This is a genomic window from Citrobacter sp. CK195, from assembly GCF_030333365.1.
Classification (GTDB): domain Bacteria; phylum Pseudomonadota; class Gammaproteobacteria; order Enterobacterales; family Enterobacteriaceae; genus Citrobacter_B; species Citrobacter_B koseri.
Genome location: NZ_JAOWGB010000023.1, coordinates 131,295 through 183,627, shown reverse-complemented (window position 1 = coordinate 183,627; position 52,333 = coordinate 131,295). Strand labels below are relative to the sequence as shown.

Here is a 52,333-nt window from a genome sequence, read left to right as displayed (position 1 = left end):
GTTCGGTGGTTGGGTAGCGATGGTTATCGAGCTTATACATATCCAGCGAGCCTTCCAGGGCGACAATATCGCTGGTCGCTTTTTGCGCATCCGCTTTCTCTTTATTCCCCATCAGATTCGGCACCACCATGCTGGCCAGAACGCCAAGAATAACGATGACCACCATTAATTCGAGCAAAGTAAACCCGGCCTGACCTTTCAGGCTATTTTTTTTCACAGACATAATTAACCCACCATATTATTGAGCTGAAGAAGCGGTTGTAATATTGACAGTACGATAAATAAAACCACCGTCGCCATCGTCACCACCAGCGCCGGTTCAAATACCGACAGCGTTAATGTAATGCGATGTTGTAATGCCGACTCCTGGTTTTCGGCGGCGCGATCCATTAATGAACCGAGTTCGCCACTCTCTTCGCCAGAAGCAATCATATAAAGCATGGTTGGCGGAAATAATCTGGCCTGCTCCAGTGCGTTATATAATGACGCGCCCTGACGCACGGTATCCGCCGCCTGTTCCAGCACCTGACGCGCATACAGATTCTCAATACCGTCCATCGCGATATACATACCTTCCAGCAACGGCACGCTACTGGCCTGTAAAATGCTCAGGGTGCGGATGTAACGGGCGCTGTTTATTGCACAGACCAGTTTTTTCAGCGGCGAACGGTTCACCAGCCAGCGGTGATATGCAAAACGATGACGCTCTTTTTTAAGCCAGGCGTTAAAAGCGATAAACGATCCGACAAGGCCGCCGCCGATAACCATTCCGTAAGCCTGCAAAAAATCGCTGACCGCAATCAGGGTACGGGTGGTGACGGGCAACTGCTGCTTCATATGCACAAACTGTTCGATGACCTGCGGCACCACCGCCACCAGCAGAATGGAGATAACCGCAATCGCCACCACCGTCAGGGTGATGGGATAGACCATCGCCTGCGACAGCTTGCTTTTCATTTTCTGTCGCTGTTCGTTGTATTCAGCCAGCTTTTCCAGCACGCCGCCGAGATGCCCGGTCTTTTCCCCTGCCATCACCAGCGTGCAATAGAGCTTGTCGAAAGTACGCGGAAACTGGCTGAAAGCGTCGAAAAGCGTGTGCCCTTCCACCACTTTATCGCGGATCTCACCGACCATCACCGCCAGCTTTTTGTCTTCCGTCTGCTTAGAAATCGCCTTCAGCGCACTCTCCAGCGGCAGTGCGGCATTAACCAACGTCGACAGCTGGCGGGTAAACATTGAGAGCACCGGTGTCGAAAGTTTTGCGCCTTTCTGAGCCCCCTTTCCGGCGGCGCGCTCGCGGGTGAGCGTAATGCTGATCGGTATCAGCTTCTGTTCGCGCAGCGTCTGGCGCACCTGCTTTGGGCCTTCAGCCTGCAAGGCGCCGCGCCGGGTTTTCCCGGCGGCATCCGTAGCCGTCCATGCGAACCAGGCCATTATTCGTCACCTCCGCGCTCGGCGGTAACACGCATCACTTCCTCCAGCGAGGTGACGCCGGAGATCACCTTCAATAAACCATTTTCCCGCAGGCTGTATGCCTGCTTAAACAGCTGAGTTTCAATCGACATTTCGTCTTTATCTTCATGAATAGCGCGGCGCATCGCGCTGTCCACCAGCAGAAACTCATGAATACCGGCGCGTCCCTGGTAACCGCTCTGGCGGCACTGTTCACACCCCACGGCGCGATAAATCACATCGGGGGGGCTCTCCATAAAGCTGAACAGCGGTTTTTCATTATCATCCAGCGGACTGACGGCACGGCAGTGAGGGCACAGCCGACGAACCAGACGCTGGGCAATGACGCCAAGCAGCGATGAACCAATTAAAAACGACTCCAGCCCCATATCGCGCAACCGGGTAATCGCTCCCGCCGCGCTGTTGGTATGCAGCGTAGACATGACCAGATGGCCGGTAAGCGACGCCTGAACCGCAATCTGCGCGGTTTCGCCGTCACGAATTTCACCGATCATCACCACATCCGGGTCCTGACGGAGGATCGCGCGCAGGCCTCGGGCAAACGTCATATCCACTCGCGGGTTAACCTGCGTCTGCCCCACGCCTTCCAGTTCATATTCGATCGGATCTTCAACGGTAAGAATATTGCGTTCATGGCCGTTTAGCGCCGAGAGGATGGCGTAAAGCGTCGTGCTCTTACCGGACCCGGTCGGCCCGGTCACCAGGATAATCCCGTGCGGGCGACCAATCAGTCCTTTGAGCTGTTCCAGTTCTTCGTCGATCAGCCCCAGTTTATTGATATCCGGCTTCAGGTTGCTTTTATCCAGCAGACGCATGACCACCCGCTCGCCATACTGCGACGGGATGGTTGAGACACGCACATCCACCGCTTTACGCCCAATGCGCAGGGAGATGCGACCGTCCTGTGGCAGGCGTTTTTCGGCGATATCCAGTTTAGACATCACCTTAATCCTCGATACCAGCAGCGGCGCCAGCTTACGCGCGGGCTGCAATACAGGACGCAGCACGCCGTCAACGCGAAAACGGATACTCAGCGTGCGCTCAAAGGTTTCGATATGGATATCCGACGCGCCATCCTTCACCGCCTCGCCAAGAATGGCGTTAATCAGACGGATAACCGGCGAGTTTTCATCGTTATCCAGCAAATCCTCGTTATCGGGGATCTCCTCGGTTAACGCCATCAGATCGATATTGGCATCCATATCATCAACCAGCTGCTGCGAAACACCGCTATTCTGCTGCCAGATTTTAGCCAGCATCTCTTCAAACGCTTCTGGCGTTAATGTTACCGGCGTAAAGGCACGCCCCAGCACGCGACGCATCTCCAGCAGGGCAAACGCGGGCGCATCCTCACGGATATATACGTCGTTGTGATAAAGCAGCACACCGTTGTCTTTTGCGAAGCTGCTGCTGCACAAATTTTTGCTTAATTCATCCACGCGACACTCCCGGCTTACTCTTTAAACGGATTGCGCGACGCCGTGGCTGGCGCAGCAGTGCTGGTTTTTACGGGCGACGGGAACGCGGGCAGAATGGCGTTATCGCCCGGCTCCAGGATGCCCATTTTTTTCTCCTCCATACGCTGCTGCTGGCGCGCGCGCACCTGGTCGTATTTCTCTTTCGACGCGGCGCTGTAGTTATCGTCATCGCGCAGAACGGTGGTATGGATAAAGACCATCAGGTTTCGCTTGGTGGTATCCTGCGAGGTGTAGCGGAACAGTTGCCCCACCAGAGGAATATCGCCAAGCAGCGGCACTTTCGACACATTCTGTTTGGTGACATTTTCGATAAGCCCTCCCAGCACTACCGTCTGCCCGCTGTGAACCATCACTTCGTTATTGATCGTGCGGGTGTTAAAGGTGGGGCCTAAAGACGAATCCTCCGTCGAACTGGCGTCCACGCTGGAAACTTCCTGCTCGATCTTCATGTGGATCATGTCGCCATCATTAATCTGCGGCAGGATCTTCAACTTCGTCCCCACCGTCTTACGCTCAACGGTGTTAAAGACGTTGTCGCCCGTCGTCGTCTGCGAACCAGAAAGCACCGGCACATCCTGACCAACGTTAAACGATGCTTCTTTGTTATCCAGCGTCACCACGCTCGGCGTGGAGAGAATGTCGTTTTTGCCGTTGGTCGACAGCGCCGTCATCAGCGCGCCGAAATCGCCGTTAAAGAAACCTGTCGCCATACCGGTAAAATTCACGCCTTTTATCGTCCCGTTCTTAACCTGGCCGATCGGCAGACCGGTTGCGCCAAACTGTACGCCGCCGTGTTTACTCGTCCACTGCACGCCGAGATCGGTTCCGGCGCCATCCTGCACTTCAGCGATAATGGCTTCCACCAGTACCTGGGGACGGCGAATGTCCAGCTTGTCGATCACCTTCTCAAGCGAGTTCATCACGTTCGGCTGCGCAGTGATCACCAGTGAGTTTGTCGACTCGTCGGCAGTAATATTCAGATCGGTCGCGGCAACCGGCGATTTACTTTTCGCTGCGCCCGGCTTGTCCTTCATCTGCTCTCCAATGCCCGTTAACACCGGCACCACTTTGGCGGCATTGGCATATTTCAGGTAGAAGACGCGGGTATTCCCCTCGTTATTCTGCTCGCGATCAAGCTGCGCTATCAGCGTGCGGGTACGCGCCCGCGCTTCTTCGCTGCCGCTAATGACCAGGCTATTCGTCTCCTCATCCGCCACCACTTTGGTCGCCAGTTGCGGTGCGTTCTGCCCTTTTTGTTCTTCGTTGTTGAGGTTATTCAACATATCCGAGAGTTCTTTCGCAGAGGCGTAATGCAGCGGAACGATTTCGCGCCGCTGTACGCCGGAACGATCGACGCGCTGAACCAGATCGACCAGGCGGTTCACCACCGAGGCTTTACCGGTGAGCAGCAGGACGTTCGACGGCTCAAAATGCACCACGTTGCCGATACCGGTCGCATCGTTCAGCTGGCGCAACAGCGGCGCCAGTTCGCGTACCGGTACATTTTCCATCCGCACGACGCGGGTAATAATTTCATCCCCTTTACCGGGATTTTTGCTGTCGGCAATCGGCGTTCCCGCGGTTCTCGCAACGGATGAACGAACCACTTTCACCATGCCGTTATCCATCGGAATCACGGAAAGTCCGTACAAATCCAGCACGCTGAGGAAAAACTGATAGTATTCATCTTCGGTCAAAACGTTATACGTCCGAACCGATACGGTTCCCTGTACCGACGGATCGACCAGAATCGTTTTATTGAGATTACGGCCAACCGTATCAATAAATTCACGAATATCAGTATTTTTAAAACTGGCGCTAAAATTCGCCGCAAAGAGCGAACTGGAATATAACGCCAGAGTTGTCAGCGCCACGCACGCCCACGGAAATTTCTTCATGGCAATTCACTTGTTAGTTGTTTAAAACATTGACCTGAATATTTTCCAGGTGAGCGTGACGTCTTACGACTACCGCCGCTTCTTTCATTTTTGACCAGCCAGCAATGATGCTTTTCGCCTGTTCTTCTTTCGTCATATCGGTACTGTTCACCTTCACAACCACATCCCCCTTCTCCAGCCCACTGTTCTGAAAGAAAGACGAAGCATTGCGCGGGTTGATTTCGTACCCTTCCAGACGACCTTTTTCAATAAACGGTTTTAGCACCAGGACATCATTAAGATGCAGGCTCTCTGCACCGGCATCGTTTGTCGGTTTTTGTAGCGGGCCGCTTTCAACACCGCCTCTGAAATAATCAGGTTTCTTTAATGCCAGTACCTGCGTAGTACCTTCGTAATTAACCACCACATTGTCGTTATTGATCTCCTCAATACAGGCGTTACTCACTCCCACGAGGCTTTCGCCTTCGCGATAACTTTGCTGTCCCGCAGGCGTTTTAATAACGGCAAACGATAGCCATTTTTCATCGCTGCTGACGATGCCTTCAATCTCGGCAGAGAGCGGCGATTTAACCGCTGCTGGCGTATTTCGCTGCCAGACGGCAGGCTGAAAAAGCGCAAATGACTTTTCTTTTTCGTCATTTTTACGCACGTTAATTTTTCTGTTATTTAACTTGTTTGTAACCTTATTATAGTTTTTAAAAACGACATACCCTTGATGTCCGCTGAATATCAGTAAAACAAACATCACGCAGGGTGCAATCAATCGGGAGAAAAGCTGCATCCTCATTATTTAAATGCCTTTAATAAAGCTAAATTTCGCAGCACCGGCTGCGCCAATCGGTGCGGCAAATAGTAATGAGCGGCAAGAAAGTCGACCACTCGCTTTCCCGGCAACTTTATTGCAAAAAAACATTGACGATTTCACTTACTGGTGTTAGCGAAAATAATCAGAGTAATTTTCTCCTGTCCGGTATTTGCCCGAATAAACCCGCTCAATTATTTTTAGCGCAACGTTTCCAGAAGCCAGAAAGTACAGCGAGACACCATGTATCAGCATCATTTTAAATTTTCCGCTCAGCCGTTTGGCAAACTCACCCGGCGAACGGGAGAGTTTTTCGTTCATTATCATCAGGACATCTTTTCCCTGTTGCAGGAAAAAACCAACGTGCCCGGCATCATCGGTCTGTTTTCTGACGAACCTGAATTAGACAATGCCTTTGTGGAAAAACTGCGTAACGGCGGCACACCTGCGCTGGCCATTAACGCCTTCCCCAAACTGAGCGCCAGTACGCTGCTCTATAAACTGAACCCTGCCGTTAAAGAGGGTAAAAACAAAATTTATGCCATTGATGCCATTTTGCGCCAATGGCATGAGGAAACGCCTTCGCGTAATAAAAAAGGCAAACTGCTGATCCTCTCCACGGCACAAGCCATGAAAGATAATTGTTGGGATATTCTGGGTATGTTGCTGACGCGGGCGCAAGAGCTGAACTTCCCGCTCACGATTCTTCTGACCGGCTCTCCCGATCAGAAATCCCGTCTTCTGGATCATTCTGGTTTACAGCCCCGCGTTCATACCTGCCTTGCGCTACGTTCGCTGACCTGCCGTGAATATCTCGACTACGTCGGGGCACAGATGGACGAACAAAACGTCGATACCTCGCCACTGACGCCCGCGCGGGTGCGCAGAATGCATGCGCTGACCAAAGGCCGCGTGACCGGACTCAATAAACTGGCGCATCTGGCGCTGCTTGCCGCATGGACCGAGCGGGCGATACAGGTTTCCCCACGCCATTTACGTCTGGCTGCCGGTGAACTCCTGCCGCCCACGCCGCGCGGTAAACGCCTGGCAACCGCAGGGCTGTTTGCCTCCGTCCTGTTCGCCTGCTGCGGCTGGTACTTTTCCGGCGCGATCGCGTCTCGCCTGCCGCAACAAGTGCCGGTTCCGGCCAGCTGGAAAAAGACGCTGCCTGAGGCGACTGCGCCTGTTATGCCCACCATTGAAAATGAGGTGGTGAATCAGTCGGACGTCATGCATCAGCTCTATCTTATGTGGGGTTATGATGCTTCCGCGAACGATGCGCTATGCCAGAACGCAGCGCGAGTGAACCTGATGTGTCGTCAGGGGAATACGTCTTTACAGGCGCTGGAACAGGAAGGTTATCCGTGGGCAGGAGAGATCAAAACGGGTAATCACCTGAATTACGCCGTCGTGGCCCACGTTGATAAACAGTCGCTCGATCTTCTGATCAATAACCGAACCTGGCAGGTAAGCAGACACTGGTTTAATCAACACGCCACCGGAAATTACACGCTTTTGCATCGTTTAACGCCGCAAGGGAAAGATGAGATTAGCGCGACCAGCGGCGATAAAGACCTGGCATGGCTGGATCAAACGCTAAGCCAGACGTTGAATGAACCGCTGACCCACTCGCGAAGCTGGACGGCTGAACTGGCAAAACGCACCCGTGAATTTCAGGATAAGGCAGGACTGCATGTCGACGGCATCGCCGGCGAAGAGACGCTGATGCAGTTAATGCGCGCAACCAACAGCGTTCCGGGCGTACTGGCGCAAACACTAAGCCAGAAGCAGGAACATAAAACGCAAGGGAACACGAAATAATGTCCACCATTTGCCTTGCTGCACAGCGCAGTTTCACGACGGGAGAAGCGGTCTATTTTGCCTGGCGCCTTCCGGCGCCCCAAAAAGTGCTGTTCCGCGCCATGATGTGGCTGCTGACCCTCTGCACGTTTATTATTGCCGGACTGTATGCCCATATTTACTGGAACTGTCAGCATCCGACGCCTGAGCCGAAACCGACAAAAGTGGAAAACCCGGATACCCGGCTTTCTGAGATGCACTATGTTTATATTTCGAAGCCATTCCCGCAGCCAGCCCCCAAACCGGCCCCTGCTCCCCAGGCGTTACCCCCATTGCAGGATGAAGCGCCGGTAAGTCAAGACAACGACTGGCGGCAAGCGCCGGAAGGCGATCTCTCGGATCGGGCATTACCCGGCGCGGAAGAACAGACGCCATCGTTGAAAGCGCGTTTCCTGCAAGCGTTACAGGAGCAAAAAGAGGACTATCAGCAGGGAAAGATACCGGAACCGCCCGATGATTGATGACGCAAGAAAACATCATTACGCCTTAATGCGCCCCCCAACGGCCTCCGCTTCATTAGCTGAAGAGGAGACAATGGGAAATGTGATTAATATTTTTCTGGCAAGGTCGTCATCGACATTAATCGGCTTTTCTCAATGACGATATAGTTTCCTTTTTTAAGGTCAGAGAGAATTTTGATGATCGTACTGCGGGCAAAATTCGTATACTCCTGAATATAGTCGTATACATTGATGTCACGGTTATGGTGAATAATCAGCTCATTAATTTCGATTAAAAATTCACGAATAACAGAGTAAGCGCTACGGGCAACCAAAACATCATCACGTTTGCTAAGCAGACAAATATACCATGACAGCACCCTGGTGAGATCTGGCCATAAACTGTGTTCAGTCAACAGGCGCATAAACTCATCTTTTTTGATTGAGCGCACGACGGTATTGGTACGAGCAAGCCCATACATATGCAGAGAACCATAAAAGATGGCAGACAGCCCAAAGATACACTGCCCTTGCAGGGTAAACATACATAACTCATCGGAGGTACGGCGAAATTCAACGTCACCACTCACGATAATATGAATATATTCCGAGTCACTGGTGGTGATTTTCTGCCATTTTTTTAAGGTTTTTTCTTTATAACCTGACGTTAAAGAAATAATACGTTCCATTTCATGATGCGGACGAATTTTCTTACCGTAAATGCTTAACATATTATGCCTTTCGAAGAATATTGATTTAAATTTAATGACAAGCGACGAGTGATAACCTCAGCTTAATGTCACTCACTGATTCAACCTGGTTAAAAATAAAATTAAGCAAAAAAAAGATTGTGCGCGCTAAGTTTCACGACTTTTAGCGTATAAGAAATATCTTCCTGATAAAATCAATCATAGATGAGGGGAATTTAAAGTCAATTAACCATAGATTAATTTGATTTTTATCCAAAATGAATCTCGATGAAAATAAACAAGTTAACTGACTTTTATCACGACGCCAGCGCCATTAATTCTGGCCATATTTTTCCAGTAACGCATTAGCAATCGCTTGCGTTTGCGCATCCGCCTCTCCGTTCCATAACGCCGGGCGGAAATGCATCTGGAACGCCATGATCACCCGCTGCTGTTCACGCGCGGTCATCTCCGGTTTGACCTCGTAACCATAACGCGAAAGCAAGTTGAGCAATGATGCGGGATCGACTGGCGTATTGGGCGCGCGTCCCGCCAGATAAAACGCCACGCGCTGTTCATCAGGCCAGGCGCCAATGCCCTGCGCCGCCAGATCGCGCCAGGGGAACAGAGGGCCGGGATCGTCTTTACGCTGCGGGGCAATATCCGCATGCGCCACCACGTTTTGCGGCTTAATGTCGTAGCGGGCAATGATCTCTTTCGCCAGTGGGATCAGGGCCTGAATTTGCGCAGGTTCAAACGGGGCGAAGTATTTCATTCCCGCCGACTTTTGCCAGCCGCGATTTTCCAGTTCGATACCAACAGACGTGTCGTTGATGCGCGTTGCGCCGCGCCAGAAGCTGATGCCCGCGTGCCACGCCAGATCGTGCTCTGGCACCAGTTGCCAGATACGCGGCTTGCCACGGTGAAGCGGCGGTACAGCAGGAATTAAATAGTGCGAGCTGACGTTTTTATCCGTTAACGTCGCCAGAGAGGTATCAAAGTCATCCGCCGTGTAGTGGATGACCAGGATTTTGATGCGCGGGTACGCCGCCTGTGCCTGATGACGGGTATCCAGCTGATACCCGTCTTTATCAATAATCCCTTTCTCGCCCGCGCACCCGGTTAACAGAAGCGCGAACGCGACCAGCCAGAGCAGGCGTCTCATCGGCGCGTTTTTACCGCCGTCCCGCTGACGCTCACCATCAGCATACTGCTGTCTTTGCCTACGGTCTCATAGTCAATGTCGATGCCCACAACCGCATCCGCACCCAGCGCTTTCGCCTGTTCGCCCAGTTCCTGAAAAGCGATTTCACGCGCTTTACGCAACTCTTTTTCATAGGAACCCGAACGTCCGCCGACGATATCGCGAATACCCGCGAAGAAGTCACGGAAAATATTGGCGCCCAAAATGGCTTCACCCGTTACCACACCGCAATATTCCACGATGTTCTGCCCTTCCAGCGTCGGGGTTGTCGAAAACTGCATAGCCGATCTCCTTGTTTACCTAAGCACTCGATCTCAAACGCATTATCAGACCGATACGCTATCATTGAAAAGATGTGATTGTATATTTTTTAAAATCACTAAAGATCGTCCAAGAGCATATGATTTTTCAGTGACTTACAAAAATTTCATTTCGGTACTATATGAACTTTACCGAATTTTATACGTTCTTTTCTGCCCCAAAACTGCCCCAAACGTACCATTTTTGCCCCAAAGGTGCCCCAAAAATTGCTTTCCTAAGCATTGACACTGTTTATTTATACAGTTTAAATTTAACTGTATATCAAACCAGTAAAAGGAGAATTTTATGTTTGTGGAACTCGTTTACGACAAACGCAATGTAGAGGGGTTACCGGGTGCAAGAAACATCATTCTTAACGAGCTGACAAAGCGCGTACACCGGATCTTTCCAGATGCCGAAGTGAGGGTTAAGCCGATGCAAGCTAACGCATTAAACAGTGACTGCACAAAGACTGAAAAAGAACGACTTAATCGTATGCTGGAAGAGATGTTCGAGGAGTCTGATATGTGGCTTGTGAATGGAGAAGGTTTTCGCTGATGATTTCAGAGATGATCACTACGCCTATCAATGTGTGCTGGTGAGTCAACAACCCCAAGCAGGTGGGAAAATACCTGCACTAAAGCACGGTTAATGGTAATATTTTTCATAACTATTATTTGATGGCAATGAAGAGGCTGACCTTGATACCAAAAAAGATTCACTATATTTGGGTAGGTAATAAACCTAAACCCCCATTTGTTTTAGAGTGCATCGCTACATGGAAAAAATTCCTCCCAGATTATGAAATTATAGAATGGGGAAATGAATGTCTGGACTCCATTAATAATACTTACGCGATTGAAGCGTATAAAAATGAAAAATGGGCTTTTGTGTCCGACTATATAAGACTCTACGCCTTATACCATCACGGTGGTATCTATCTGGATACAGATGTCGAGGTAACAAAAGAATTTGATAACCTGCTATCACTCGATTTTTTTAGTTGCCATGAAGTGTTTAATGGCAAAACTCTCCCTATTACATCAGCAGTAATGGGGGCTTCTAAGGGAAATGGTATTATAAAAGATTTACTGGATACATATAAAAATAAAAAATTCATAATTAAAAACACATTTGACCTAACACCAAACACACTGCTAATCACTGAGTTCCTTGTCAAGGAATTCAATATATCTCAACCTTTTTTATCTGACAACACAATTCACCTAAGAGAAAAGGAAATAATTTTCCCATCAAATTATTTTTGCGAGAGAGTTGATAATAAAACAAATTATTCCATACATCACTTCTCCGGCTCCTGGTTACTATCTCATACCAGAAAAGATAAATTAAAAATTTTCAACAGACTGATCGTTAGTCGATTAAAGAAAAAATCAGATAAAGGAGAACTCCCTATTCTATCTAATGAAAAACCACTTTTTTCAGTTAAGCTAACGAAAAAAATCTCATATTTACTCTTACTTAGAACCCCATGATCGCTCTACTCGACCTGATGCTGTTTACAATTACAGTGATATTCCGGAGTCATTGAACGGGTTTACAATAAACGAAATGTCGGTAGGCTGGCGAGAGCCAGAGAATTTATTCTGGTTGGAATGACAAAGCGCGTACAATCCGCAGTTGCGTCGTCTGCAAGAGTGCAACTGCGGCAATTCGCTATTCTTCGCCCTTTTTCTGTCCGCATAACCCGCAAAAAATAACCCTTATAACCCCAAAAGGTATTGACACCAGATTAGCCAAGGGTTACTATAACCCCATCAAGACAACACAGAGAGCCGGAGGATGGATAGCAGGAATGCAATAGCAATGATAGAAGCCGATGGGTGGTATCTGGTGAGAGTAAAAGGCAGTCATCACCAGTTCAAACACCCAACGAAGAAAGGGCTGGTAACGGTGAAACATCCACAAAAGGACATACCGCTACCAACTCTGAAAAGCATCAAAAAACAGGCGGGGCTTTAGGCCCCCCTACTGGAGGTTTTAATGTTATACCCCGTTGCTATTGATAAAGGCGATTCATCCTTCGGCGTTCGCGTACCTGATATTCCTGGCTGTTTTTCTGGCGGCGATAACTATCAGGATGCAATCGAGAGCGTACGTGAAGCAATCGACGCACATATAGAATTACTGGTGGAAGATGGTGAAGCTGTACCGGAAGCTACCAGTGTGGAAAACTGGCTGGACGATCCTGATTACGCAGATGTAGTATGGGCGCTGGTGGATGTTGATGTTACACGATTGATGGGGAAAGCGGAAAAAATCAATGTCACCCTTCCCTCTTTGTTGATTCGACGTATCGACCAGTTTGTCGCCGCACACCCTGAGTACGGTAGCCGTTCTGGCTTCCTGTCCCGCGTAGCTGCTGATAAAGTGATAGGACGAGAAAAACGATAAGCCTCGCAAGAGGCTTTATTTACAATAAATTTCAGTAAAATAAGGACATATTCAATGAGCGCCCCTTTCTTGTTAAGCGTCATAATTCCTTGCTACAACTGCCAGGATTATATTTATGAATGCTTGCAATCTGTATGCAGCCAGGTTGATGATAGTGTCGAAATCATTGTAATTAATGATGGTTCAACAGATAACTCGCTTAAAGAAATAGAATCTTTTATCAAAAAAGCGACTCAAACTGTCAGAGTGATATCTCAAAAAAATCAGGGGATATCCATCGCAAGAAATAATGGAATAGAGGCATCATCTGGAAAATACATAGCGCTACTGGATGGAGATGACCTTTGGACGCCGTCCTTCTGGGAGAAAATCCGCCCAGTGATAGAGAATGGCGAAACTGATCTAATCGAGTTTAATATAAAAGTGCTTTATGAATATAATAACAAAATGAAAGTCCCATTAATAACGTCATCTGATGGACACTTTAAAATAAACTCAATAAGTGATTTACGTGAAACTTTTCTAAGAAGTCAATGGTATGCCTGGGCCAGAGTTTACAAAAAGGATTTATTTAATGAATTTAAATTTCCTGCTGGAAGGCGCTACGAAGATGTTGCGCTATTACCAAAAATATACCTTTCAGCAAAAGAAATCCACCGCATAACTGATGAACTGGTGCTCTATCGCATCAGGCAGGGAAGCATAACCACCTCCACGGCAAGTATGGATGTAGATGATATAATATATGCTTTGAGCGTTTTCAAAGAGTTAGCTAATGGTAAAACTAAAGATGAGATTGAAATCATATCGCCATCTGTATACACTACATACAATTTTGCAAGAAAAATCAGCAAAAGAATTTATGGCTATTGTTTTTTTAACAATACGCAAATTCATGATATAAAGAAAGCACTCAAGCCATATTTCAGAACACAAAAAACAAGCCGTCGTATTAGATTGTTTTTTATCCGTGAATTTTGCCTTGTAAATAAATTCAAATACAAGTTAAGGCTACTCGCTGGCACTAAATAGTATAGAAGGTGGCGACCTGTGTTTGTCCGTTCCTTTCTAATGGGCTTAGAGATACCTAAGCCCAAATCACTTTGTTAGGCTGGTTGTTCCGGCCAGTTAATGTCCGGCGCATCTTCCGGTTTTACCCGACTAAGTAGCACACGGTATTTTTTCCAGGCGGTCAGCAACTTCACATCGTCATCGGTCGCCATATCGAGATCGACAGCATCCTGAAGCATAGCAATTGTGTTATTTGCCTCCTGCATCAGGCTGGCTTTAGTGTTTTGAGCGTCGGTGATGTTGGCGGCTTTTTCCGCTTCTTCATCCTTCACCCATTTTTTGCCATCCCATTTTTCATATGAGCCATCCGGTGCAACTGAAACTACGTTATCAGGCAATGATCCCAGTGATTCGATAGAAATAGCCTGTCCAGTCTGGATGTCATAGACAGTTTTACCACGATGATCTTCAACCACAGACCATTTCTGATCGTTATTATTAAAAACAGCAACATGACCAGCAGGAGTATCGGGAGGGGCAATATCTGTGCTCCATGCGGGTAAACCTGTATGCGCAGGAATAAAACCATCACCTTTCCCGATAAATTCACCACTGTCAGCGGAAAGATTATAAATCGTAATAATTCGGTCTGAGTCTGTCATTTCAAAAGTCATTATAAAACTCCATCGCAGGATGAGTGAACAACATGCTGCCTTCCTAGAGCATACTGCCAGTTAATGCTGGAGGGCGGAGTTACAATACTGCGCCACGCCAGTTTCATTTGTGCTGCTACGCTGCCAGCTGATACTTGCCCGCATCCCGCCCCCATAGCAGGGAACACAACGCGCCGAATTTTACTGTGTTCAGGATGTGTCTTGTTGTGGTGATATACAGCAAGCAGTGCTGCCCGCGTAGCAAGGTAAACAGCGTCAGTGCCACTGATAATCAAAGGAACACGCATCGTCGGAGCATGTACCAGCCAAGGGTGTTTAGAATCTCCGCTCTCAATGACAAAAGCCGAGCCAACAGGCTGCTCTCCCAAATATTCATTAACGATGCGCTGCTGAACTCTGGTCATCAGTTGCGTGCCAAAAAACGCGGTAATGGCGGCATCGACACCACCATCCATCAAGCCAAAAGAGTTAGCCGCGCTGACCATGCAATCAAAATCTGGAATTGTTTCAAACGGCTTACTGATAATTTCTACATTTTCATCATCAGAAAAAAGACGCTCAAATGCCTCCGCGATTTCAGGAACAGGGGCAGAAAGAATTAATTTAATCATGCAAGTCTCACGATATAGTTAAGCGCAATGTTTTTTACGGTGTTTTCTACATTACCTGCCGCAGCAACAGTAATAGTGTGATTATGAGCCCCCAACACCATATTATGCGTATGTGCCCCTAAAACCACATTATGGGCATGAGCACCAATGCCAACGTTATGGGCATGGGCTCCTATACCGACGGTATGAGCATGCGCACCATTTGAGGATGTGTTCATACCTTGTGAGTTGTAGTTCCAATGATCGCCCGCCATTTGAACATTACCGGGCGTTGCCCCTGTTCCCCATGTATTCCCGCTCGGTGGCGCTGAAATAGTGGTATGGCTATGCGCTCCAGTGTTATTGGTCGTTTTAGTACCGTGATCGAATGATACTGTCGATTTAGTACCATAATCGAATGATACTGTTTGTTTTGTACCGTAATCGAATGATGTTGTCGCCTTTGTCCCAAGGTCAGTGTTTGCTGCGGAAGCTGAGTGGTTGTGCGACTTAATGCCGTCCTGCTCGAAGGACAACACGGCACGACCGCTGGCAGGTTTACCCTTGATGGTTTGCCCACGCATATCAGGAATTATCCCCGAGGGATAGGCAAGCGCTAATTTGGGATACTTCGTTTTATCAAACGTCTGCCCCTGCATAAGAGCATATAATCCAGATGGATTTGAATCAGACGGCCACGGAATTGGCGCGCCAACGGGGTAAACATCATTTAACCCAAGCGTCGCCAGTTCCCCTAATGCCAGATTACTTCTTGCCTTTGCTTTATCCTGGAGATCTGCAAGGTTTTGCGCTTTTAACAAGGCATTACCCACACCACTCCCTACCAGCAACTGTATCGCCTCAAATAACTGGGTATGTTTCCCTTTTTCAAGGGTCTCACCAGCACCTTCCACGACACTGCAAATCTCTTCCTGTACGGCATCCCACATGTCACTGTTAAGATCCGTCGCGCGGCGGCCGGTTGCCGGGTCTCCGTTCGTAAAACCATTTTTCCCCGGCCCAAATTTATCAACCTGAGCCGTGGCTGTATCAATTCGATGCATCTTCTGTTCCTTCCGGATAGGCAAAAACAACAACGGTGTGCGACGGAGCAAGTTTGTCGATCACACATTCCGCAACGGTATCGCCCCATGTCCTGATCGCTGAATCACAGGTACTGCTGCATGTCTGCCAGTTAACATTCGCGTCAGCCGGAATATTCACGCGCCAGTAGTAACGCCAGAACTCGCCCCATTCAGGATCAGGCGTGCTGTCGAGGTTCTGAAACTGTTCAATGGTGGCTGTGGTATAACCGAGAGCATTAAGCTGGTTACGGTAAAACTGTTCGTTAATCCCCCCAGCGACGTTTGCTTTAGCATCCAGACGCTGCTGGCGCTGGCGTAACGTCTGCACGCCATCGGGGGCGCAGGAGTCCGGCAGCCCGTACAGCCCCTCATAGCGATCAATCAGTTCAGTCGTCTTTGCCGGGTCAATTTCATTCATCAGTGCGCCTGCGCGCTGGTGTACGCGGGCCAGTGACGGGGCCAGACCTTCAATCAACGGGTTCTTTCCTTCCCATGCGGGGCCGGGAGGGAGCAGGTGATAAAGAAGCTGTGTGTATTCATCATTCAGCGCCATGGCTATTCAGTCGCCTCCGTGTAGGTCTCCCAGGTGATATCCCCGAGTACCGGCAGCTCAGTCTGCCCCAGCACAACATCGACCGTCGGCGCGCGCAGCTGGTGGGCCACTTCGTCAGTCGCAAGGCTGATGGCTTCGCTGATGCGCGATACGTAAACCTTCCCGGATGGCTGGCCGTCGCGCAGCATCAGAGAATTAAGCTCTGCGGTAACGGCAGTACGAATCTCCGGGGTGTCTTTCGCCAGCGCAATGGTCACCGGAATAACTTTTTCTGCGGCCGCGAAAACAAACAGGCCACTGCCCGCCACCGGCGCCCGTGGCAGAATATGTTCTCGCACGGCCTGAACAATATCGTCACCAGGAGCCGGGTTTGCCGGGTCACTGGTCGCCACCATCACGCCGACCGTCCCGATCCCCTGGTAATGGCGGAACGTCCACGCACGGGTAATGACCGCAATCTCTTTGGCCCAGATGACGTAATCAGGATCCGCACCGCCCTGGGGTGTCCAGTAGTAGCGTTCCATCACTCGTGCCCGCCACGTCTCCAGCTCCTCCACATCATCACCGCCGTTCAGCGTATCTGCATACCCGGTTGATGGAATACCGCTAACCGGCGTCCCCAGGCGTAACGCGGTGCCATCATCGGTATTACCGGCAGAACCGGCAACGTCGGCAACAACCGGCACACGTAACAGCCCATCAGAAGCCGTAACGGTCTGCGTGGTGGTGAACGTCACCTGGTCATCGCGCTGGATCTGTGTACCCGCAGGCAGCGTCGGTGTACCGCCAAGACCATCCCAGCGAGCAAAACCGCTTGCAGCCACCGCGTCTTTTCTCGGGCATCGCTTAATCCTCGCATGCCGGTATAGCCAGTCCTCATCGCATAAATCCGGCAGCATGTTCCGGGCCAGATAATCAAGGTAGCCATAAAGCGTATGAACGGCGGCCGCCTGTACCCTGGCGTAAACCTCAGCATCCATACGCCGCAAAACAACATCCTGCTGAAAGCGCGTCAGTAAATCGCTGCGAATGGTGGCGATCAACTGCGGAAGTTCGGGTCGTGCAAATTGACTGTCAGCCATTCAGTTCGCTCCATATATCGTCAAAGGTAATGTTGTGAATTGCCCCGTCACGCTGATAAACCGTCACACCAGCAGCCAGGGTATCTATCCCTGTACGCTCTGAGATCACATCAATGCGCGCTGCCACGCCGTCTTCAGTCATCCACGCCAGCGCCTGCTGCATATATTCGCGGGCATCCTGCGGGGTTTTGTTGGTGAGTTTCCGTCGCTTCAGCAGATACAGACGGGAGCCGATACGGTCATTCTGGACAGTGGGCCAGGTGTCTCCCCACCAGCCGTATGGCTGCGGGGTTTTATCGTCCCGCTCAGCGCGGCGCCAGGAGAAGAGAGAAATCACCACGGCGCGCGTCAAAAGGTCGAGCGGATCCGTGGCATCCTTCCGGATTCCATTAACATAGAGGATCATGGTGTCAGCTCATGGGTTGGTCTGGCTTGTCGGTCGTTCCACCACCGTCGCCATTTTCTTTATGGGTGTGACCGTTATACGTTACGCGCATCTGCGCCATGGTTTTTCCGCTGCCGTCGCAGTTATCTTTGATGTCGTCGGTGGATTCGATCGGCATTTCAAAGCGGGCTTTGGGGGCGTTTGTGAACACAATCGGCTTACCGCCACCATCCACAACAATCCCGTTACGGGTCAGGGTGACCGACTGGTTCAGATCGTCATAAATAGCGACTTCTCCGCGTTTCAGCCCCTTCAGCCGATAACGTCTGTCGGCAACAATAACAGCAACGCCGTGGGAACGGTCACCGCCGGGAAACAGCACCACCGCTTCCGCGCCGTCCTGCGCAGCAGAGGTAAAACCGTAAGGCTCCAGATGCTCAACGCCCTCCTTGGGTTCGCCTGCAATGAGTTTCAGCCCGGCCGCCTGGCATTTTTTCGCCGTATCGAGCGCGGTAATAACAGCGCGCGCTACGATATTCCGAAGGGAATTGCTCATCAGAAATCGATCCCCCCGCTCGTTTTTTTAGCCGCTTTTGGTCTGGCGGGTTCCGGCAGATAAGCATCAGCAGGACCCACCCTGATTTCAGTGACGGTGCCGTTATTGTCCTGGCTGTACGTCACCTCGGCAATCACCAGCGTTTCATTATCAAAACCGTTCAGCGGGTCATACACCACCACGGACTGGTTAGGCTTCCATAATTCCCCGTTTCCCTGCCGCCAGCCCTGTACGGTGTAGGTGGTTTCCTTCGTTTTGGCTGCCCGCTGCCGCGCTTCAAATTCACAGCGTGATTTGCAACTGTCAGTAGTGGCCGTACCGGACTGCTGGAGCGTGCGGGGGCGATAGCGGGTCACACCTGCATCGGTGGTACTCTGCCGGATAGCCGCTATGGTCGCTTCGCCAAAATCATCATCGGTGCCCGGACGTTGCCCGGTGACAAGATAGTCTGAAAATCGGTCTCGCACGCTGCACTCAGTGTCGCATGACAGAATATTCTCCCCCAGCACCAGTGCGGTAACGGCTTTCGCGCTCCCCGGTTTGCCCAGCACCAGCCGCCCCTGCTCATCGTCATACGCCAGCGCCTGAACCTGCCCCAGCAGGCGGTTAAGGCAATCCACCACCGTTTCGCCATGCTCAGGCTGCGCATCAATGACGGCCACCGTAGGCGCACCGGTATCAACAACCTCCACGCCAAACGGCCGGGCCAGTGCGCTGGCGATACGGAACAGATTTTTCCCGCTCTGCTGCGCGGGCGCCGCAGTGCAGTCGATGAGATCTGCGGTTTTACTTCTGCCAACAATGCCACGGGTAATACTGCCGGCATCGTAACGCAGCGGCAGCGCTTCAACCCAGCCGGTGATCACCTTGTCATCGCCAATCAGCACTTCCACTTTATCCCCGTTTTTTATCCGGGGTGCGCCATCCTCACTGCCGGGCCACTGGCTGGTAATCGCCACGTTAAAATCCCGGGCGATACGGTCAATCCCGGCGCTAATCCTGACCGACGTCCAGCCGCCCCATTCGCGCCCGTTGACGCGCAAGAAAACCGTATTGTTCATCGTACTGGTACCCTCAGCGGTTCAACCGGGACAAAGCCAGGATGGCGGACAGGATTGCGTGTCAGAATATCGGACTCCCGCCCGGCGTCGTCATACCACGCAGCAGCCAGCACCAGCGCAGGCAAAACATCATCAGGCGTTCGCTGCGCGGTGCGCTCAACCTGCGCCAGCCGCGCAGAAATGTCGCGGTTCAGGTCAGTTCGCATCACGGAAATTTGCTGGAAAAGCACATCATCAATGATGCGCAACTGCTCCTGATCAATCGCGGTATTAAGCGCTGTCCGGATATCTTTCAGATCCTCATAGTTCGGTGGAGGACTGTCGTTGCTGACGGTCTGAGCGCCATCCAGCGCCGGGTGTGTGATATTGATAATGTCAGAGTCACGGCCGGTCCCTGCTGGTTGATTTGTCCCCCGCAGACCGGACACATCACGCGGCTGTGCCAGCGCCGTCACCGTACTGGCAGCCGTACTGATGGCCGTTGTCCGGATAGCCGAGGCGATCAAATTGCTCTGTGTCTTTTGGGTGATAACTGAACCAGAATCAGTGACCCAGGTTCCCCTGGGAGAAAGACCAGGATCCAGCGTAATGCCGGACAGGGTTTTTATCATCGTGACCAGATCAGAGGTATCGCCACTCAGACGGTCACCGGCGCGCCAGGCTTTCTGTAACGCACGAACAAAATCATTTGCAGCGCTGGGCGGCATCAGTATGACGGATAAATCCCCTTGCAGCAGACGCATGGCCGCAGAGACGCCGGAATCCACCATGTTGAATGCATCAGCGACGGTATTGATCATCGCCGTTGCATCAGCAATAACGTCATTCTGAATGAAATCCGCAATGCCTGAGAGGCCGAACGCAGAAAACATACTGTCAATGGCATCATCAAACAGCCCGCAGGACTCATCCAGACGCTGCGCCGTCGCCATACCTGCAACAGGAAAGGTAAGTTCACCACTCTCCACAAATTCGAAGGTTATTCGCGACATGCGCCCTTCCTGGCTGCTGTGCGATACCTTTACGGTTCCGTTAATACTGCCCTGCATCTCACCGTACTGCGGATGGACCAGCGTTCCCGGCCCTGCCGTTTCAACGGCAGCAATGAGACGATCCCGTTTATCGGCGTAGTCATCCCCGATAACGTAAGCGTTGACAGTTAACCGGCGCGCGGCCCGTCCCAAATCTTCCGTAAAGGGTTTGTCCCTGTTCGGGTATTCATGGGTCTGGACGCGCCGCCCGAAAGAGGCATCATCATCCTCAACGGAGAATGGCACCCCACGGAATGACGCATCGCGCAGGCGGTCGCGCCAGTCCGGCGAAGAAAAAAACGCCATGTTCTCACCTTATGAAAAATTGCCGGAGCAGGTTAACGAGGGGTTTTAAAGGGCGAATAGCCCACATCGTGGGAAATACCCATCAGCGGATTACCGGAGGCCGGAATATCAGTCACGCGCATCCCCTGAGGGGCATTTTCAAAGGTCACTTTGAGTTCACTGCGCTGCGTTGTTGATGAAACAGCACGATCCAGAACGCCCGGCGTCCTGTTTAGTGGAACAGAAGGTTGATAACGCCCTTCCGGGATCGGAGCGTCCATACCCAGGATTTCTTTAAGTCTGGGAATAAAACCGTTGTATCCCCGCTCCCGTTCTTTCGTCTGCATCTTCTGGACAACAAAAGAGCCAGCGTCCATCCCTGCATCACCGGCTGCTTTTCCCATATCCTGAAGTTCTTTAAAGAGTGATACCGCAACGCCGATTGTCAGCGTCATGGCTCCCATTCTGCCTATTTTACCCAGCAGTCCGGATAACTGGCCTGCCAGCAACACTGACTGCTGCAAAGCACCAATTGTTTTAACCGTAAAGGATCCGGCCATAACCAGACCAACACCCTTTATCACGTTTTCCCAGCCTCCCATCGCCTGTGCAACGTTATCCACTTCTTTCCATACGGCTTTAATTACAGGGCCAACTTCATCCCAGTTCTCAATGATCAGCATGGCGCCAGCGACAAGTGCAGCAATCGCTATTTTTGCCGGAGAGAGATTAATGACACTGTTCAGGATTTTAATGGCGCGGGACAGCGTACCAATCGACACACCGACAGCCAGCAGTGCGGCGCCGAATTTCGCGGCAGACTGCACCAGTTCAGGGTTTGCCCGGACAAACGTTCTGACCTGTTCCAGATAAGGCTTGACCTCTTCCGCAGCCTCATTAATCGCAGGTAAAAACGTGTCGCCAAGCGTGACAGAAATCGCATTGATACTGTTTTTCAGCAGGATCAGCTGGTTTTCCGTCGTGGCCGCGCGCGATGCGTATTCCTTCTGCATCGAGCCACCGTACTCCTGCGCATCCGCAACACGGTTAAAATTGGTGCGCAGCAGGTCAAGGTTTGTCAGCAATGGCGCAATCGCCCCTAACGATTCCTTGCCGAACAGGGCATTCATAACGGATGCCTGTTTTGCTTTCGGCACCTTCGCCAGCGAGTCCAGCACTTTCAGCATCGCCGCGCGTGAATCTTTCTGCATATCGGCGGCCAGTTGCGCCGGATTCAGCTTCAGAAAAGCCATCGCCCGCTTCTGCGACTTCGTCGCGGAGTTTCCGGCGGTAAGCGACAGCATAAAGTTTTTGATGCCGGTTGACGCAATCTCAGACTCTACGCCCATCCCGGCAATGGTGGCTCCCATCGCCGCAATTTCACCGGAGGCCACCCCGGCAACACTGCCTAATGGCCCGATCCGCGTCACGATATCAGAAATCTTTTTCGCATTCGCCGGACCGGTATTCCCCAGATAGTTAATTTTATCGGCGAGGACAACCACATCATCCTGCGTCAGTTTGAACGCCGTCCGCCACTGCGCCATCATCTGGCCTGACTCTTCAGCAGTAGTGTCAAACGCCACGCCCATCTTCACCGCATCGTTTGCGAACTGCATCAGATCACTGCGGGCAATACCGGACTGCCCCCCGGCAGCAACGATTTCGGCGATACCTTCCGCCGCCATTGGCAACCGGGTTGACAGGGTCAGAATATCGTCGCTCATCTGTGCAAAGGCTTTTTTATCGTCCAGCCCGTCAACCACCTTACGGATGTCGGCCATTTTCGATTCGAAGCCAATAGCAGAATTCACCGGCATTGCCAGCGAAGCAAGAATTGCCGTTCCGGCAGCGGCAGCCCCCAACGCCAGCCCTGCCATTTCCTTCTGAAACCCCTTCAGTTCCCGCTGCATCCCTTTCAGCGGGCCGGATAACTGGTCAACGGCGGTGATGATGGCTTTTAACTGGAAACTGTCAGCCATGCTTTATTTCCTCATTGATGCGGACGGCCTCCGATTCCAGATCCAGAAAATCGGATATAGCCGCCCGCCGGAGTTCAAGGGGGTTTATTCGCCAGTAGTGTGCTGTGTTGTAGAGCCGGCTTCTGAGGTTTCCTCCGTCTCCGATTGGGTAAAAAAATTGAGGATCAGCATGCAGCCTTTGAAAATATCCAGTTTTGTCAGCTGCGCTGCCGAAGAACGGGGGATCCCGGCAAGTAGCGGGAGATATTTCAGCGCGACGAAACTGTCCAGTTTTACCGCCCCTTCAGCGGAAACAGTAAACGGAAACCCCGTCGCCTCAATTTCATCATAGGACGGCTCACGCAGCTCCAGCACATGAAGCTTTTCGTTGTGCGCCATAATCGGCTTTTTAAGCACCAGTTCTTTTGTCATTGGTAAAATCCTTCCTCACCGTGGAACTCCAGATCCACCGTGCCCTCTTCGGGGTTATGGTTGGCCTCGCCGTGCAGCCAGGCGTTTGAGAGAACGTACACCTGACCATTTGCCAGCTCTGATGTGATGGTCATGGCATCAGACGATGTGATTTTGCTGACAGGGAAGTTCTTCGGCACTTTGGCCGTGACCTTCGTATACGCAGCCCGGCTTGTCTCCTTGTAGTCAACAGAACCGTCCAGGCCGATCACGTCATCACGGACTTTTGTGTTCATGGGGACTTCAATACCCCCGGTGATCGACAGCTGCTGGCCGTCAATTTTGAAATACGTCGTTCCAGCAATCTTTGCCATTATGCGGCCTCCTCGTTGTATTGCAGGCGGAACTGGTTAAGCACAGCAAACACGCGCAGCTGGTTGACATAATCCGGCGGGAACAGCACATCCAGACGGTTCGGATCGTTCGCGTTACGCTCAACAATCAGGTATTGCTGGAACAGGTCAAAGTTTTCCACAATGCCCTCACGTTCCAGTTGTCGGTACGTTGAACCCAGCTCACCACGGATAACGGCTGGCGTGACAATCGCCTGGCCGGGACCGAAGCGGGTACCGTCGTTCGCCAGTTTATGGCGGCCATATTTGCTGGTGATCACCGATTTCAGGCGGCGCAGCACATAAGCGCTGGTATGCAGCGTCTCGCTGTCGAGATAGCTGTTATCCGCCACACCGTAGGCATTGGTTTTGTAAGTGGTGATGTCACGCTGGATGCGCAGCACGCCAGCTTCCGTGTACGCGGTCGCAATCCCATGCATCAGCAGGGACTGCTGCTCGGTGATGGTAAAGCGCTTGCCGGTTGGTGCAGGTAGCGCACCGGTGAGTTCTCCGGTCTGCGTAGGACGTGCCGGATCGATACGCAGGAAAACAGCTGCCCGCGCCAGACGATAGCCCACCAGCTCATCAACACACGTCTGTACCTCTTTCTCATAACCGGCAATGGTGATGTGCTGATAGTTGAACGTATCACCATAGGTCACCAGCTCAGACAGCGTTCCGGTCCTGGCCGTGTAGACATGACCATAAAGCTGGCGAATGTAGCTCCAGCGTCCGGAGCTGTCGTTCATTTCAACAGACATCGCCTGAAGGGAGTTCGCATCACTGAACGGCAGGCCGATATAGTCAAAAGGCTCGTCCCCCATCGCGGCAATCGACTCAGACAGGTCAGGATCGCCTGCACCACCGCTCATTTTGCCGATCTGGATACTCAGCCCGGCGGGAGTTTCTTCACCGCTGGCGGTACCGTAGTAGTTCAGGGTTAACGGGATGCTGTTGCCCACCGTCCCGCTGTTCACCGCAGAAAGATTAACGGTACCCTGAGCGTCTCCGCCGGATGTACCCTGGTATTCAGCACTCACAGGCAAATCAGGATAGTTGTTGATAACACTCACCAGCGCCTGTGCTACCTGATCGCCAGTGTCCCCCGTCGCCACCGTCACCTGCACCTTACGGGTACCGACATAAAGATTCACGGAACCAGCATCTGTCACGGTGCCGGTAACCGTCACTGTACCGGTTGCCACCTCGCCATTATCAGGTACGGCAATCACCCAGAGTTCTCCGAACGGATCAACCTGGCGATATGCTTCAACCATACGCGCCAGCTGGCTGCCACGGCCTGCCATTTTTTTTGCCAGGTCCTTCGATGGCATGATCACCAGCTGATTCAGCGGCATATCTGATTCCGGTAATGCCATCCCGATAAGGAGGGAGGGAGCACCACCCTGGGCGGTATTCGCCGCGCTGTTATCCATTTCGGCATAAAACAGCGGCACCCGGTTATCCGCCGGTATAGTGTTAAAGCTTACGGTCATTTTTTATCCCCTTTACGTGAGATTTTCTCGATGTCACCGGCGGCTTCCCGGCGGTACCACCAGGCGCTTTCCTCAACATTTCGCCCGGCAGCAGGCAAAAGGTCGCCTCGGGCGGGATCCGGAACGGACCGCCCCTCTTTGGGTTTCACAAACATTATTTTTTCCAGTCAGGTGTGGGGTGATTACGGGAATGAGATTTCAGCGCGGTGTTCAATATTACCGTCCGGCCCGTCGCCGGGATCGATGTAGTCCACATCGATGCTAATCAGTTTCAGATCATCCAGCGCGTCAAGATCGTCCTGCTGGCGTGTGTCTGCCTCGTCGATCTCATACTTCACCGTGAAGTCGAACTGGTAATAAAGTTCATAGCGGTTCAGCTCCAGCAGCATGCCGCCAGCGTACTGAATTTCATGGGCGTTCGGATCCGGACACCAGCCCAGCAGGGCTTTCCAGAGTTCATGACGAACATCATGCACCGCATCATAAGATGCCCACTGGCCTTTTTCGTCGCGCTCATTACTGAGGACGACAATAACGGAAAAGCCCTCCGTCAAATCCTGCCAGTAGTCTGTCTGGGAACGTTGTTCCCCTGTCACATCCTCTGACGGTACGACATAGGCGGCGGGCAGTTTCAGCTTTCCGGACTCCGGGATCGCTTTAAACTGCGCGGCACCACCCACACGATTTTCAAAACGCGGGCAGCGGCCACGCAGCGCGGCCACAATGGGTGTCAGTTTCATTTCTTTTTCCTTCTCTGGGGACGCAGGGACCTGCGCAACTCACGCGACAGCACATAGCGGGTCCAGCTGCGGCGCCGCTCCAGCACCTCCGCCATATAGTTATTGCGTGGGGCGATTCTCCAGCCACTGCCACCGGACGCACCGCGATGATGGCCTTTTTTACGTTTCGCGCCACGGCGCACGCCGTAGAACAGAAACGCCGGATAAAAGGCACCGGAAATATGGCGATTCCCCTCACCGTTCTTCTGGTTGGGAGCAATCTTCACCATCAAACCTGGGCGTCGTCTGGATGCGCGAGGAACGTAATAACCTATTGAGCGGGCCAGTTTCCCTGTACGGTATGCCGGGTTTTCGCCAGGTGCAGAGCGTCCCCGACGCATGACCAGACGGCGGGCATCCCGCATATGTACCTGACCAATGGTGACAAACGCCCGTCGCATGCGGGCGCGATTGAAAACCAGCTCTTTCGGCTGTTCAAAATCAACGTGTAAAAATGCTTTGTTCTGCATAGCCAGCTCCCCGATCCGTGCCGAGTTCCTCGCATTCAAGCAGCAAAAAGCGGCGCTTACTGTTCAGGTCACGCACACGTCGGATGCGGTAACTCTGACCGTCACAGACCACCTCATGATCGGCGGTAATATTCCGGCGCCGGCGGATCGTGAAATAGTGCGTTACGGTGTTCTCTGTCTGCACGGAACCCTGGTAAGCAGCAGCACCGGGTTGCGCCATCTTTGCCCAGGTACGGATTTCATCCGGATACGTGGGGGACACGCCAAAATCATCATCCGGCTCATCCACCCGCAGGCGAATGGTAACGCGCTTATCCAGTTCGCCCGGGTCCGGCAAAATGTAGGTCGCGCTGGTCTGCGCCTGTCTGAGTTTCATAGCGGGATATACCTGTAAGGCCCGACCAGCCATTTGAAGCTCATCGGTAACTCAAGTTTTTCAACCTCAGTGACCGCCGAGCGGTTCTCGTAGAAGTGGGTGACAAGCATCAGTAAGGCCAGCTTCACGTCATCCGACATCACCAGCCCGTCGGGATCGTCAGTTGGTTCAGTTGCATACAGCTTACGGTTGAGAAAATTCTCAGTCCGGCTCTGTACCGCGTTTCCCAGCAACTCCAGCAGGCTGTCCTCGTCGGTAAAATCCTCGTCCAGCCGGAGCTGGAGTTTGATTTCTTCCATCTTCAGCAGCATAAAGCCTCCTGTGCCCGCCAGATTGCGGGCACAAAAAAACCGCATTACGCGGCGGACTGTTGTTCCGTGATAAAGGTTATCAGCTGCTGGCGCTGCCTTTGCCCACCAGCGCTTTAATGGCGGAGGTGTCTTCCAGGATGCAGTCGAAGCGATGGAACGCCAGGAAGCCGGTCTGATCAAACTCAGCGTAACGTTCCACCAGGCGTTTCAGGATCATGTAGCGCACGCGGCGGATAATAAAGCGGTCAAAGTCACCGCAGAACATGAATTTTTTACCCGCCCCGATATCATCAATCTCCTGATCGATAACATACGGCACATTCAGCACAGAGGCTGGCGCCACGCCAACGATATCCGGCAGCCACAGCGGACGCCCCTGACCATCTTCCATCTCGCTGATGAGTTTCAGCGTATTGTCGTTAAATGCCAGGCGGAACTTCGGACCGCGACGGTATGCCGGATCAATGCTGTGCTTCAGCGCCAGAATTTCCTGCCACTTCACCGCAGCGGCAGCCGCAGTCTGCGTGGTGCCACTCACGGAGGCGGCCAGACCTTTCGGCTGTTTCGGTGTGCCGGCACCGGTACCCTGAATCAGATAACGCGCTTCACCACGGCCGATACGCTCTGCAATGCGGCGGGCAAGATAAGCTTCCATGTCGATCGCGCTGTCCTGCAACAGTTCGTTAGACACGCGGATGATTTTGGAGGTCATTTTCAGCGCGCCCAGGCTGTCCATGCCAAATTCGGTATCTTCTTCACCGGCTTCTTCATTCTCGCCAAGCAGGACACCGACCTCGGCTGTACCGTCAGCCGTTGCCCATTCCATAGTGCGTCCGTCGGAGGTTGTCAGGATCTGCGCCACGCTGGCGATACCACCGTAAGCCTTCATCTGCTCGACGACTTTCGCAAGGAAAGTGTCCGGCACGGTATAGCCGCCCTTTTCATCCGGCGCGACACCCTGAGCACGCAGCTCACGCAGGGCCTTACGCTCTTCAGCGGTCAGCTCACTGGCACCGTGGCGCATCCATTTATCAAAAATCTGGCCGCGCTGTTCATCCGGCTTTTTACCGTTATCCTTATCCAGATTGTCGCGCTGCTCATCGCTTTTATCATCGATGTATTTCTGATCCATATCGCGCAACTCTTCTTCGCGGGCAATACGCTCATCCAGCCCTTCCAGCTCGGTTTTAGCCTTATTCCATTCAGTGCGCTGCTCATCAGTCCAGGCGTTATCGCCGATCTTTTCATTCAGCGCACGCATTTCGGTCGCGATGGTATTGCGCTTTTGTTTCATTTCATGAAGCTTCATGGATGTTTCCTTATGCATTAAGAAGTGTCAGGACGCGCTCACGCGCCATTCGTTGGTTAATGGCAAGCTTCAGCGCGCCGCTGTCGCGTGCTTCCTGCCAGGCTTTCAGGGAGCGAACCCCGGAATCAGCTTCCTGGTACGCCGGATACGTTACGGGGCTGACATCAAAGAGACGCGAGAAACGCGAAATCTCACGAATAACCACGCCCTCTTCATCCTCATACCAGCGCTCGCCGTCCCGGGCGACCTTGAAGGCAAAACTGGACTGGTTGATGTCGCCGCGCAGCATCGGTGCCAGCACCAGATCGCGGATGGTCTGGGTATCGGGTGCTTCGATGTCGTAACGCAAACCACGCTCATCGGTCGAAACCGTCAGCGTACCGGACGCACTGCGCCCCAGAATAAAGTTAGGATCATGGTTGAACAGGCCACGTACATCGTCGCCCAGCACGTCATCAAACGAGCCTGGCTTGATAATTTCGCGGAACCCCCATAGCGGTTCAGAGCGCGAATTAAACACCGAGCCATAACCGATAATGCGCGTCGGCTGTTGATCGTGCTGCTCGGCCCTGACTTCGCCGCTGTAGCAGCGTATTTCCCGATCGTCACTCATCGGAATTGCCCTCCGTTTTATCGTCGTCTTTAAAATCTTTTGCCGGATCTGCGGCGTTGACGCTCACCAGCATCTCGTCGAGCCCGTCTTTAGGGTTCATATCCTCAAAGGCGCGAGCCTCGTTGCGGCTCATCCAGCCATCAGTGATGGCAAAGTGGTAGAACTGAGCACGCTCTTTCGGCGTGCCGCGCAGCAGGCCTGTCAGGTTAAAGCGGACGTAATACCCGGCCTCCCGCTCGGCGCGGGTGAACAGACGACGGTTTATCTCCTGCTCCCAGTTCGTTACCCAGGGCATCATCGTGTAACGCACAAACTGAATGGCCTGCTCGGAGATATTGGAGAATGTCGCTTTTTCCAGGTCGTTAATCATGTGTGCCGGTACGTTGAAAATTCCGGCAATCATTGAACGGTTAAGCTTCATCATGTCGATGAGCTGGGCATCAACAGGGGAGACGGTCAGAGCTTTATAATCCAGCTCTGCCGGCAGCAACATGGTTCTGTTTTCCTGGCTGCGCAGCATGGCAGAGGCTTTCTGCCACATCTTTTTGAGACGATCCCAGGAGTTGTCGTTAAGTTCCCCTTTTACCGACACAATCCCCGCCGGACGGGCATTCCCGCTAAAAAAGCTCTCGGTATATTTCTGCCCGCTCATCCCCATACCGATCGTTTCGGCGTGCTGGAGTATCGGACTCAGCCCCATCTTCTGGTTATTCCCCAGCGCCCGGATGTGGATCATGTCGTCAGGGCTGATAGCAAAAGAGCCCTCTTCGTTGTACATGCCGTAGGTGTAGCGCCCGCCAGTATTCAGCAGTGTCGTTTCCCATGGCATGCAGGCTTCAAGCTGGATAACTTCACCCCGGCGATTACGCTTAACGTGGGTATAGCCATTTCCCCAGCCGAGGATATGGCGCTGTTTCAGCTCGCGCCATTTATAGCTGGTTTGCCAGTCGTTCGGCTCATCATGAACCAGATAAAAAACGGGGTGATCCCGCGCAGGCTCCACAAACTTCCCGGTTCGCCGCATAACGTGTAGCGGCATCTGGGCAACGTTAGAGGAAATGACGTAAATACAGGCATACACCGCCGCCAGCTTCATCGCCGTTTTGGGGTTAACGATCACGTCACCGTTAAAAATCCCGTCGTTTTCGGCCGCTTCAGCAGTCAACGGAACAGCCGGATTTTCAAGCGAGTTGCTTCTGAACATGGCATTAATCAGCATTTTGATCCCCTTGCTGCCAGCAGCGCCCATAACAGAAGCCCGGCACCGCCAGCCATAAGCGCAGTCGCGGCGCCGTATTTTAGGTAAATACCGCCCACCAGCGCGCCAAAGCCAGACAGCCCGGCGACATCGATAATTAGTGATTTCACAGGAATAAAACGTCCTCGTCTGGATCGAGATTGGAGAGAAAATCTTTTGGCTCGTTCAGCATTGCGCGGCCAACACCCATCATCATGCCGACGGCACCATCGATTTTGTTACCACCGCCCTCTTTGACCGGGCGGACAACATCATCACTGCCAGGCAGATACTTCCCGACAACGTTTGACACACACCATGTCATCAGCGGATTACCGTCGTGATGGAAGCGGCCAGCAGCGATCGCGGCCTCAATCTCCCGCATCGGGTCGCTCATGTTGGTGTAGTTCTGGGTGATGGTGACGGGCTCCAGCCCTTCATCCTGCAACATATGGGAAAGGCCTGTGGCGCCATAAGGGTCAATCGGGCTCGCCGCTATTTTCACGGTTTCACGTAATTTCAGGATCGCTTCGAAAATAAGGCGGTAATCCACCTCAGCCCCGTCCGACGGAACCAGCACGCCCTGATTAACAAAGGACTGGTAACGGTCGGCGATCGTTTTCAACGCCGGGTCCGTGGCGTATACGGTATCTTCCGGCACCCAGAAGAGAGGCGAAACACAGTAGTAATGGCTCAGGCCGTCTATTTCTCGCCGAAAAATCGGCACGACGGCGTTCAGATCCAGTTTTGATGCCAGGTCGATGCCAAGATAACACTCTTCCCCGGCAAAGTCTGACAATTTCAGCGTCTTATCCGCTGCTGCCATCCACTTCTGTAAGTTGTAGTAAGCCGCTTTAGAACTTACCCATTTATTGAAGTGTTTCGTCAGGATCTTGTTGGTCTGGCTCGGCGTGGACATCGCCAGCAACTGCTTCGCCCTGAGAAAACTGTCTTTTATCGACACGCCATAGTTTGGATTCGCCTTAATGAGTGCTTCCGGCTGAGTCCAGTCGTCTTCGTCATCAAGGGTATAAATAATCCCAAAAATAGCCTCGTTTTCGCCCCCTTCCCTGATGCGTTCCAGTATCTCGACAACCTGTGCGCGTTTCTCATAGCAGGGGGAAGCAATATCAAAGCCCGCTGTCGTGATGATCAGCGTGATGGGCTGTTCACGCGCCCCCATCCCGGTGGTCATCGTGGTATAGAGCGCATCAGTATCATGCTCGTGATACTCATCGATGATGGCGCAGGACGGTGAATCGCCGTCGCCGGGGTCACCGATAACGGGTGCAAACAACGAACCATCAGGGCGGGTCATTTTCTTCGCCCAGGGCTTGATGCTGAATTTCTGACGCAGTGACGGGAGTTTCTTCACCATCGCCAGCGCGGGTGCAAACACTTTCCACGCCTGTTTTTCGGTCGTGGCGCCACAGTAAACTTCCGCCGCATACTCGCCATCAGCGCAGAACATGTAATTCCCGACAGCGGCAGCAATCGCCGATTTACCGTTTTTACGCGGCACCTCAATGTATATTTCCGTGAACCGGCGAAACCCGTTATCCCTGCGTACCCAGCCGAACGGCACGCCCAGAGAAAACTTTTGCCAGGGTTCAAACTCAATACGCAGCTTTCTGCGCGCCCATTCGCCGGAGGTATGCGGCATTTTCTGGGCAAATCGCAGAAATCGCTCTGCCTTATTTTTATCGAAGCGGTAAGGCCATTTTGGATCTTTAGCGCGCTCCAGATCGTCCAGATGTCGCTGACAGGCAAGAATGGTTAACCGGCAGGCCAGAATCTTCCCGTTCACGACGTCCCGCGCATACTGGTTCGCCGCATTGACGTTCGGATATGTAGCCATCAGTCAAACTCATCAAATTCATTCCCTTCATCGTCCGGATCATTTTTGCCGCTGGTCATACGAATGCGGCTGAGCGGGTCTAACCCAAGAAGTGAACCCAGACGGGCGAGTTGCGATACAGAGTCATTTCTGACATTAATGGCCGGGTGTTTTTTTTCACCGCCCATTTCGCTGGATACCGTCAGGCCGTCTTTCGCAATAATATTTTCGGCTTCAAGCATCAGATGAAACGCATTGCAGTACGCCAGCAAAATCGGGGCGTCCTCCAGTTCAAACACGCCGCGTTCAATTAAAATTTTGCTCTGTGTTTTCCAGAGACGGATCGCGACATCCCCCATCAGTTCATCAGGCGGCGCGATCCTGGTCAGTTTGCTTTTTTGTCCGACGGGTAAAATCCGTTTTCGACCTCCACCTGAAGATCTAACAACACCCCCCATAAAATCCCCTTTATCAATAGGCAAAACCTTCCCGAAAAAAGTTTCTTATTTTGGGCGCGTAAAAATTTGATGAGGCGGGCAGTCCGGGAAGGCAAAGGCTGGAGAGATTTTACCCCGCCCCCCTGTTGCGTCCTTCGCGGGCTGTCTTCTCCCGGTGGCAGGCGGTGCAGAGACTTTGCAGGTTCGCATCATCATCCGTGCCGCCCTGAGATTTAGGAATGATGTGGTCAACGTGGCGAGCCTCGACAGCCACCCCCTGCCTGCGGTGCTCACAACAGAGCCCGCCATCACGCTTCAGTATCCGGATGCGCCGTCGATCCCATGCAGTTCCGTAGCCTCGCTGGTGGCGTGTCTGGCCGGGCTTGTACTGCTGCCAGCCATCACCTTTATGCTCATCACAGTAGCCGCTGCGATCGGTCGTGGTGTTCCGGCAGCCTCGTTTTCTACAGGCTTTCGGCGTTCTCGGTGGCATGCTATTTCCTCCGGAATGCGTAGCTGCTTATCCCGTCGCGGCCCAGCCTGCTTTCAATCGTGTTGTGCTCAACACAGGTAAATCCCTGCGCTTCGAACCACATCAGCAGCCCTTCATGCGTCCAGTACCAGATGTGCTCATCCTTACGGTAATGGCGGGAAGTCAGAATATGTTCAGCGTTGTCAAATATCGGTAGCGAAACAAAAACGAACTCTTTCGCCTGTCGTACCGCGCGTTCCGGATCATCAATATGCTCCAGCACATCCCACATCGTAAGCGCCCGCCAGCGGCTGGCATACAGATCGGCGTAAGCATTACGTTCATGCAGCCAGGCCACGCCCGCAGGATTAACATCGAAGCCCAGCGCGCCGGGGTAACTGCTGACGAACTGACCTGAGCCGATCCCCACATCCAGTACAGGCCCCTGATAGTGGCGCATCACAAGCTGAATACGTGCCGCCGTCAGTTGCTGCCCCATAGATGTATCGGCCATCGCCTGATAGCGCGCGAAGTAATCCGCGTTATAGGGCCGGTCAGCAGGAACGGGATAACGTCCCATTCCCAGCTCGGGCAACCACACCAGGCCGTTTTGCAGTTCATTTGAGAACAGTGTCATGTAACCAGCCTTTGAATTTGTCCAGAAAACCTGTGATGTGCTTGTTGCAGTCGTGTTCCATGCTGGCGCACATGCAGTAATCATCGGGCTGCGCCCAGCCGACACGGGACAGGTCCATTTCAGGATCTGTAACGATATGCGGGGCATTGTGGGCGCCGCAGCCGCCCTGAATGATGAAAACAGGCGTTTTGTAGCAGACTGCCGCAGGCAGCGCCCAGCCCACACCAGAAACGACAACGGCGGCATGTTCCACCAGCGCCAGCATTTCGGTTAGAGACAGCTCGCCGCTGTGCAGCTGCAAATCGGCTTCAGGTGGCTCACCCACCAGCCACTCTTCCCCGTCTTCCAGATCAGCCAGGCTTACTACGTAGAAATGCTTGCGCAGTTCCCTGGCAGCAGCGGCCAGATATTTCGGATCAGGATTGCGTGCCGGGTTCGCCCACTCTTTACGGACGGTTGCAGGACGAATCACTGCGATCGGCTTATCCGCCGTCACTGGTGACTCACCATACGACGGCAAATCGAACACGCTGGCCGCCTTGCCGAACTGCCATGTCATGGCGTCAACAATAGAACCTTTCTTCAGCTCTTCCGGACCATAGAAGATAGTAAGGACTTCTGACGGGCGCGCCGGTTCCCGCACATACACCAAGCCCGTTTCCTCTTCATTTTTACGCTGCGTTCGCAGGCTGGTACCGGAGCGGACAAATCGCACATCCAGATCAGAGTAAAGCTCCGGCCATGGAGTACGCAGGAACGCTCCGGGGAACTGGCGCACAAACGCACGCTGATAAATAGAATCACCAAGCCCGTACATCCCTCGGATGCAGACCTTTCGTCTTAATGCCATAAATGTCCTACAGAGAAAGCGCAGCCTCTAACGGCTGGCGGGGAAAGCAGGTAAGCCGCGTATAGCGGGAACAGTTAATAATTTCGGCACCACCAGCGATAGCCAGCAAGCGGCTGAACTCATCATGCCAGCGCGCCACGCTGAATTTATCCGGATTAGCCAGCAACTGGTGGTTGCCGTGCCAGTGGGTTCCGTGCCGTATTGAGCAGTCGTACCCCAGAAGCAGAACACGGTGTGCGCCCAGATGGAGCGCCAGTTCAATGGCGCGTTGCCCGGAGTTGAAGGAACCAGGCAACGCGGAGGGAAAGCAGTTAATACCAAAGCGGCGGGCGGTAAACTCATCGCCGCACCATCTTTCAGCAGATGAAGCGATCATGCGGTGGTGTTCTTCCCACCAGCAGCAGTCAGCCGCATAGATAGCGGCGCAAAACGGAGTCGCTTGCCACGAACTGTTCACCGCGATTATCGGAATATCGGCTTGATTAAGTGTCTGACAATCATCGTATGTCAGTGATGGGCCGCTAGCCACACATGCAAAAGTAGCCATACTGCATACCCGTTATGGCAATAAAAAACCGCCCGTAGGCGGTTTATTGAGATTTATCTTTAAAATAATAACCAATGATAAAGCCCAATGATGTTCCAAGAGCCCCAATTACCACAGCAAGAACCTTATCAAGTTCTAAAAGGGTTATATTTTTTGCTTCTTCATACAGCCCTTGCTTATGCAAATCAACAATCCATCGCACAGCATTGTCGTTATACCAAAGGGTAAAAAAGAAACACCCTCCAATCAGACCAAAAAAACCAATCATGAACCAAAAAGTGAGGGCGCTTCTTGTTTTCCCGTCCCTCTGTAATGCCCCGAGAGAAGAGAACTCCTGTTCATCAGCCTCTTTTTTCACTCTTTCGTGCTGAGCTTGGGTCTCTTTAATTTTTTTAAGGGCATCGCTTAGGCTATCGGTGATTGGCGTAATTTCAATCATTAGACTTATCCACCGCTTTTACACCAAGGGCTTTGATTACTTTTGTATAGTCTTTCCACATCGATTCATTGTAGTTGTGTGAATCATTCGATGAGGCTAGCAATAAGTCTATCATTTGCTTAAGACGAGAGAGCATCAGATCCTCACCCTCACTGCGATTTTCACGAGCTTCTGTCTCTGATATCAGATCAAAGATGCGTATTGAGATATTATAAATGTCTTCAGACAGCTTATCTCCGGCATCCCTGAACCTAGAAAGATGCTCTATCATTTGTTTGTTGGACAAACTATCCATGATTTCTCCCAATAAACGGTCAACTTTGCTATATAGGAAATCATAACATAATTAAGCATTATCACAGGCACTCCGTGAATGCCTGCTGTAATGCCTGTCACATTAAGAGAAGGAGACGCCTAAATTAACCAGTACGGCTCTTTTTTCCTCAATACGACGGTCAAGCTCAGCCACAGCATGTGGGCGTATAGCATCCAAAAAGGCATTATCCTGATAGGTAGATTGGATTGTTACCCCAAGCCCTGCACCACTCTCCAGAATACTTTTCTGTCGCTGTAGTTCTTTTATCTCGTTATTGATGTAATACGCTTCACTTAGGTTCTCTGCGTTCACGGGCAGACTCCTTCTTGCAGTTAGCCTGCACTGATTTGTTATGGGCCAGGATGTCGCGCTTGGTCTGCTTATCCAGCACGGCAATATCGTGTTCAGTAAGGTAGATGATATTCACCCAGTCACAGGCCGTGTCCGTTACTTCAGGTTTTGCGGGTAAAGTTTTCGCGCAACTCACGGTCAACATCGTCATCAGGAAGATGATTAACAGTCTGCTGTACATCCCTGGCTCCTTTTGTTTTCTCTACCCGGCGTTCTGCAACGGCTTCAGTAGCTGCCGCGCGTTCTTCTGTGCGCTGGATTTCGGCTTTGGCTTCCGCTTTACTGGTGCCGCGCAACTGGCCGAAACCAAAAGCACCAGCGATAGCGGCAATCACCGCTGCGGCCAGGCCGATAATCATTTCAAGTCCCATAGCAGCCTCACACCAGCACGGCTTTTGCCAGATTAAAACGGCGACGGCGGTCATCAAGACCGTTTTTACCGCCGTTGATGATGATCGTGATACGTTCCACATCGCCGGAATACACAAGGCATCCGCTGGTGGCAAAGAACCACGCTGCGGAACGCGCTGCATTTTCGTCCTGTTCCAGCAATTCCGGCTGTGTGACCAGATCCAGTTTTAGCGCCATGCCGCATTTGCGATAGTTGCTTAGCCCGGTGATTTGCTTCAGCCCGCGCCCGCGATATTTCCAGCCGTCACCAGCAATCTGGTTGCCTAGGTTCTTTTTGCCCCACTCGCCGCCGTAAACCAGATTGGCTATCGCTTTCTGATTAGCTGGTTGCGTTGCCGTTCTGCCGAGTGCGGCAGCCTGCTGTGCCGTGATACGGTGCTTGCCGAATACGGGAACAAGACGATCGGCTGCGTAGTTCAGACTTTCCACCAGCTTTTCATACCCGCCGGACTCATGCCCCATCTGCGCGATGAACATCGCCTGATCGAGCGGCGCAGTGATGCCGAATTCTTTCATTGCCGCGTCGATGTGCGGAAACCAGCGCGCAGATAATCCGGCGCTTATACCAGCCGCCTTCTGAAATCGTGATTGATTCATAAAATTACCCGCCAGGAAACTACCAGATTTAATAGGGATAAAAAAGGGAAACAGAGATGCTTTCAAATGTAATTTGATTCAAAATTCCAACCAAGAAAAATCCTAATACCTTTATGTAACCTTTGTGGGTTGTAGTGATGTCGTTACAACCCACTTTTTTATTTCTGAAGAATGTTGATTAAACGTGCCACGTTTCCCCGCGCCCATAGCACGGCGGCGCAAATTAGTACGTTACCCAACACCACAAACCAGTGAGATTCCTGATAGAGGCCGAACAGATACCGGAATGGGACGCTGGCATATACCAGCACTGTGAAGTAGGCCACCAGCGATATCAGAGGGCGATGTCTCGCGCTGCCGCGCTGGTAGAACATCAGCGCAACCACGATCACCCCACAAATTAACGCATTAAAGAATGCAGAAGGATCATTTAACATTACCCCCTCCTCCGCGCAGACGCGAAAGCATACCGAACAGGCTATTTAGATCCTGACTGTTGATGAATGTCAGCACCTTGATAGTGATGGCCGATACAATCACGGCGCCAAGCGCATCAAGTGGCCGGTCACTGTACCCCGTCCAGGCTGAAAGTTTCGAACCCAGTAACCCCGCACCGAGCACCCCAACAATGAACGATGTCATAAAGTATGCAGCCAGACGACCACGGGTAAGATTTGCAGCCGTTGCGACGTAGAAAACCGCGCCACCAAACGCACCAAATACAACGCCAAAATCGGTATGAGTGAAGATTCCGTAAATTACGGAACCCACCAGCCCACCTCCGAGCATCGCGCCGGAGCCAGTTACAGGATCGGACATTTAGCCCCCTCTATTGCTGTGAGTCCTCTCAGTACGAGGGGAAAGAAAAAAGGCCACGCAAATGCGTAGCCTGGAAAAGTAATGCTGTTGTGATGGCCGGTGCTGATCTCCGGCATCTGGAATATTAGTGCGACAGTTTATTCGGATTCAGTCATCTGCGTATCAAGGTGCCTGTCTTCGCAGAATAGTCGCTTTCGGTTCATCAATGTGCATTTCACCCGGTTTCCCGGCTGCTGTTCTCAGCTCCCCAGCACCTACTGGTTTCTTCCAGTGACCTTCCCTCCTGACGGAGACCACTATCACGAGCGCATCAGCCTGCGCATTCATCACAACCGGAAGCACGCTCCGCTACATGAATTAACGACAAAACTCATCTGAGAAGGAATTGAAGCGTGCTTGCGGTTGGGATTGTGTTGCGGTGCCGGGTGCCTCCCGGTAGGCCTGCTCCAGTCAGCAGACCTGCAAAAGGATGTATCTTTTGACTGGTTGCCCCTCCGCATAGGGGGATTCACCGCAACGAAGAAAGCTTACCATTACAACCAACAACGAAAAACCCCGCCGTGGCAGGGTTTCGATGATTAAGCTGTATGTCGAAGTGACCACTCATTATGCAGCCAAACGAAATTGCTCTTCAATCAGCGGCTGGCGATGGTTGCGATCAAATACACCCTTTAGCGCCTCTTTGCGCTGCTCAAAGTCCCAGCCCATGCCAATGAAAACTGTATTGGCCCGCTGCAACTCAGTTACGCAGTGGATCTGCTCCGGCGTCAGGTAGTCACGGATGTTCTCTTTTTTGTCGATGTCGTGGTAAACACGAAATTTTGCCGCCGTCATACCGAGCGCGATGCAGTTAATCAAATCGGCTTCGTTGCTGAAGTGGTAAGGCTTAATCTCCTTACCCAGAGTTTCGCGCTCATGCTTAATGGCATCGCTCATCGGACGATACTCCAGACGGGCGGTGTTGCGACCCATTTTCTTCTTCGCCAGCGCACTGCGCATAGTGAAGAACTCAGCAACCAGTTTCTTTTTGAACTTGCGGACAACATCGTTATTACGCATGTAGGTGATCAGTAGAGTGGTTTGCTGTTCGTTCAGCAGCGCCACACGAACCTTCGCGTTATTGTAACCAGCTCGGATTTCAAATCCGACCTTTCCAAATTCTTCCAGGTCTGATTTATTGCGGTCGATGAGTTTGATTATCGTATCGTGATCGCGCTTTACGCCATCAGCAATAGCAATGGAATTGGTTACAAGGTCGAGTTTTTTAATTTCAACTAATTGCATGGCGTTTACCTTACTTTGAGATGAACCTTTGCCGCACAGGAAATCAGCCCACCGAGGCTCGCCAGCACTAACAGACTTCCTCAAAGGCTCATTTCAAAGGGTGTGGTTCGGTGTGATATGTGCGCGGGCGGTGCGCGAAGAATTGCAGGCATAAAAAAACCCGCGCTGAGGCGGGTTTAATTTCGTGTAGGCATAATATCCCACGATTGGAAGGATACAGGACAGTTTTATGCAAAGTCAACCTTATCGTGCAAAAAATTGTCGGCATTTGTTCCGATCACATCAATAACTGGTTGCCTTCTCAAACTCTAACGCAGCGTGTGTCTCCCCCTTGTGCAACACATCCACCAGCATTTTATAGAATGGCTTCCAGTTGCGGGACCACGACGACTGATGGAGGTTCGGTAGACGTCTGAGAATAGCGCGGTGAACGGTCGCAGAAGACACTCTCGAATACCCTTCACCACCACAACGCTCACAGATTTTGAATACCGGCGCCCCATGCTCTTTCGTAGCCTTGCGATCGAGCACCTCCCCCTTGCCACCGCAGCGACAGCGGGCGCTTATCGTTCCCTTACCTTCACAAACTTCACAGACAGCCGGGACACTCTCTGTAACCTCGTTCCATTGCTCCCAGTCTGAAGGACGAACAGCGCGGGACTTGCTGGCCCAGTATGGCGCTTTACCCCACGGGTAAGATACTTTGCAGATTGTCCGGGTCACCGTTACACGCCCGGAACCATTGCAACTGTGGCATGTCGCGCTGGTGGCCGCAGAACGGGAATACTCAGCAAATGCAAACTGCGCCAGCACCTGCATGCACCAGCCGAACTCAGTCCCGGCGACCTTTCTGACGTTCTTCGGTGCGGTATCCATCGCGTGACGCGCCAGCGCCTGAACTGCCAGTTGCTCATCTGTCTTGCTGATCCCCGCCTTACCAAAGAAGGCAGACAGGCCGAACCGTGCACGGCTGCTGGTGGTACCGATGGCCGCCATAACATCAGTGCCGGTGATCCGATCCGGTGATGTGCCTTTCACGCTGTCGCTGATGTGCATCCCCTGAGGGCTGAAATGTTTTAGTGACGCTTCCAGTTTCATTGTTTAGCCCTCCAGAACCACTGCTGTTTCATGAGATACGTCATAACAACCAGGCGGCTGTAAACCATGTTCAAATCCACCAGCCGGTTAATATCGATGAAGACAGGACCTGAATAGCTACCGTGGGCAGCGCGAAGGTATTCGCTTATGGTGTGCCCGTCTTCCTTCGTTACATCCAGCTTCATTGGATGGTATCTCCCTTCTCTGCCGTACCGAACCAGCCAGGATGTGTCCACTGGACTTCCGTTATTTTCTCTCCCTGCTCCCACAGCGCCAGAGCGCGCATAACGACATAATGCATAAAGATTTTTTCATGCTCGCGCCATTCATCTTCAGGAGTTCCTTCAACAAATTCCGCTATAGCATCAGCAATGAGCCCAAAACATTCAGGAAAATCACTGTGTCCTGTCGCTATTTCACAAGCCGTTTCCTGAAGTTCCTCAAAGCGCTTTTTGGTGAATAAATACGACATTTCGCGAATAAGACGATCCATTGCTGACTCCTTAGGCTTTTGCATAACGTCGGGGTTGTGATTTTTGCTGTGGTGCTGATTTTCGCTTGGCTTCTTCCTGGTCAACCGGGAGGAAATGTCCGTTATAAAAACGACGGTACACGGTCCCAAGAACGCCATTACGCTGTTTGGTGATATTGATTTCCGCGATCCCTCTTGCTGGTGACTCAGGGTTATATACCTCGTCACGGTAAAGCATCATGATGATGTCAGCATCAGCCTCTATTTCGCCTGAGTTCTTAAGGTCGGAGTTCATTGGGCGTTTGTTCGGTCGGGACTCCACGCCTCGCGAAAGCTGGCTCAATGCGATTACGGGAGTCTGGTTTGCCTTAGCCAGATTTTTTAACCCCTTTGAAATTTCACCTACAGCGAGGTCATAACGTGCCGTACTCTGGATCTTAATGAGTAAGAGGTAATCAATGACCACCAGGGAAATTTCCGGGTGGGCAATCTGGTGACTGGTGGCGACCTGCTGGATTTGCTCAACCGTCAGATTGGTAGCGTCCACCATCCAGATCGGGCGTCCGGTAAGACGACCAACACCGGTTGATAACCGCGCCCAGTCCTCATCGTCAAACTTCGCCGCAGCCTTGAGTCGGGAAACTGACATACCACCGGCGGCAGATACCATTCGTTCACCAATCTGAATGCTGGCCATCTCCATGGTGAAGAACAATACACCACGCCCCTGCTCCGATACCTTGTCGATAATATCAAGCGCCAGTTCGGTTTTACCCATTGATGGCCGGGCAGCGATAAACACCAGATCCGTGGGTTCAATACCGCCTGTTTTCTCGTCCAGCTCTTCAATGCCAGTGAGCAGGCTTTTTGCTGTCTCCAGCCCCTGATACCGGGCATCAACACGATCAACGACAGCAGGCAGGATTTCATCAATATGAACTGGCTGTACGGTGTTTGCGGAAAGGGAGATAGTCGCAATGCTGGCCTGTGCAGCTTTCAGTGCTTCAACTGCACTCTCACCATTGGCCGCTGCCCGGATTCCTGCAAGGGCATTTTCAATCACCACTTCCGCATCGCGTACAGCTGCGTTACGTTCCAGCACAGAAACGTAGGAAACCAGCGCTGATTTCGCCCAGGCTATTTGCCCTGACGCCATAATAACCGCACTATATTCCGGCATGCTCTCGCAAAGCAGAAGAGGATCAATAACCCCCGTTCCACGCACTTGACGGCATATGCCGGAATAAATTTCACGGTACTGCCGAACATAAAAAACGCTTGCTGGCAGGCGGGAAATGATTTCAAGAACCTCAGGATCAGCACCGCGCAGAAAAATAGCGCCAATTACCGCACCTTCCAGATCATCGTTTCTCCATACTGGCGTCATTTAGACCACCCGTCTTTGCCACGGAAGCTTTCCCAGTTGAATGCCAGCCGGTTGTGTCCACCGTTTGTCACGCGGTCAACGATGCGCTCACCAATGGAATCCTTAAGCTGCTCAAAGGTCAGATTGCTAATCAGGATGGTGGGCAGCACACTTTCATAGCGAACGTTGACGATCTCCTGCAAGATAGCCAGCTCTGAGGCGCTGCCGAGCTGAACTCCGACCTCATCAATAATCAGCAGATCCAGCGACGCAAAGTGGTCCAGCACACTGTCTTCTGTCATTTCAGAGTTATGGCGCCAGGTGCTTTTTACGGCACGCATAACGCGCATCACATCGGTAATTGCAACCCGGGCGAGGTGGTTGCGAATAAGGTTTTTTGTCATAGCAACAGCCAGGTGATTTTTCCCGGTTCCACATTTTCCAACCATCAGCAGGCCCAGTCCTGCATCAAAGCAGTGCTCCCAGTTGTCGACATAGCCCCGGCACACAGAGAGGTTTTTCGCCGCATCCTGAGTTACAGTCTGGTAGTTATCGAACTCACAATCCTCGAAGCGGCGGGCAATACCAGCGCGATCCAGCAATTCAGTAACGCGCAGTGTACGCAGTTTTGCGCCAACCTCCGCAAGTTCATCCCGCAGGCATTCCGGACATTGTGAGTGTTTAAAATTCTCACCTCCGCGAAAATCTTTTCCCACCAGAGTGAAACGCTCAAATTCGCCATGTTTTTCGCAGGTAGTGGTCTCGGTTTTTCCTGAGTCCCAGCCGCGATATCCCCACGGAAGTTTATGCTCCAGTGTGAAATTTAATTCTTCGTTCAGGCGTTCCTGTCTTGCCTTCAGGTCAGCGCGATCTTTCTGCTGATTCAACAAATTTAACATTTTAATTATCCCCGCTTTACCACTGACAACCCGATTCACCGTAGTCCTGCTCGCTGAAGCCGGATACAGGGAGCGCATTGCGACGCCCACCTCCGGGAGCGGACGGAGTCTGCCAGGACTCTTCGAAGTGGCGATCGGGACCGAAGAACGTTGCAGCCTGCTTGACGAACTGTGTGCCGGTATTACCGGTCGCCCGGCAGTATGCCGCGTAGCGCTTGACGCCTTCCAGCATGTCCTCAGGCTTAACTCCGTCTTTCAGGCGGGCTTTCCAGGCTTTGAATGCTGCCGACTTGGAATTTCCACCAGCACGCTTAGGGTATGCCTGCCACGCTGTTTCAAACTCCGTTGAATAACCCTGTTTTGCAGAGCGAGTTGGTGCAGGCGCGCCAGCAGATGCGCCAATATCTTGCGATTCATGTTTTGAATTTACTTGTGGATCATGTTTTAAACCTTGTGGATCTGGGGTCAGATTCTGACGGGTCAAAACGCCTTTTTTGTCAGAATCTGACGGGTCAAAACCGTATGAACGTCCAGAATCTGAAGGGTCAGAATTTGAAGGTTCAGAATCTGACGGGTGAAAACTGGTTGCTCTGCGTTGCTGTTTCATTGCTGAAACTTTATCCCGTTCAGTGCGTGCCAGCGCCTCAAGGCGTTCGGCATTCAGATAGTAAAGATTGGACGTATTCCGATTTCCTTTGCGACGTGATTCACGACGTAACCAGCCAGCAGACTCAAGTTCTGCAACCGCTGTCCTGACCGTGCTTTCTCCCAGCCCCAGTTGGCGACAGATTGTTTCCACCCCTGGATAACTAACACCATCATCATTCGAGTAGTCAGCCAGGCGAGCCATAATCATTAGCTTCGCGCCCTTAACGTCATGCGCAGCGCATGCGTCCCAGACGTTGCCCAAAATTTTGCTACTCATGCTGCACCTGCTAATTCTTTGTCGTGGGTAAATTCCCCGTTCCAGCTCTTTTTCATCGGCAGAGCACCTTTGAGATACTGGCGATAAATCCACACCGCTCCTTTGCGGAGTAAGACAGGGGTATAAGTGTCGAAACTGTCAAAATCATCATGCTCGACAAGGTGGCGGCGTTCGGTCAGATAAAGATCGCGCGCATAAGCCTTTACACGCCACGCCGGACGCCTGGACTCAGGACGATCGTCATAAAGCCAGTTGTGTTCTTCAAGAAAGGCCGTCACCTGCTGCACATTGACGCCGTTGAGACGCTTACAAAACTGCGTAGGGGTCATCCCCGGGCTGAAAAGATTTTCCAGATGCTGGATGTACCTTGCCTGGCGTTCTGCGTATCCAATTGCTCGCCGTGCCGCCTCTCGTTCATCGGCCCACGCACGAGCAGCTGCAACCTCATCGGAAAAATCAGGAAGATTATTAGACGGGATAAGATTGTATGATCCCGTCATTCGGATAGATGGCAGCACATCGGAAGTGACCCAGCGCTTGAAGCGTTTAGCCTGTTTTTTGCGGCTTTTAAGAATGAGCGTGTAAAGCCCGGATTCATTAACCAACATTGGTTTACGACCCGAACCCGAATACTGTTCGTGTTCACACTTATCCTCTTCATCTACCGACAAAAGCGCTTTGTTGGTATCGCTCAGGCCCAACGCCTCACACACATCAACAGCGAAAAACCACGGAGAGCGATCAATCTGCACAGTACGAACCGAAGCCAGCAGATCACCAGCATCAGACTTAAAGTCGAACGTTTTAATGGTGGCATTCATATTTGAGCTTCCCGTTGTTCGCGTGTGACATGTCACACCTCTGAGGATGGGTGCGGAAAAGTATCAGGAAGATCCGGACGAATCTGATAAGCTTTAACTTCGCCGTTGGTAGCTTTCACAATGGACATGACATGGTCGGCCTTTACACGACTACCATTAAGCCAACGGAATACAGCGGGTTGAGTAACGCCACAGGCCCTAGCTAATGCGGCTTGCCCACCAAGAATATCGATTGCTCTTTTTACATGTTGGTTGGTCATGGAAATACCAAAAGTTATTAAACACAAAGCAAGATTATAACCTTGAATAAGATTATGCAATAACTTATCGTATTTGCCGTGTAATAACTTTTTGTATAGGCTTACTCTTATGAACACATTCTCAGATCGTATTAAAAAAGCGATGGCTGACGCCGGCCTAACTCAGGCTGAATTGGCTACGATGGTTGGGGTCTCGCAGCCAGCTATCTGGCGCCTAGCCTCCGGGAAAACCAACTCATCACGTAAGTTGGTTGAGATCGCTCAAGTTCTGGGCGTTAGCCCCGAATGGCTTTCGACTGGTAAAGATCACACCCCTCATAAACAGGGGTACGTGATTGAGAATATGAATGATAAAGAGCTGCGGGCTAACTCCGATGTATTCAGGGTTGAAGTACTTGATCTTTCTGTAAGTGCAGGGCCTGGCACATTTATGCTTTCTGAATTTGTTGAAGTTTTACATGCCATAGAATACACGACAGAACACGCCAAATCCCTTTTTGGGAATCGTAGTGAAGATGTCGTAAAAGTAATGACTGTAAATGGCGATAGCATGGCCAATACCTTCAATTCAGGAGATCGCGTTTTCGTTGACATTTCGGTCCGTCACTTCCTCACTGACGGAGTGTATGTGTTCGTTTTTGGTAAAACATTCCACCTTAAGCGCCTCCAGATGCAGGGAAACAGACTTGCCGTCTTATCCGACAACCCCGCTTATGAAAAATGGTATATCACGGAAGAGAGCCAAGACGAGCTATATGTGATGGGCAAAGCAATCATGCACGAATCAATAAATTACAACAGGCTTTAATACTCTGAATAACCTACCTCTCCCCATGTGAAGCCGCTTAAATGCGGCTTTTTCATGCGCGTCAGTCGGTAAAATAGGCCCATAAAATAAAATTTATACTAAAAAAATCAATGCATTAAACTAAAATGCAAAATAAAAATAAGTTTTGTTATTGCAATAAGTTATTGCATGACTTACAGTTCACTCATCGGCAAAACAACGGAGCCAATGAGATGACAACTTCATACCCCCCCTTATTAAGCAATGCAAAAAAGAAAATCGATAGCATCGTCTGTCTATTAATTGCACTAGAGCATTGTGGCTCATCACTGGATGAAACGGTTCTTGAGGGGGCTATTTCAGGAGTTAGAATGCTAGCTTCCGATGCATATTGCAATATGGATTCGGCAGAGAAATATATTAACTCGTCTAAGGCAAAGGAGGTGAGCAATGAAAACTCCAATTAACATGCTCGAAAGTATTGCCGCTGACATCGTTGAAAACACCTCGTTACTTGAGGTTATTTATCGCATCAATGAATTACCACCAGAAGCAGATCATGCAATCGCATGTTTAATCAGATCAATGCAGAAAACGAATGAAACTGCATGTGGGTATATTGAACAACTCAGCGGTCAAGGCGGTGAATAATGAGCACATGTTTATTAGGAGCCAGAAACCGAGTCAAACAAGCAGAAGCAGTTCTGAATCAATGGGCGGAAAACCCGAGAGATGATTATGAGCGCACATTGATTATGGCAGTAATGACCCTGCTTGAAGGTGTTGGGGATTCAATTCAGCAAGCAGAAACCAAACTCGAACCGAGCAAGCAGTAAATTCGTGAAAACATATATTACACCTTAACAGGTGGGGAATCGCTCACCCCAAGGAAATGAAGATGGATATTATCGTCAGAAATGAAGCTGTAAAGACCAAGGTTCATTCCGTTATCCAGGATGATGATCTTCTTTATATAAATAAAGCAAGTAAAACAGCAGAGTGTGCTAATAAATATGCGCATGAACTTCGTGCGGAGTTTATCGAGTTACTAATGCCAGCAATCACACGCACTGATGTGAAGGTGGCCGGGCGATTCACCTCGTTACTGAATGAGCTTTGTTTCATGACCAAAATGACAATGGAGAATACATCCAAAGGGGGGGGCAATAATGAAATTTCTGAAAGATAAAGCAGCACATAAAACAGCAACATTACTTGCCCGCTATGGCAATGGCTACCTGCATATTGCAAACCTTTTTCTGCGCAAAGCATATGGGCGGTAACAATGAAAACAAGCCTGATTGAAACTCGCCGCCGTCATCTTGTCCGGGCAAAACTCGATTCAATGATGCGGAGAACCGGAAGTTATTTCCAGATAGTTAAGCTGGAAGATGGTTCAAAATTACCAGTTGAACTTGACGAAGATATTTTGACGAAAGCGCTGATAAAACTTTTCGAAGCGATGATTTATGACATGCATAAACATGAGCAGGCAGAGGACTTAATTTCTGAACATTATTCAGCATGCGTGGGTATTAATAAATTAACACCCGATGGTGTGGATTTTATAAATGCACTTATTGCAACGCTGGCAGAACAATCATTAAAAGCGGAGGAATTAACTGATGATTAGTCAGAATACATTTTTACGCAATAGCGCTCCTACCCATTCTCGGTCGCTGACGGCTGATCTGCATGTTTCGCCGGATTTCTCCGGGCGAGTGCTGGTTTATGTGCGTAACGGTCTGGTTACAGTTCGACGCCTTGCTGATAACGAACATCTTTTGACGCTGACCGGATTTATCGAAATGGCCCGCCAGGCTGGCTGGGTTGTCACTCCATCTGAAGACGTAATGGAGGTCTGCGCCAGTGGCACTAACAGCAATCAGGATTCCTGAGCGCGTTTATTGCAGTGGGCTTTCATGACCTGAATACGGGAGTGTAATTCGTGAACAAATTCGAAATTGACCATTTTTTAGAATCTAAAATCTCGCGGAAAAAGAAGAAGAGACTTATTTGCGGCATTGGGTGTTTTGATGTTGATTTCCCGTGTGGAATCTGGATAGACGGTAAATGCCATCATCACAGCGCGTACGACGTCTGGCGTCACATGATTCAACGTTGCTACAAACCGAACACAGAGCAGGACGCGCGCACCTACGCCGGATGTATTGTGTGCGATGAGTGGCTTTATTTCAGTAATTTTCTGGCCTTCTGGAAAGCCCATTACCGTGAAGGCTGCGCACTGGACAAAGATTTATTACATCCCGGTAATAAAATTTATTCACCAGAGCATTGTGTATTCATTCCGCAAGCACTGAACGGCTTTGGAGCTGACCACGCCAGAACACGCAGTGAATTACCGCAAGGTGTGAGCCGGCACAAGCTACGTAGTAAGTTTCGGGCGAAAATCCGCATAAAAGGGAAAACCAAACATCTCGGGTTGTTCGACAGCGTACAGGAAGCACATACAGCATGGCATGCAGCAAAGATGCAACAGGCTCGTGACTGGAAGTCAGTCTGCGATGAAATCCATCCAGACCTGCACGCCGGGTTGATGCAAAAAGTAGCAGGGGAAATAAAACGATGATCGACAACAGAACCGCCAGCACCATTGACCAGGCATTACAGAAACACGACACACCAGTTGGCCCGTTGTTCGTCGCGGAGCGCCACGGTCGCATTAAGAAATGCTTCAGCCGCGACACGGCGATCCGTTACCTGGCTTTCTTCATGACCACCTGGACTTTTGAGGCATCAGGTTTTAAGTGCCGCCATCCGGACGTGAAAGTATGGCATCCGGTACACGGCGAAGTATGTCAGCGTGGCGCCGTTACTCGTGAATATTTCATAGCCCACCAACGCTGTGAGCGTCGCCTGCGCCGCATTCTTGCCCGTAAGCGCGAAATGCAGAAATGGTGCGCAAAGTGGGACGCCATGCATGTCCGCTTTGTGAAAGAGGTTGATGCGCTACAGGCCAATAAACCGCAGGGGATGCGCTGATGGCTAACCAGGATAATGCAAACATCTTTGCGGTTGAGTCCGCACACAAAGTGCCAAATGCAAAGCATCGTCGGCGTCAGTCGAAAATTTACAGCCCGGATGAATTTCTTGCGCTGCCAATGGTACAGGAGTTCATAAAGAACAACCCTAATCAATATTTCGTCAATGAAGAAACCGGCGAGCAAATGATGGCCCAGGAACTGGCAGAACTTTACTGCTCGGTCAATAACGGCAAGAAGATGAAGAAAGCGCTTCGTCGCGCCTTTGGATATAAAGCATGAATACCGTAACCATCAACAATAAGCAACTTCCAGCAGTCGAATATCGCGGTCACAGCGCGGCACCCACTGGTATCCCCCCAAAATGGGACTCTTTCAGGCTATCGGGTGGGAGGTAAAATAATGGCGCTCATTACGAAAAATTTCCGTCTCAATGCGTTGGCGAACCAGTACGCCACCGCGCTGTATAACCATATTTCAACCATCAGCGGTGATCACTTCATGATCAATGCCAATGGTCAACCGATACAGGTAAACATCATTGGTGGGGTTCAAGGCGTAAGGGACTTAATCAACGGCTACGCACTGGAGGCGCTCAGAGACAGCTATCCACAGCAGTGGGAAGCTATCGGAATTCAGTTATTGAGTAAATGCGTTCATGGTGACGAGTTGACTACAAGTGGCCGTGAAATCTGGCAAAGCATGGTAAATGACATGAGTGATACGGTTGCGGGGAATATGTGAATGAAAATCGAATACCAGGACCACGGCGCCGTAGCGAACATCGTGATCACCAGTACCGTGTTTGAGTTCCGGAAACATAACCGTGTAGTTGACGCTACCCTGCTCTGCACGCCCGGCATCGTTGCAACCCGCAGCGGCGTGTTCTTCATGAAGTCGGTTTTATCCGGTAAATCCCGCGATATGTTGCGGGCCTACAAAACCGTACAGCGGGAGGCGAAACGATGAGTAACAAAATTCTTAACCCGATCGTGCTTATCCATAAGCGCGAAAACAGTGACACCTACGCTGTTGCGATCACCAGTGGCAGCCAGGACTATCACGACGCCGTTCTGATGGCGACGATGGAACCGGACATGACCGGCGATAACGTCGATACCTGGAGCAAAACAGGTTACTACATGGCTGAGGAGATTCAGCGCTTACGCCAGCAGTTGATCGCCCCGTTGAGCATCGGGGAGTTAATTCAGCGCCTGGAATCTCAGACTGGAGACCGCTGGGAGAGAGTGGTTAACGATGTCACTGATGGTAAACCGTTGACCACTGGCGCCAGCGTTTCATTCACCATCGACGAACTCTCCGCAATGTTTAGCTGGATGATACCGCCGTACGTCGTCACCGATACGCACACGGACGGGTTCAACAAACTAAGAAATAAAATTTTTTGCGCTTTACGCGAGATGCAACGCACTGAAACCGCACCAACCGGAGGTGAAAAGTGATTGATTATTTCTTTATCGGTCTTATTGCCCTGCTGGGTATAGGTGCCCTGTTCTGCATGGTAATGATGTGGAGAGTGGCTCTTGTGTACGAGTGGAGAACCAAAGCACTCCGGGCAAGTCTTGAGGATTATCAGGCATTGCCGGATTACGACACGATGATGTGGATGGTCTGGATATGGAAACTTGAGCGTTTTCCGAGGCGCGATAATCTGGGGACGAAAGTGAATAAATGAACAAATCGTTTGAAATGTGGGTGCGCCAGCGGTACGGAAGCCGCTACGACCTTACGAGGGATATAGAAGGGTTTTACTGCCGTGAAGTGGTTAAACGAATGTTTGAAACGTGGTGCCACTGCCGTGGCCTGAATGTGGCGTGAGGTGGGTATGAGCGATGTCATTCTTCTGGCCCCTAATGAGTGGGTTACAGAAAAGGTTCTGATAGCAGTTACCGGGCTAAAACCCGGAACGGTTCTCCGGGCCCGCAAGGAATCCTGGATGCTCGGACGAGAATACAAGCACATAGCGCCCGACGGCAGCCCGAAGCCAACGAGCGAGTGCATGTACTGCATCCCTGAGATAAACCGTTGGATCAAAAGCCAGCCGAATCCAGCAGTCGATCTTTGACTTAAATCTTTGAGGATGTAATCTGATGAAGCTCTTGGACGCAGGAGGATTTATGGCTAAACCGGCCTATCCAACCGGCGTTGAAAACCACGGAGGTAAACTCCGGATCTGCTTCCACTATAAAGGGAAGCGTGTACGTGAAAATCTGGGGGTGCCTGACACCCCTAAAAATCGCAAAATTGCAGGTGAGTTACGGGCTTCTGTCTGCTTTTTAATTAAGACTGGTAGCTTCAACTATGCGGAACGGTTTCCTGATTCGCCAAATCTGAAGCAGTTCGGCGTGGTGAATAAAGACATCACTATCGCTGAACTGGCGGACAAATGGCTTGGCCTTAAGGAAATGGAAATATCGAGAAACACGATGATCCGCTATGAGTCGATCGTAAAAACGAGTGTTTCTTTGCTTGGAGGGCGGGTTCTTGCTTCCGCTGTAACACAGGAAGACTTGCTCGTTTTCAGGCGGGAACTGATGACAGGTCATCAGGTAGCGAGACCAAACCGTGAATTGACACCGAAGGGACGTAGTGTGGCGACAGTAAATGCTTATATGGGGATTGTCTGTGGAATGTTCCAGTTTGCAGCATGCAATGGCTACATTTCACAAAATCCGTTCAGTGGAATATCAACACTGAAGAGAGCAAAAGCTGAACCAGATCCGCTTTCACAGGACGAATTTACGCGACTCATTGACGCCTGCCACCACCAGCAGATCAAAAATCTCTGGTCCCTGGCTGTTTACACTGGCATGCGACATGGAGAATTGTGCGCGCTGGCGTGGGAAGACATCGATATTAAAGCGGGCACTTTGGTTGTCAGGAGAAATTACACTCAGGCTAAAGAGTTCACCCTGCCGAAAACCCAGGCAGGAACCGACAGGGTGATACATCTGATACAACCTGCGATTGATGCATTAAAAAACCAGGCATCACTCACAAGGCTGGGCAAACAACATAAAGTTGAGGTGAAGCTACGCGAATTTGGCCGGACAAGCGCACATTCATGTACCTTCGTATTCAACCCTCAGCTTACCACACGTTCAGGAAAGTCCGGAGCGCATTATGCTGCAACGTCACTAAACAGGATATGGGAATCAGCGATGAGACGAGCCGGTTTACGATACAGAAAAGCGTATCAGTCCCGGCACACTTATGCCTGCTGGTCACTCGCCGCTGGAGCCAATCCTAATTTTATTGCCGCACAGATGGGACATGCAAATGCTCAGATGGTCTATACAGTATATGGTGCATGGATGGCCGACAATAACCAGTCACAGGTTGATATACTGAATCAGAGGCTAGCAGCCACTGCCCCAAAGGTGCCCCAAAAGGGGTTGGCAGCAAGTTTAGTTTAGAAATAACAATACGTTAATCGGTTATACAATCATAGAAAAGAT

At 51.2% G+C, this 52,333-nt stretch carries 75 protein-coding genes and 1 pseudogene (1 of these 76 running past the window's edge); 23 read left to right on the top strand and 53 right to left on the bottom strand.

The window, feature by feature from the left end:
* The 5 genes in view from gspG to gspC are tightly spaced (at most 14 nt apart) and all read right to left on the bottom strand, a layout consistent with a single transcriptional unit that may run on beyond the window.
* Positions 1-223, bottom strand: the 5' end (the start) of a protein-coding gene (gene gspG, locus OGX93_RS09400; protein ID WP_012133075.1) for a type II secretion system major pseudopilin GspG. The gene continues 227 nt to the left of window position 1, outside the view; 223 of the gene's 450 nt are visible here — the first part of the coding sequence; it begins with the start codon at positions 221-223; its stop codon lies off the left edge, out of view.
* A 2-nt stretch (positions 224-225) separates the two neighbouring features.
* Positions 226-1,434 (bottom strand): type II secretion system inner membrane protein GspF, encoded by a 1,209-nt coding sequence (gene gspF / locus OGX93_RS09395; RefSeq protein WP_153258337.1) that lies wholly within the window; start codon positions 1,432-1,434, stop codon positions 226-228.
* Positions 1,434-2,912: a type II secretion system ATPase GspE gene (gspE, locus tag OGX93_RS09390; protein ID WP_012133077.1), complete on the bottom strand. Its 1,479-nt coding sequence runs from the start codon at positions 2,910-2,912 to the stop codon at positions 1,434-1,436. Before gspE ends, gspF begins: the two co-directional genes overlap by 1 nt.
* 14 nt (positions 2,913-2,926) lie before the next feature.
* Entirely contained in the window at positions 2,927-4,849 is a 1,923-nt protein-coding gene (gene gspD, locus OGX93_RS09385) for a type II secretion system secretin GspD (protein ID WP_104868861.1), read from the bottom strand.
* A gap of 13 nt (positions 4,850-4,862) precedes the next feature.
* Positions 4,863-5,594, bottom strand: coding sequence for a type II secretion system protein GspC (gene gspC, locus OGX93_RS09380; RefSeq protein WP_047463719.1), 732 nt, complete (start codon positions 5,592-5,594; stop codon positions 4,863-4,865).
* A gap of 300 nt (positions 5,595-5,894) precedes the next feature.
* Between gspC and OGX93_RS09375 the strand changes: the two genes are divergently transcribed.
* Both OGX93_RS09375 and OGX93_RS09370 read left to right on the top strand, forming a co-directional pair.
* Positions 5,895-7,472 carry an ExeA family protein gene (locus OGX93_RS09375; protein WP_286449798.1) on the top strand — a complete coding sequence of 526 codons (1,578 nt, stop codon included), beginning with the start codon at positions 5,895-5,897 and terminating at the stop codon, positions 7,470-7,472.
* Positions 7,472-7,972, top strand: coding sequence for a type II secretion system protein GspB, cryptic system variant (locus OGX93_RS09370; protein ID WP_012133084.1), 501 nt, complete (start codon positions 7,472-7,474; stop codon positions 7,970-7,972). The genes OGX93_RS09375 and OGX93_RS09370 overlap by 1 nt, the downstream gene beginning before the upstream one ends.
* Before the next feature lie 86 nt (positions 7,973-8,058).
* On the opposite strand, the gene OGX93_RS09365 is transcribed toward OGX93_RS09370, so the two are convergent.
* The 3 genes from OGX93_RS09365 to OGX93_RS09355 all read right to left on the bottom strand — a co-directional run bounded on the left by OGX93_RS09365 (position 8,059) and on the right by OGX93_RS09355 (position 10,125).
* Entirely contained in the window at positions 8,059-8,682 is a 624-nt protein-coding gene (locus OGX93_RS09365; RefSeq protein WP_012133085.1) for a helix-turn-helix domain-containing protein, read from the bottom strand.
* A 292-nt stretch (positions 8,683-8,974) separates the two neighbouring features.
* Positions 8,975-9,805: an N-acetylmuramoyl-L-alanine amidase gene (locus tag OGX93_RS09360; protein ID WP_286449797.1), complete on the bottom strand. Its 831-nt coding sequence runs from the start codon at positions 9,803-9,805 to the stop codon at positions 8,975-8,977.
* Positions 9,802-10,125 (bottom strand): heavy metal-binding domain-containing protein, encoded by a 324-nt coding sequence (locus OGX93_RS09355; RefSeq protein WP_012133087.1) that lies wholly within the window; start codon positions 10,123-10,125, stop codon positions 9,802-9,804. Before OGX93_RS09355 ends, OGX93_RS09360 begins: the two co-directional genes overlap by 4 nt.
* A gap of 325 nt (positions 10,126-10,450) precedes the next feature.
* Here OGX93_RS09355 and OGX93_RS09350 point away from each other — a divergent pair, with 325 nt between their 5' ends.
* From OGX93_RS09350 to OGX93_RS09330, 5 genes are all read left to right on the top strand, one after another.
* Complete coding sequence (locus OGX93_RS09350; RefSeq protein WP_190286984.1) at positions 10,451-10,702, top strand: DinI family protein; 252 nt, start codon at positions 10,451-10,453, stop codon at positions 10,700-10,702.
* A gap of 128 nt (positions 10,703-10,830) precedes the next feature.
* Positions 10,831-11,640, top strand: a complete 810-nt coding sequence (locus OGX93_RS09345; RefSeq protein WP_286487778.1) for a glycosyltransferase family 32 protein — start codon at positions 10,831-10,833, stop codon at positions 11,638-11,640.
* Between the two features lie 307 nt (positions 11,641-11,947).
* Positions 11,948-12,127, top strand: a complete 180-nt coding sequence (locus OGX93_RS09340; protein ID WP_012906750.1) for a type II toxin-antitoxin system HicA family toxin — start codon at positions 11,948-11,950, stop codon at positions 12,125-12,127.
* A gap of 21 nt (positions 12,128-12,148) precedes the next feature.
* Positions 12,149-12,559: a type II toxin-antitoxin system HicB family antitoxin gene (locus OGX93_RS09335; protein ID WP_190286983.1), complete on the top strand. Its 411-nt coding sequence runs from the start codon at positions 12,149-12,151 to the stop codon at positions 12,557-12,559.
* Between the two features lie 54 nt (positions 12,560-12,613).
* Entirely contained in the window at positions 12,614-13,591 is a 978-nt protein-coding gene (locus OGX93_RS09330) for a glycosyltransferase family 2 protein (RefSeq protein ID WP_286487779.1), read from the top strand.
* A 74-nt stretch (positions 13,592-13,665) separates the two neighbouring features.
* On the opposite strand, the gene OGX93_RS09325 is transcribed toward OGX93_RS09330, so the two are convergent.
* The 45 genes and pseudogenes from OGX93_RS09325 to OGX93_RS09105 form a co-directional block, all read right to left on the bottom strand.
* Entirely contained in the window at positions 13,666-14,244 is a 579-nt protein-coding gene (locus tag OGX93_RS09325) for a tail fiber assembly protein (RefSeq protein ID WP_286487780.1), read from the bottom strand.
* Between the two features lie 17 nt (positions 14,245-14,261).
* Positions 14,262-14,855, bottom strand: a pseudogene (locus OGX93_RS09320) (macro domain-containing protein); the annotation flags it as partial.
* The gene (locus tag OGX93_RS09315; RefSeq protein WP_286487781.1) at positions 14,852-15,898 is read right to left on the bottom strand and encodes a phage tail protein; all 1,047 of its coding nucleotides are present in this window, start codon (positions 15,896-15,898) and stop codon (positions 14,852-14,854) included. The pseudogene OGX93_RS09320 and the gene OGX93_RS09315, both read right to left, overlap by 4 nt.
* Positions 15,885-16,472: a YmfQ family protein gene (locus tag OGX93_RS09310; RefSeq protein ID WP_286487782.1), complete on the bottom strand. Its 588-nt coding sequence runs from the start codon at positions 16,470-16,472 to the stop codon at positions 15,885-15,887. Before OGX93_RS09310 ends, OGX93_RS09315 begins: the two co-directional genes overlap by 14 nt.
* A gap of 2 nt (positions 16,473-16,474) precedes the next feature.
* Positions 16,475-17,554 (bottom strand): baseplate J/gp47 family protein, encoded by a 1,080-nt coding sequence (locus OGX93_RS09305; protein WP_286449791.1) that lies wholly within the window; start codon positions 17,552-17,554, stop codon positions 16,475-16,477.
* Positions 17,547-17,960, bottom strand: a complete 414-nt coding sequence (locus OGX93_RS09300) for a phage GP46 family protein (RefSeq protein WP_200077416.1) — start codon at positions 17,958-17,960, stop codon at positions 17,547-17,549. The genes OGX93_RS09305 and OGX93_RS09300 overlap by 8 nt, the downstream gene beginning before the upstream one ends.
* Positions 17,961-17,964: 4 nt before the next feature.
* Positions 17,965-18,495, bottom strand: a complete 531-nt coding sequence (locus OGX93_RS09295) for a phage baseplate assembly protein V (RefSeq protein WP_286487783.1) — start codon at positions 18,493-18,495, stop codon at positions 17,965-17,967.
* Positions 18,495-19,556 carry a phage baseplate assembly protein gene (locus OGX93_RS09290; protein ID WP_286487784.1) on the bottom strand — a complete coding sequence of 354 codons (1,062 nt, stop codon included), beginning with the start codon at positions 19,554-19,556 and terminating at the stop codon, positions 18,495-18,497. The genes OGX93_RS09295 and OGX93_RS09290 overlap by 1 nt, the downstream gene beginning before the upstream one ends.
* Positions 19,553-20,893, bottom strand: coding sequence for a DNA circularization protein (locus tag OGX93_RS09285; RefSeq protein ID WP_286487785.1), 1,341 nt, complete (start codon positions 20,891-20,893; stop codon positions 19,553-19,555). Before OGX93_RS09285 ends, OGX93_RS09290 begins: the two co-directional genes overlap by 4 nt.
* A gap of 32 nt (positions 20,894-20,925) precedes the next feature.
* Positions 20,926-22,854 carry a phage tail tape measure protein gene (locus tag OGX93_RS09280; protein WP_286449787.1) on the bottom strand — a complete coding sequence of 643 codons (1,929 nt, stop codon included), beginning with the start codon at positions 22,852-22,854 and terminating at the stop codon, positions 20,926-20,928.
* 84 nt (positions 22,855-22,938) lie between these two features.
* Positions 22,939-23,265 (bottom strand): phage tail assembly protein, encoded by a 327-nt coding sequence (locus OGX93_RS09275; protein WP_286487786.1) that lies wholly within the window; start codon positions 23,263-23,265, stop codon positions 22,939-22,941.
* On the bottom strand, positions 23,262-23,618 hold the full coding sequence (locus OGX93_RS09270) for a phage tail tube protein (RefSeq protein WP_200074544.1): 357 nt from the start codon (positions 23,616-23,618) through the stop codon (positions 23,262-23,264). The genes OGX93_RS09275 and OGX93_RS09270 overlap by 4 nt, the downstream gene beginning before the upstream one ends.
* A complete protein-coding gene (locus OGX93_RS09265) occupies positions 23,618-25,132 on the bottom strand; it encodes a phage tail sheath subtilisin-like domain-containing protein (protein ID WP_286487787.1) in 1,515 nt (504 codons plus the stop codon). The genes OGX93_RS09270 and OGX93_RS09265 overlap by 1 nt, the downstream gene beginning before the upstream one ends.
* Positions 25,129-25,287, bottom strand: a complete 159-nt coding sequence (locus OGX93_RS09260; protein WP_200077423.1) for a DUF2635 domain-containing protein — start codon at positions 25,285-25,287, stop codon at positions 25,129-25,131. The genes OGX93_RS09265 and OGX93_RS09260 overlap by 4 nt, the downstream gene beginning before the upstream one ends.
* 27 nt (positions 25,288-25,314) lie before the next feature.
* The gene (locus tag OGX93_RS09255) at positions 25,315-25,872 is read right to left on the bottom strand and encodes a phage tail terminator protein (protein WP_200077424.1); all 558 of its coding nucleotides are present in this window, start codon (positions 25,870-25,872) and stop codon (positions 25,315-25,317) included.
* Positions 25,869-26,381, bottom strand: coding sequence for a hypothetical protein (locus OGX93_RS09250; protein ID WP_286462662.1), 513 nt, complete (start codon positions 26,379-26,381; stop codon positions 25,869-25,871). The genes OGX93_RS09255 and OGX93_RS09250 overlap by 4 nt, the downstream gene beginning before the upstream one ends.
* A complete protein-coding gene (locus OGX93_RS09245; RefSeq protein ID WP_286462661.1) occupies positions 26,353-26,757 on the bottom strand; it encodes a phage head closure protein in 405 nt (134 codons plus the stop codon). Before OGX93_RS09245 ends, OGX93_RS09250 begins: the two co-directional genes overlap by 29 nt.
* On the bottom strand, positions 26,754-27,068 hold the full coding sequence (locus OGX93_RS09240; RefSeq protein WP_200074538.1) for a head-tail connector protein: 315 nt from the start codon (positions 27,066-27,068) through the stop codon (positions 26,754-26,756). Before OGX93_RS09240 ends, OGX93_RS09245 begins: the two co-directional genes overlap by 4 nt.
* Positions 27,069-27,147: 79 nt before the next feature.
* Positions 27,148-28,377 carry a phage major capsid protein gene (locus OGX93_RS09235; protein ID WP_200074537.1) on the bottom strand — a complete coding sequence of 410 codons (1,230 nt, stop codon included), beginning with the start codon at positions 28,375-28,377 and terminating at the stop codon, positions 27,148-27,150.
* Positions 28,378-28,387: 10 nt separating this feature from the next.
* Positions 28,388-28,990, bottom strand: a complete 603-nt coding sequence (locus OGX93_RS09230) for an HK97 family phage prohead protease (RefSeq protein ID WP_200090000.1) — start codon at positions 28,988-28,990, stop codon at positions 28,388-28,390.
* On the bottom strand, positions 28,983-30,209 hold the full coding sequence (locus tag OGX93_RS09225; RefSeq protein WP_048241144.1) for a phage portal protein: 1,227 nt from the start codon (positions 30,207-30,209) through the stop codon (positions 28,983-28,985). Before OGX93_RS09225 ends, OGX93_RS09230 begins: the two co-directional genes overlap by 8 nt.
* Positions 30,203-30,358, bottom strand: a complete 156-nt coding sequence (locus OGX93_RS09220; RefSeq protein WP_200074534.1) for a hypothetical protein — start codon at positions 30,356-30,358, stop codon at positions 30,203-30,205. Before OGX93_RS09220 ends, OGX93_RS09225 begins: the two co-directional genes overlap by 7 nt.
* On the bottom strand, positions 30,355-32,085 hold the full coding sequence (locus tag OGX93_RS09215; protein WP_200077429.1) for a terminase large subunit: 1,731 nt from the start codon (positions 32,083-32,085) through the stop codon (positions 30,355-30,357). The genes OGX93_RS09220 and OGX93_RS09215 overlap by 4 nt, the downstream gene beginning before the upstream one ends.
* Positions 32,085-32,522, bottom strand: a complete 438-nt coding sequence (locus OGX93_RS09210; RefSeq protein ID WP_200077462.1) for a phage terminase small subunit P27 family — start codon at positions 32,520-32,522, stop codon at positions 32,085-32,087. The genes OGX93_RS09215 and OGX93_RS09210 overlap by 1 nt, the downstream gene beginning before the upstream one ends.
* A 109-nt stretch (positions 32,523-32,631) precedes the next feature.
* Positions 32,632-32,994 carry an HNH endonuclease gene (locus OGX93_RS09205; RefSeq protein WP_200077430.1) on the bottom strand — a complete coding sequence of 121 codons (363 nt, stop codon included), beginning with the start codon at positions 32,992-32,994 and terminating at the stop codon, positions 32,632-32,634.
* A 1-nt stretch (position 32,995) separates the two neighbouring features.
* Positions 32,996-33,610, bottom strand: coding sequence for a methyltransferase domain-containing protein (locus tag OGX93_RS09200; protein ID WP_200074531.1), 615 nt, complete (start codon positions 33,608-33,610; stop codon positions 32,996-32,998).
* Positions 33,591-34,460, bottom strand: coding sequence for a glycosyltransferase family 9 protein (locus OGX93_RS09195; protein ID WP_286487788.1), 870 nt, complete (start codon positions 34,458-34,460; stop codon positions 33,591-33,593). The genes OGX93_RS09200 and OGX93_RS09195 overlap by 20 nt, the downstream gene beginning before the upstream one ends.
* Positions 34,461-34,467: 7 nt before the next feature.
* Complete coding sequence (locus OGX93_RS09190; RefSeq protein WP_286487789.1) at positions 34,468-35,007, bottom strand: hypothetical protein; 540 nt, start codon at positions 35,005-35,007, stop codon at positions 34,468-34,470.
* Between the two features lie 43 nt (positions 35,008-35,050).
* The gene (locus OGX93_RS09185) at positions 35,051-35,446 is read right to left on the bottom strand and encodes a hypothetical protein (protein ID WP_286487790.1); all 396 of its coding nucleotides are present in this window, start codon (positions 35,444-35,446) and stop codon (positions 35,051-35,053) included.
* Positions 35,439-35,741: a hypothetical protein gene (locus OGX93_RS09180; RefSeq protein WP_200077434.1), complete on the bottom strand. Its 303-nt coding sequence runs from the start codon at positions 35,739-35,741 to the stop codon at positions 35,439-35,441. The genes OGX93_RS09185 and OGX93_RS09180 overlap by 8 nt, the downstream gene beginning before the upstream one ends.
* Positions 35,742-35,843: 102 nt before the next feature.
* Positions 35,844-36,074, bottom strand: a complete 231-nt coding sequence (locus tag OGX93_RS09175) for a hypothetical protein (protein ID WP_114647309.1) — start codon at positions 36,072-36,074, stop codon at positions 35,844-35,846.
* Positions 36,052-36,258: a hypothetical protein gene (locus OGX93_RS09170; protein WP_225622024.1), complete on the bottom strand. Its 207-nt coding sequence runs from the start codon at positions 36,256-36,258 to the stop codon at positions 36,052-36,054. The genes OGX93_RS09175 and OGX93_RS09170 overlap by 23 nt, the downstream gene beginning before the upstream one ends.
* Positions 36,215-36,484: a hypothetical protein gene (locus OGX93_RS09165; RefSeq protein WP_192466404.1), complete on the bottom strand. Its 270-nt coding sequence runs from the start codon at positions 36,482-36,484 to the stop codon at positions 36,215-36,217. Before OGX93_RS09165 ends, OGX93_RS09170 begins: the two co-directional genes overlap by 44 nt.
* Before the next feature lie 7 nt (positions 36,485-36,491).
* A complete protein-coding gene (locus OGX93_RS09160; protein ID WP_286487791.1) occupies positions 36,492-37,121 on the bottom strand; it encodes a glycoside hydrolase family 19 protein in 630 nt (209 codons plus the stop codon).
* Positions 37,122-37,279: 158 nt separating this feature from the next.
* Positions 37,280-37,558 (bottom strand): phage holin family protein, encoded by a 279-nt coding sequence (locus OGX93_RS09155; RefSeq protein ID WP_115625647.1) that lies wholly within the window; start codon positions 37,556-37,558, stop codon positions 37,280-37,282.
* Entirely contained in the window at positions 37,548-37,940 is a 393-nt protein-coding gene (locus tag OGX93_RS09150; protein ID WP_047462987.1) for a phage holin family protein, read from the bottom strand. Before OGX93_RS09150 ends, OGX93_RS09155 begins: the two co-directional genes overlap by 11 nt.
* 606 nt (positions 37,941-38,546) lie before the next feature.
* Entirely contained in the window at positions 38,547-39,224 is a 678-nt protein-coding gene (locus OGX93_RS09145) for a Rha family transcriptional regulator (RefSeq protein WP_286487792.1), read from the bottom strand.
* A 282-nt stretch (positions 39,225-39,506) separates the two neighbouring features.
* The gene (locus tag OGX93_RS09140; RefSeq protein ID WP_286487793.1) at positions 39,507-40,322 is read right to left on the bottom strand and encodes an antitermination protein Q; all 816 of its coding nucleotides are present in this window, start codon (positions 40,320-40,322) and stop codon (positions 39,507-39,509) included.
* A complete protein-coding gene (locus OGX93_RS09135) occupies positions 40,319-40,507 on the bottom strand; it encodes a hypothetical protein (RefSeq protein ID WP_058668901.1) in 189 nt (62 codons plus the stop codon). The genes OGX93_RS09140 and OGX93_RS09135 overlap by 4 nt, the downstream gene beginning before the upstream one ends.
* The gene (locus tag OGX93_RS09130; protein ID WP_275147112.1) at positions 40,504-40,815 is read right to left on the bottom strand and encodes a hypothetical protein; all 312 of its coding nucleotides are present in this window, start codon (positions 40,813-40,815) and stop codon (positions 40,504-40,506) included. The genes OGX93_RS09135 and OGX93_RS09130 overlap by 4 nt, the downstream gene beginning before the upstream one ends.
* Positions 40,816-40,825: 10 nt before the next feature.
* On the bottom strand, positions 40,826-42,181 hold the full coding sequence (locus tag OGX93_RS09125) for a replicative DNA helicase (protein WP_286487794.1): 1,356 nt from the start codon (positions 42,179-42,181) through the stop codon (positions 40,826-40,828).
* A complete protein-coding gene (locus tag OGX93_RS09120; protein ID WP_286487795.1) occupies positions 42,178-43,059 on the bottom strand; it encodes an ATP-binding protein in 882 nt (293 codons plus the stop codon). The genes OGX93_RS09125 and OGX93_RS09120 overlap by 4 nt, the downstream gene beginning before the upstream one ends.
* Positions 43,060-43,075: 16 nt before the next feature.
* A complete protein-coding gene (locus OGX93_RS09115; protein ID WP_286487796.1) occupies positions 43,076-43,984 on the bottom strand; it encodes a helix-turn-helix domain-containing protein in 909 nt (302 codons plus the stop codon).
* Positions 43,981-44,805, bottom strand: a complete 825-nt coding sequence (locus OGX93_RS09110; RefSeq protein ID WP_058668890.1) for a BRO-N domain-containing protein — start codon at positions 44,803-44,805, stop codon at positions 43,981-43,983. Before OGX93_RS09110 ends, OGX93_RS09115 begins: the two co-directional genes overlap by 4 nt.
* 32 nt (positions 44,806-44,837) lie before the next feature.
* On the bottom strand, positions 44,838-45,065 hold the full coding sequence (locus tag OGX93_RS09105; RefSeq protein WP_072274353.1) for a helix-turn-helix domain-containing protein: 228 nt from the start codon (positions 45,063-45,065) through the stop codon (positions 44,838-44,840).
* 109 nt (positions 45,066-45,174) lie between these two features.
* Here OGX93_RS09105 and OGX93_RS09100 point away from each other — a divergent pair, with 109 nt between their 5' ends.
* The 16 genes from OGX93_RS09100 (at position 45,175) to OGX93_RS09025 (ending at position 52,291) form a co-directional block, all read left to right on the top strand.
* Positions 45,175-45,873, top strand: coding sequence for an XRE family transcriptional regulator (locus tag OGX93_RS09100; RefSeq protein ID WP_058668888.1), 699 nt, complete (start codon positions 45,175-45,177; stop codon positions 45,871-45,873).
* A 212-nt stretch (positions 45,874-46,085) separates the two neighbouring features.
* Positions 46,086-46,319, top strand: coding sequence for a hypothetical protein (locus tag OGX93_RS09095; RefSeq protein ID WP_125337035.1), 234 nt, complete (start codon positions 46,086-46,088; stop codon positions 46,317-46,319).
* The gene (locus tag OGX93_RS09090) at positions 46,303-46,503 is read left to right on the top strand and encodes a hypothetical protein (protein ID WP_058668885.1); all 201 of its coding nucleotides are present in this window, start codon (positions 46,303-46,305) and stop codon (positions 46,501-46,503) included. Before OGX93_RS09095 ends, OGX93_RS09090 begins: the two co-directional genes overlap by 17 nt.
* On the top strand, positions 46,503-46,688 hold the full coding sequence (locus OGX93_RS09085) for a hypothetical protein (protein WP_058668883.1): 186 nt from the start codon (positions 46,503-46,505) through the stop codon (positions 46,686-46,688). The genes OGX93_RS09090 and OGX93_RS09085 overlap by 1 nt, the downstream gene beginning before the upstream one ends.
* 62 nt (positions 46,689-46,750) lie before the next feature.
* Positions 46,751-47,041, top strand: a complete 291-nt coding sequence (locus OGX93_RS09080) for a hypothetical protein (RefSeq protein WP_200077442.1) — start codon at positions 46,751-46,753, stop codon at positions 47,039-47,041.
* Between the two features lie 96 nt (positions 47,042-47,137).
* Positions 47,138-47,485 carry a hypothetical protein gene (locus OGX93_RS09075; protein WP_200053053.1) on the top strand — a complete coding sequence of 116 codons (348 nt, stop codon included), beginning with the start codon at positions 47,138-47,140 and terminating at the stop codon, positions 47,483-47,485.
* Positions 47,478-47,750 (top strand): hypothetical protein, encoded by a 273-nt coding sequence (locus tag OGX93_RS09070; RefSeq protein ID WP_058668878.1) that lies wholly within the window; start codon positions 47,478-47,480, stop codon positions 47,748-47,750. The genes OGX93_RS09075 and OGX93_RS09070 overlap by 8 nt, the downstream gene beginning before the upstream one ends.
* Before the next feature lie 50 nt (positions 47,751-47,800).
* Positions 47,801-48,442, top strand: coding sequence for a hypothetical protein (locus OGX93_RS09065; RefSeq protein ID WP_286487797.1), 642 nt, complete (start codon positions 47,801-47,803; stop codon positions 48,440-48,442).
* Positions 48,439-48,855, top strand: coding sequence for a hypothetical protein (locus tag OGX93_RS09060; protein ID WP_286487798.1), 417 nt, complete (start codon positions 48,439-48,441; stop codon positions 48,853-48,855). Before OGX93_RS09065 ends, OGX93_RS09060 begins: the two co-directional genes overlap by 4 nt.
* Positions 48,855-49,136 carry a hypothetical protein gene (locus tag OGX93_RS09055; RefSeq protein WP_200077444.1) on the top strand — a complete coding sequence of 94 codons (282 nt, stop codon included), beginning with the start codon at positions 48,855-48,857 and terminating at the stop codon, positions 49,134-49,136. Before OGX93_RS09060 ends, OGX93_RS09055 begins: the two co-directional genes overlap by 1 nt.
* 120 nt (positions 49,137-49,256) lie before the next feature.
* Complete coding sequence (locus tag OGX93_RS09050) at positions 49,257-49,598, top strand: hypothetical protein (protein ID WP_200077445.1); 342 nt, start codon at positions 49,257-49,259, stop codon at positions 49,596-49,598.
* Positions 49,599-49,823 carry a hypothetical protein gene (locus tag OGX93_RS09045; protein ID WP_200077446.1) on the top strand — a complete coding sequence of 75 codons (225 nt, stop codon included), beginning with the start codon at positions 49,599-49,601 and terminating at the stop codon, positions 49,821-49,823.
* A complete protein-coding gene (locus OGX93_RS09040; RefSeq protein WP_275147122.1) occupies positions 49,820-50,317 on the top strand; it encodes an ATPase in 498 nt (165 codons plus the stop codon). Before OGX93_RS09045 ends, OGX93_RS09040 begins: the two co-directional genes overlap by 4 nt.
* Positions 50,314-50,550, top strand: coding sequence for a hypothetical protein (locus tag OGX93_RS09035; RefSeq protein WP_200077447.1), 237 nt, complete (start codon positions 50,314-50,316; stop codon positions 50,548-50,550). The genes OGX93_RS09040 and OGX93_RS09035 overlap by 4 nt, the downstream gene beginning before the upstream one ends.
* Positions 50,551-50,700: 150 nt before the next feature.
* Positions 50,701-50,940, top strand: a complete 240-nt coding sequence (locus OGX93_RS09030; RefSeq protein ID WP_199972553.1) for an excisionase family protein — start codon at positions 50,701-50,703, stop codon at positions 50,938-50,940.
* 52 nt (positions 50,941-50,992) lie between these two features.
* A complete protein-coding gene (locus tag OGX93_RS09025; RefSeq protein WP_502873160.1) occupies positions 50,993-52,291 on the top strand; it encodes a site-specific integrase in 1,299 nt (432 codons plus the stop codon).
* The last annotated feature ends 42 nt before the right edge of the window (positions 52,292-52,333 follow it).

What these genes read in the sequence shown, in the direction of transcription:
- OGX93_RS09180 (WP_200077434.1), bottom strand. Translation starts at nt 35,741, where the DNA reads ATGGATAGTTTGTCCAACAAACAAATGATAGAGCATCTTTCTAGGTTC.
- OGX93_RS09255 (WP_200077424.1), bottom strand. Translation starts at nt 25,872, where the DNA reads ATGAAACTGACACCCATTGTGGCCGCGCTGCGTGGCCGCTGCCCGCGT.
- OGX93_RS09130 (WP_275147112.1), bottom strand. Translation starts at nt 40,815, where the DNA reads ATGGATCGTCTTATTCGCGAAATGTCGTATTTATTCACCAAAAAGCGC.
- OGX93_RS09115 (WP_286487796.1), bottom strand. Translation starts at nt 43,984, where the DNA reads ATGAGTAGCAAAATTTTGGGCAACGTCTGGGACGCATGCGCTGCGCAT.
- OGX93_RS09240 (WP_200074538.1), bottom strand. Translation starts at nt 27,068, where the DNA reads ATGCTGCTGAAGATGGAAGAAATCAAACTCCAGCTCCGGCTGGACGAG.
- OGX93_RS09205 (WP_200077430.1), bottom strand. Translation starts at nt 32,994, where the DNA reads ATGCCACCGAGAACGCCGAAAGCCTGTAGAAAACGAGGCTGCCGGAAC.
- OGX93_RS09110 (WP_058668890.1), bottom strand. Translation starts at nt 44,805, where the DNA reads ATGAATGCCACCATTAAAACGTTCGACTTTAAGTCTGATGCTGGTGAT.
- OGX93_RS09230 (WP_200090000.1), bottom strand. Translation starts at nt 28,990, where the DNA reads ATGAGTGACGATCGGGAAATACGCTGCTACAGCGGCGAAGTCAGGGCC.
- OGX93_RS09185 (WP_286487790.1), bottom strand. Translation starts at nt 35,446, where the DNA reads ATGATTGAAATTACGCCAATCACCGATAGCCTAAGCGATGCCCTTAAA.
- OGX93_RS09060 (WP_286487798.1), top strand. Translation starts at nt 48,439, where the DNA reads ATGATCGACAACAGAACCGCCAGCACCATTGACCAGGCATTACAGAAA.
- OGX93_RS09140 (WP_286487793.1), bottom strand. Translation starts at nt 40,322, where the DNA reads ATGAAACTGGAAGCGTCACTAAAACATTTCAGCCCTCAGGGGATGCAC.
- OGX93_RS09280 (WP_286449787.1), bottom strand. Translation starts at nt 22,854, where the DNA reads ATGGCTGACAGTTTCCAGTTAAAAGCCATCATCACCGCCGTTGACCAG.
- OGX93_RS09120 (WP_286487795.1), bottom strand. Translation starts at nt 43,059, where the DNA reads ATGTTAAATTTGTTGAATCAGCAGAAAGATCGCGCTGACCTGAAGGCA.
- OGX93_RS09100 (WP_058668888.1), top strand. Translation starts at nt 45,175, where the DNA reads ATGAACACATTCTCAGATCGTATTAAAAAAGCGATGGCTGACGCCGGC.
- OGX93_RS09210 (WP_200077462.1), bottom strand. Translation starts at nt 32,522, where the DNA reads ATGGGGGGTGTTGTTAGATCTTCAGGTGGAGGTCGAAAACGGATTTTA.
- OGX93_RS09315 (WP_286487781.1), bottom strand. Translation starts at nt 15,898, where the DNA reads ATGCATCGAATTGATACAGCCACGGCTCAGGTTGATAAATTTGGGCCG.
- OGX93_RS09030 (WP_199972553.1), top strand. Translation starts at nt 50,701, where the DNA reads ATGAGCGATGTCATTCTTCTGGCCCCTAATGAGTGGGTTACAGAAAAG.
- OGX93_RS09350 (WP_190286984.1), top strand. Translation starts at nt 10,451, where the DNA reads ATGTTTGTGGAACTCGTTTACGACAAACGCAATGTAGAGGGGTTACCG.
- OGX93_RS09275 (WP_286487786.1), bottom strand. Translation starts at nt 23,265, where the DNA reads ATGACAAAAGAACTGGTGCTTAAAAAGCCGATTATGGCGCACAACGAA.
- OGX93_RS09355 (WP_012133087.1), bottom strand. Translation starts at nt 10,125, where the DNA reads ATGCAGTTTTCGACAACCCCGACGCTGGAAGGGCAGAACATCGTGGAA.
- OGX93_RS09235 (WP_200074537.1), bottom strand. Translation starts at nt 28,377, where the DNA reads ATGAAGCTTCATGAAATGAAACAAAAGCGCAATACCATCGCGACCGAA.
- OGX93_RS09200 (WP_200074531.1), bottom strand. Translation starts at nt 33,610, where the DNA reads ATGACACTGTTCTCAAATGAACTGCAAAACGGCCTGGTGTGGTTGCCC.
- OGX93_RS09270 (WP_200074544.1), bottom strand. Translation starts at nt 23,618, where the DNA reads ATGGCAAAGATTGCTGGAACGACGTATTTCAAAATTGACGGCCAGCAG.
- OGX93_RS09040 (WP_275147122.1), top strand. Translation starts at nt 49,820, where the DNA reads ATGAGTAACAAAATTCTTAACCCGATCGTGCTTATCCATAAGCGCGAA.
- OGX93_RS09165 (WP_192466404.1), bottom strand. Translation starts at nt 36,484, where the DNA reads ATGGGACTTGAAATGATTATCGGCCTGGCCGCAGCGGTGATTGCCGCT.
- OGX93_RS09095 (WP_125337035.1), top strand. Translation starts at nt 46,086, where the DNA reads ATGACAACTTCATACCCCCCCTTATTAAGCAATGCAAAAAAGAAAATC.
- OGX93_RS09150 (WP_047462987.1), bottom strand. Translation starts at nt 37,940, where the DNA reads ATGTCCGATCCTGTAACTGGCTCCGGCGCGATGCTCGGAGGTGGGCTG.
- OGX93_RS09310 (WP_286487782.1), bottom strand. Translation starts at nt 16,472, where the DNA reads ATGGCGCTGAATGATGAATACACACAGCTTCTTTATCACCTGCTCCCT.
- OGX93_RS09375 (WP_286449798.1), top strand. Translation starts at nt 5,895, where the DNA reads ATGTATCAGCATCATTTTAAATTTTCCGCTCAGCCGTTTGGCAAACTC.
- OGX93_RS09195 (WP_286487788.1), bottom strand. Translation starts at nt 34,460, where the DNA reads ATGGCATTAAGACGAAAGGTCTGCATCCGAGGGATGTACGGGCTTGGT.
- OGX93_RS09075 (WP_200053053.1), top strand. Translation starts at nt 47,138, where the DNA reads ATGAAAACAAGCCTGATTGAAACTCGCCGCCGTCATCTTGTCCGGGCA.
- OGX93_RS09025 (WP_502873160.1), top strand. Translation starts at nt 50,993, where the DNA reads ATGGCTAAACCGGCCTATCCAACCGGCGTTGAAAACCACGGAGGTAAA.
- OGX93_RS09285 (WP_286487785.1), bottom strand. Translation starts at nt 20,893, where the DNA reads ATGGCGTTTTTTTCTTCGCCGGACTGGCGCGACCGCCTGCGCGATGCG.
- gspD (WP_104868861.1), bottom strand. Translation starts at nt 4,849, where the DNA reads ATGAAGAAATTTCCGTGGGCGTGCGTGGCGCTGACAACTCTGGCGTTA.
- OGX93_RS09070 (WP_058668878.1), top strand. Translation starts at nt 47,478, where the DNA reads ATGATTAGTCAGAATACATTTTTACGCAATAGCGCTCCTACCCATTCT.
- OGX93_RS09045 (WP_200077446.1), top strand. Translation starts at nt 49,599, where the DNA reads ATGAAAATCGAATACCAGGACCACGGCGCCGTAGCGAACATCGTGATC.
- OGX93_RS09215 (WP_200077429.1), bottom strand. Translation starts at nt 32,085, where the DNA reads ATGGCTACATATCCGAACGTCAATGCGGCGAACCAGTATGCGCGGGAC.
- OGX93_RS09330 (WP_286487779.1), top strand. Translation starts at nt 12,614, where the DNA reads ATGAGCGCCCCTTTCTTGTTAAGCGTCATAATTCCTTGCTACAACTGC.
- OGX93_RS09145 (WP_286487792.1), bottom strand. Translation starts at nt 39,224, where the DNA reads ATGCAATTAGTTGAAATTAAAAAACTCGACCTTGTAACCAATTCCATT.
- OGX93_RS09080 (WP_200077442.1), top strand. Translation starts at nt 46,751, where the DNA reads ATGGATATTATCGTCAGAAATGAAGCTGTAAAGACCAAGGTTCATTCC.
- OGX93_RS09105 (WP_072274353.1), bottom strand. Translation starts at nt 45,065, where the DNA reads ATGACCAACCAACATGTAAAAAGAGCAATCGATATTCTTGGTGGGCAA.
- OGX93_RS09345 (WP_286487778.1), top strand. Translation starts at nt 10,831, where the DNA reads ATGAAGAGGCTGACCTTGATACCAAAAAAGATTCACTATATTTGGGTA.
- OGX93_RS09090 (WP_058668885.1), top strand. Translation starts at nt 46,303, where the DNA reads ATGAAAACTCCAATTAACATGCTCGAAAGTATTGCCGCTGACATCGTT.
- OGX93_RS09260 (WP_200077423.1), bottom strand. Translation starts at nt 25,287, where the DNA reads ATGTTTGTGAAACCCAAAGAGGGGCGGTCCGTTCCGGATCCCGCCCGA.
- OGX93_RS09265 (WP_286487787.1), bottom strand. Translation starts at nt 25,132, where the DNA reads ATGACCGTAAGCTTTAACACTATACCGGCGGATAACCGGGTGCCGCTG.
- OGX93_RS09170 (WP_225622024.1), bottom strand. Translation starts at nt 36,258, where the DNA reads ATGTTGACCGTGAGTTGCGCGAAAACTTTACCCGCAAAACCTGAAGTA.
- OGX93_RS09290 (WP_286487784.1), bottom strand. Translation starts at nt 19,556, where the DNA reads ATGAACAATACGGTTTTCTTGCGCGTCAACGGGCGCGAATGGGGCGGC.
- gspC (WP_047463719.1), bottom strand. Translation starts at nt 5,594, where the DNA reads ATGTTTGTTTTACTGATATTCAGCGGACATCAAGGGTATGTCGTTTTT.
- OGX93_RS09055 (WP_200077444.1), top strand. Translation starts at nt 48,855, where the DNA reads ATGGCTAACCAGGATAATGCAAACATCTTTGCGGTTGAGTCCGCACAC.
- OGX93_RS09135 (WP_058668901.1), bottom strand. Translation starts at nt 40,507, where the DNA reads ATGAAGCTGGATGTAACGAAGGAAGACGGGCACACCATAAGCGAATAC.
- OGX93_RS09370 (WP_012133084.1), top strand. Translation starts at nt 7,472, where the DNA reads ATGTCCACCATTTGCCTTGCTGCACAGCGCAGTTTCACGACGGGAGAA.
- OGX93_RS09160 (WP_286487791.1), bottom strand. Translation starts at nt 37,121, where the DNA reads ATGAATCAATCACGATTTCAGAAGGCGGCTGGTATAAGCGCCGGATTA.
- OGX93_RS09340 (WP_012906750.1), top strand. Translation starts at nt 11,948, where the DNA reads ATGGATAGCAGGAATGCAATAGCAATGATAGAAGCCGATGGGTGGTAT.
- OGX93_RS09155 (WP_115625647.1), bottom strand. Translation starts at nt 37,558, where the DNA reads ATGTTAAATGATCCTTCTGCATTCTTTAATGCGTTAATTTGTGGGGTG.
- OGX93_RS09335 (WP_190286983.1), top strand. Translation starts at nt 12,149, where the DNA reads ATGTTATACCCCGTTGCTATTGATAAAGGCGATTCATCCTTCGGCGTT.
- OGX93_RS09085 (WP_058668883.1), top strand. Translation starts at nt 46,503, where the DNA reads ATGAGCACATGTTTATTAGGAGCCAGAAACCGAGTCAAACAAGCAGAA.
- OGX93_RS09325 (WP_286487780.1), bottom strand. Translation starts at nt 14,244, where the DNA reads ATGACTTTTGAAATGACAGACTCAGACCGAATTATTACGATTTATAAT.
- OGX93_RS09245 (WP_286462661.1), bottom strand. Translation starts at nt 26,757, where the DNA reads ATGAAACTCAGACAGGCGCAGACCAGCGCGACCTACATTTTGCCGGAC.
- OGX93_RS09295 (WP_286487783.1), bottom strand. Translation starts at nt 18,495, where the DNA reads ATGAGCAATTCCCTTCGGAATATCGTAGCGCGCGCTGTTATTACCGCG.
- OGX93_RS09250 (WP_286462662.1), bottom strand. Translation starts at nt 26,381, where the DNA reads ATGCAGAACAAAGCATTTTTACACGTTGATTTTGAACAGCCGAAAGAG.
- OGX93_RS09360 (WP_286449797.1), bottom strand. Translation starts at nt 9,805, where the DNA reads ATGAGACGCCTGCTCTGGCTGGTCGCGTTCGCGCTTCTGTTAACCGGG.
- OGX93_RS09365 (WP_012133085.1), bottom strand. Translation starts at nt 8,682, where the DNA reads ATGTTAAGCATTTACGGTAAGAAAATTCGTCCGCATCATGAAATGGAA.
- OGX93_RS09225 (WP_048241144.1), bottom strand. Translation starts at nt 30,209, where the DNA reads ATGCTGATTAATGCCATGTTCAGAAGCAACTCGCTTGAAAATCCGGCT.
- OGX93_RS09125 (WP_286487794.1), bottom strand. Translation starts at nt 42,181, where the DNA reads ATGACGCCAGTATGGAGAAACGATGATCTGGAAGGTGCGGTAATTGGC.
- gspF (WP_153258337.1), bottom strand. Translation starts at nt 1,434, where the DNA reads ATGGCCTGGTTCGCATGGACGGCTACGGATGCCGCCGGGAAAACCCGG.
- OGX93_RS09050 (WP_200077445.1), top strand. Translation starts at nt 49,257, where the DNA reads ATGGCGCTCATTACGAAAAATTTCCGTCTCAATGCGTTGGCGAACCAG.
- OGX93_RS09305 (WP_286449791.1), bottom strand. Translation starts at nt 17,554, where the DNA reads ATGGCTGACAGTCAATTTGCACGACCCGAACTTCCGCAGTTGATCGCC.
- OGX93_RS09300 (WP_200077416.1), bottom strand. Translation starts at nt 17,960, where the DNA reads ATGATCCTCTATGTTAATGGAATCCGGAAGGATGCCACGGATCCGCTC.
- OGX93_RS09190 (WP_286487789.1), bottom strand. Translation starts at nt 35,007, where the DNA reads ATGGCTACTTTTGCATGTGTGGCTAGCGGCCCATCACTGACATACGAT.